The organism is Streptomyces sp. URMC 127, assembly GCF_051386535.1.
In the GTDB taxonomy this organism is placed as follows: Bacteria; Actinomycetota; Actinomycetes; order Streptomycetales; family Streptomycetaceae; genus Streptomyces.
Window position 1 is genome coordinate 1 of sequence record NZ_JBPQTW010000038.1, and the last position, 44,236, is coordinate 44,236.

The window sequence follows — 44,236 nt, forward strand, 5'->3', positions numbered from 1 at the left end:
GTCCCCGCCGTCCGCCCCGGCGGCACGATGCAGCTCCGTACGCCCGGCAAGCCCGTCCCGTCGCCCGCCGCCGTGCCCGAGCCCCTCCCGCAGGAGCAGCCCCGTACGGCGGAGCAGGCCCGCCCCGCGGCCGGCGGCTGGGCCCAGCAGGTGCAGCAGCTGGCCCAGCAGCAGCCCGCTGCCTCCTCGTCCGCCGCTCCCTCCTCCGAGGTGGCCGCGCCGTGGAAGCCCCCCAAGAGCGACCCCTTCCTGCAGGCCGCGCAGGAGCAGGGCCGCCCCGCGCCGCTGGGCCGCCGGCTCGCCGCCCGCCTGGTCGACTCCCTCGTGCTGGGTGCCGTCGTCGGCGCCGTGGCCGTGCCCCTGTGGGGCAAGGCCGTCGCCCACATCGACGACAAGGTCGCGCAGGCCAAGCAGTCCGGCGAGACGGTCACGGTCTGGCTGCTCGACGGCACGACCGGCACCTACCTCGCCGTCGTCGTGGGCGTCCTGCTCGTCGCGGGCGTGGTCCTGGAGGCGCTGCCCACCGCCAAATGGGGCCGCACGCTGGGCAAGCGCCTGTGCGGCACGCGCGTCCTGGACATCGAGTCGCACGACACCCCGGGCTTCGGGGCGGCGCTGCGCCGCTGGCTGGTGTACGGGGGGCTCGGCGCGCTGGGGATCGGCGTGATCGGTGCCCTGTGGTGCGTCTTCGACCGGCCGTGGCGGCAGTGCTGGCACGACAAGGCGGGGCGCACGTTCGTGGCGGCGGCCAAGCGCTGACCCGAACGGCACAGTGCCGGGTGCGGCTCGCAGCGGCCCGGGTTCTACTCGGGCCATGAGCACCGAGCCGCCGCCCGAGGACGACCCGTTCAAGAAACGGCCGACGGAGCCGCCCCTGCCGCCGTACGGGTCACCCCCGCCGGGCGGCCCGCCGCCCGGCCCGGGCGGCGGCCCCGGCAGCCCTTACGGGGATCAGTTCGGCGCCGCCGACCCGCTCGCGGGCATGCCCCCGCTCGCGAACCGCTTCAAGCGGCTCGTCGCCCGCATCATCGACGGGCTGCTCGTGTCGATCCCGGTCACCGTCCTCTTCAAGGCCGCGATGTGGGACTGGGATCCGGGGAACTGGGACGACAACCGGGCCACGGGGCTCGGCATCATCATCGCCGTCGTCTACTTCCTCTACGAGGGCCTGATGCTCACGAACCGTGGGCAGACCGTCGGCAAGATGGCGATGAGCATCCGGGTGGCGATGCTGGAGAACGGCGCGATTCCCCAGGGGGCCCCGGGCTGGACGCGCGCCGCCGTCTACAACCTGCCGCAGGTGGTGCCCTGCTGCGGCTTCCTCTTCTGGCTGGTCAACGTGCTGTGGTGTACGTGGGACGCGCCCTATCACCAGTGCATCCACGACAAGGCGGCCAAAACGGTGGTGGTGTCCACCGCGCAGTGAGTCCTGGCCGGATCCCGGCCCGGGCCTCAGCCGTGCAGTGAATGTTCGCTCAGTCTCGGCTCGGTGGGCAGGGGCGTGCGCTGCCGGGGGGCCCGGGGCCTGCGGGAGGCCCGCGGCACGGGGAAGGTGACGGCGACGAAGAGGCCGAGCGCGAGCGCGGCGACGGCGATGACCGCGATCCCGAGCCCCGAGGCCGTCTGCGAGAGCAGCAGCATGGCGAGGGTCGAGAAGACGACGGTGGCCGATCCGTAGGTTATCTGTGCGGGGGTCGGACGCGGCATGGCGGGATCCGTCCTCGGAGCAAAGGTGTGGGTGCGGAGCCGGCTGGTGCGTGCAGTGCGGTGCGACGGTGCTGCGTGCGTACAGCAATGGTGTACACCAAAACGACTCTACGGTCCTGTCTGCCCGAGCGGAACTGCCGGTAAGCGTGACCTAACACACGGTGCCGGAGCACGGGGGGCGCACGGAGTCATCCGCCGGTCCAAGAGGTGAGACGAGCGCGCCCGTTGGTGTCCGAAATCCGCAACATAAAGGCCGGATAACGTACTTGCTCTTTCGCTCGTAGTCAAGATCTGTCTTTTCCGCCGTCACTCCGGTCAAATACCTCCACAGTTCTTACTGGGGAGGACATTCACAAGTGAAGAGCAGCCAACGGAGGCACGCCAGATCTGCCGCCGTGGCCACGGCCGTCACGCTCGGCGTGACGGCCCTGACCGCGGGGACCACGGCCGGGATCGCACAGGCGGCCACCACTGCCGGCACGCCGTCGAGCATCGAGCGCCACGACCCGGAGCAGGCCGGGAAGGGCGTCGAGCACGACCTCAAGGGCCCGTTCAGCAAGAAGCGGGAAGCGCAGCGCAAGGCCGCGCTCGACAAGGTCATATCCGGGGACGCCCGTGCGGAGCAGCGCGGCGCGTCCAAGGTCGTCCAGCTCGGCAAGGGGAAGTACGTCGAGCTGGCCCGGGAGAAGACCGACAAGATCTTCACGATCCTCGTGGACTTCGGCGACAAGGTCGACGACACCACGATGTACGACCCGGACGGTCCGGACGGCCCCAAGCCGCCCGTGAAGAAGTTCGGCGGACAGCCCGGCCCGGCGCACAACCAGATCAAGCAGCCGGACCGCAAGCAGGACAACAGCACGGCCTGGGAGAAGGACTACAACCGCCAGTACTTCCAGGACCTGTACTTCTCGCACGACAAGGGCAAGGAATCCCTCGCCAAGTACTACGAGAAGCAGTCCTCGGGCCGCTACTCGGTCGAGGGCACCGTCACCGACTGGGTCAAGGTCCAGTGGAACGAGGCCCGTTACGGCTCCAACTACTGCGGCTCCACCAACTGCCCCAGCGCCTGGGACCTGGTGCGCGACGGCGTCAACCAGTGGGTCGCGGACCAGAAGGCGGCCGGCCGCAGCGACGCCGACATCAAGGCGGAGCTGGCCAAGTACGACCAGTGGGACCGCAACGACTACGACGGCGACGGCAACTTCAACGAGCCCGACGGCTACATCGACCACTTCCAGATCGTGCACGCCGGCGAGGACGAGTCCGCCGGCGGCGGTGCGCAGAAGACCGACGCCATCTGGGCCCACCGCTGGTACGCCTACGGCTCGGACGCCGGCAAGACCGGCCCGGCGGACAACAAGGCCGGCGGCACGCAGATCGGTGACACCGGCATCTGGGTCGGCGACTACACGATGCAGCCCGAGAACGGCGGCCTCGGCGTCTTCGCCCACGAGTACGGCCACGACCTGGGCCTGCCCGACGAGTACGACACCACCGGCACCGGTGAGTCCTCCGTCGCCTACTGGTCGCTGATGTCCTCCGGTTCCTGGCTCGGCCGCGGCAAGGACACCATCGGTGACCTGCCCGGCGACATGAGCGCCTGGGACAAGCTGCAGCTCGGCTGGCTCAACTACGACAAGGCGAAGGCGGCGACCAGGTCGACGCACAAGCTGGGCGTGGCCGAGTACAACACCAAGGACAAGCAGGCGGTCGTCGTCGAGCTGCCCAACAAGGCGGTCAAGACCGACGTCGTCAAGCCTGCCGAGGGCAGCAAGCAGTGGTGGGGCGGTCAGGCGGACGACCTGAAGAACACCCTCTCCCGCACCGTCGACCTCACCGGCAAGTCCAAGGCGAGCCTGGACTTCTCCGGCTGGTGGGACATCGAGGCGAACTACGACTACGCCTACGTCGAGGTCTCCACGGACGGCGGCAAGAACTGGACCCCGGTCGACGGCACGGCCGACGGCAAGTCCATCCCGCGCGACGGTGGCGACAAGCCCGCGCTGACCGGCCAGTCCGGCGCGTACAAGAAGCTGGCGTTCCCGCTCGACGCGTACGCCGGCAAGAAGATCGACCTGCGGTTCCGCTACTCCACGGACGGCGGCACCACCGGCAAGGGCTTCACCGCCGACGCCATCACCCTCACCGCCGACGGCGCGGCCCTCTTCACCGACGGTGCCGAGGGCGACGACAACGGCTGGACGGCGAAGGGCTTCTCGCGCATCGGCGAGTCCTTCACCAAGGAGTACGCGCAGTACTACCTCGCCGAGAACCGCCAGTACGTCTCGTACGACACGACCCTGAAGACCGGCCCGTACAACTTCGGCTGGAAGAAGGACCGTCCGAGCTGGGTCGAGCACTACCCGTACCAGACCGGCCTGCTGATCTGGAAGTGGGACACCTCGCAGGCCGACAACAACGTCGGCGTGCACCCCGGCACCGGCCGCATCCTGCCGATCGACGCGCACCCGCAGGTTGAGAAGTGGGCCGACGGCTCCGTCATGCGCAACCGCTTCCAGGCGTACGACTCGCCGTTCAGCTGGTTCCCGAGCGAGGGCTACACCGTCCACCAGGACGGCGTCGCGGCCCGCGTGAAGGGCAAGCTCGGCGTGCCGGTCTTCGACGACCGCAAGGGCACGTACTGGAGCAAGGACAACCCGACCGGCGGTGTGCAGGTTACTGACACCAACACCCGGATCAAGATCCTCTGGCAGGCCCCGAGCGGCTCCACGATGACCATCCAGGTGGGCCCGTCGGGCAAGTAACACCCCCGCGATCTGCATCTTCGCAGGTCAGCGCCGTATCGGCCGTCGCCCTCTAGCGGGCGGCGGCCGATCGCGTTTAGATGACTGGCGTGACGCCGTTATTGACACCCCGCCCCGGGGAGAGGTGACGCGGGCATGGCAGGTGGTGGTTTCTGCAAGCTGCCGGGCGGCAGCGTGGTGGTGGCCCTGTACCTTCCGGGCCCGCCCGGCGGCGCCGCGGCGCCCGGCTCGCGCGTGCGGGTGCTCGTGCACGCGGCGAACCGCGCGCGGGCGCTGACCCGCCTGCGGAACCTCGGCCTGCGCGCGGTCTACCTGCGCGGCAACACGGAGCCGCCGACGCCGGACGAGATAACGGCGGTGCTCCACCATCCCGACGGCCTGGTCTGGCGCGCGGCGCCGGACGACGACACGGAGTCTTGGCACGGCATACGGATGCTGCTGCGCGGCGGGGCGCCTGCGGCGTAGGGGTTACGCGGGGTCCGGCACCGCCGGTCACGTGCGCGCGGGCTGATCGCCGTTGCGGCGGGAGGAGTGCCCCGGTCCCGCCCTTTCGCCGTTTCCTCCTCCGGAGGGGCCGGGGCGAAGCCCCGGAAGATCTCCGCCGCAGCGGCGATCAGCCACCGTCTACGTGACCGGCGGTGCCGAGCCGCCCCGGCCCGTACGTCAGCCGGTCGCAACCACCGGCTTGCCGGACAGCTCGACGCCCGCCGCCCGCATCTCCTCCAGCGCCCGCTCCGTCGTCCCCGGGGCGACCCCCGCCGTGAGGTCGAGCAGGACCTGGGTCGAAAAACCGGCCCGCGCCGCGTCCAGCGCGGTGGCGCGCACGCAGTGGTCCGTGGCGATGCCGACCACGTCGACCTCCGTCACGCCCCGCTCCCGCAGCCAGTCGGCGAGCGGCACCCCGTTCTCGTCGGTGCCCTCGAAGCCGCTGTAGGCGGCCGCGTACGCCCCCTTGTCGAAGACGGCGTCTATCGCCCCGGAGGCGACGACCGGCGCGAAGTTCGGGTGGAAGCCGGAGCCCTCCGTGCCGGCGACGCAGTGCGGCGGCCAGGTGGTCTCGTAGTCCGGCTCGGCGGAGAAGTGCGCGCCGGGGTCTATGTGGTGGTCCCGCGTGGCGACGATGTGCCGGTACCCGGCGGTGGCCTCGCCGACGAGGTCGGTGATGGCCGCGGCCACGTCCGCCCCGCCGGCCACCGCGAGGCTGCCGCCCTCGCAGAAGTCGTTCTGCACGTCGACGATGATCAGTGCACGCTGCATAGTGCGGATCCTTAGTGGAAGGGCCCTCGGCCGACAGTGCGGATCACGACTGTACGGTTCGCCTCTCTGTGACCGAGGGTAGTGACTTCCGTTGCGCAATGGGAGAGGGACCCGGAGCGGGGGCGGCCCGCCGGGCGCGCGGGGAGCGTCAGAGGTACTCGGTGGGGAGCACGGGCTCGCCGCGCGAGAGCTGGGTCGCCGACAGCGGGAGCCCGGCCCGCGCGGCGGCGTGCCGGTCCCGCACGGTGTCCAGGGGCTCGCGGGCGACGACCTCGCCGCCCCGCACGAGCTCCACGATCAGCTGGTGATCCGCGAGCTCCGGCGGCACCGGCCCGGTGCCGACGACCTCGGCCTCGGCGACGCCGTCCGCGTCGGGCCGGCGGGCCGCCCACTTGCGGCCGCCGAGGGAGGCCTTGCCGCCCATGGACTTCTTGGCGACGGGCCGCAGCGGGGCGTCCGGGCCGGCCTCGTCCGCGCGGGCCACGAGCTTGTAGACCATCGAGCAGGTGGGGTGGCCGCTGCCGGTGACCAGCTGGGTGCCGACGCCGTACGCGTCGACGGGGGCCGCGGCGAGCGAGGCGATGGCGTACTCGTCCAGGTCGCTGGTGACGACGATCTTCGTCTCGGTGGCGCCCAGGTCGTCCAGCTGCTGCCGCACGCGGTGGGCGAGCAGCAGCAGGTCGCCGGAGTCGATGCGGACGGCGCCGAGCTCCGGCCCGGCGATCTCCACGGCCGCGCGGACGGCCTCGGCGACGTCGTAGGTGTCCACGAGCAGGGTCGTGCCCCTGCCGAGCGAGTCGACCTGGGCGGTGAAGGCGTCGCGCTCGCTGTCGTGCAGCAGCGTGAAGGCGTGCGCACTGGTGCCGACGGTCGGGATGTTGTAACGGAAGCCGGCCGCGAGGTCGGAGGTGGAGGCGAAGCCGCCCACGTACGCGGCGCGGGAGGCGGCGACGGCCGCGAGCTCGTGGGTGCGCCGGGCGCCCATCTCGATCAGCGGCCGCCCGCCGGCGGCGACGGCCATGCGCGAGGCCGCGGCGGCGACGGCCGAGTCGTGGTTGAGGATCGAGAGGATCACCGTCTCCAGGAGCACGGCCTCGGCGAAGGTGCCCTCGACGCGCAGGACCGGCGAGCCGGGGAAGTAGACCTCGCCCTCGGGGTAGCCGTGGATGTCCCCGCGGAAGCGGTAGTCCGCGAGCCAGGCGAGCGTCGGCTCGTCGACGATCCCGCGGCTCGCGAGGAAGTCCAGGACGCCGCTGTCGAAGCGGAAGTTCTCCACGGCGTCCAGGACCCGGCCGGTGCCCGCCACGACGCCGTAGCGGCGCCCCTCGGGCAGCCGGCGGGTGAAGACCTCGAAGACCGAGCGCCGGTCGGCGGTGCCGGAGCGCAGCGCGGCCTGCAGCATCGTGAGTTCGTACCGGTCGGTGAAGAGGGCCGTCGACGGCACGTCCACCGGCAGCCTCAAGTCCGCAGCGTTCATGGAACCAGATGCTACCCCCAATACTCGTCAGACTGACGATTTCTACGTCGTGACGCCGCGCACGGCCGCGCGCCCGGCCGGCGTGCGGCGCCCGGCCGATGCGCGGCACCCGGCCGACGCGCGGCCGGGGCACCCCCCTTTGTGCATCGCGGGCCGCCGAGTGGCAGCATGGGAAACGTGAGTGTTGCACCGGTCGAGATCGAACGCCCCGAGTCGAGCGAGGCCCCGTACGCGGTGGCGGAGCCCGACGTTCCGTGGGTCACGCTGGTCCACAACGACCCCATCAACCTCATGAGTTATGTGACGTATGTCTTTCAGGCGTACTTCGGCTACTCCAAGGACAAGGCCCACAAGCTGATGCTCGACGTCCACCACAAGGGGCGCGCCACCGTCTCCAGCGGCAGCCGCGAGGAGATGGAGCGCGACGTGCAGGCGATGCACGGCTACGGGCTGTGGGCGACGCTGTCGCAGGACCGTTGATGGCCGGCCACTTCGAGCCGCTGTCCGGCGGCGGGGCCGCCGTGGCCCTGGACGAGGTCGAGATCTCCATCCTGCGCAGCCTGGCCGTTCAGCTGCTGGAGCTGATCGGGCCCGGCGAGGCCGAGGGCCCCGAGGGCGCCGACCCGCTCGCGCGGCTCTTCGCCGAGGGCCCCAGCGAGCCGCCGTCCGATCCCGCGCTCGCCCGGCTCTTCCCCGACGCCTACGGCGACCCCGGTGCCGAGCAGGACCCGCAGCAGCGCGCGTACGCCGCCGAGTTCCGCCGCTACACGGAGAACGACCTGCGCGACCGCAAGCGCGATGACGCCCTCGCGGTCGTCCGCTCGCTCGACGGGCTCACGGTCGCCGGCGACCGGGCCGCCGTGCTGCGTCTCGAGCCCGAGGAGTGCCGCCGCTGGCTGGGCACGCTCAACGACCTCCGGCTGACCATCGGCGCGCGGCTGGAAATCGCCCATGAGGACGACAGCGAGGCGCTGCTCCGGCTGCCGGACGACGACCCGCGCAAGCCGATGGCAATGGCGCACCTCTGGCTCGGCGGTCTGCAGGAAACGCTGGTAGATGCACTGATGGGGCCCTGACGGGCTGATCGATCAAAAGGATCCGGGCGTCCGCTCAGGGAACAATCAAGTCCGGATAACGATCGGATCACCGCAGTAGCCGCTATTGCCGCTCCTTTTCCTTATTGTCCGCATTTCCTTGTGGTGTGCGTCACGAACGCATGATCGTTCTTCAGACGATCTACCGGCCACTCGTGATACATCTTGCCGACCTGCCTCCGTGACGCCACCCATGTTCACGGCGGGAGCGCTGAGCCGGCCGACCGTCGGCACTCGCAGGACTCCATCCGGGGGGATCGGAACCCGATCCGGAGCAACCGGATCGGTATGGAGAAAGGCGCACCACCATGACCTCTGAGCAGGTCGCGGCCCGTACCGCGGACGCAGTCGCGGAACCGGGCCACAAGGGAAGCGGCAAAGCGGCTTCCGAGGGTTACGAGCGGGGACTCGGTAACCGCCAGATTCAGATGATCGCCATTGGTGGCGCCATCGGCACCGGCCTCTTCCTCGGCGCGGGGAAGGCCATTTCCAAGGCCGGACCCAGCCTGATCCTGGCTTATGCCATAGCCGGTCTGGTCATCTTCTTCATCATGCGAGCGCTCGGCGAGCTGCTCATGTACCGCCCGGTGTCGGGCTCCTTCTCGGACTACGCCCGGGAGTTCCTCGGCCCCTTCTGGGGCTATGTGACCGGATGGACGTACTGGCTCTTCTGGGTCGTCACCGGAATCGTCGAGGTGACCGCCGCGGCCTCCTATGTGCAGTACTGGAACCATTCCATTCCGCAATGGGTCTCCGCGCTGGGCTTCACCGTCCTGCTGTACTTCGCCAACCTGATCTCCGTGAAGCTCTTCGGCGAGCTGGAGTTCTGGTTCTCCATGGTCAAGGTCACCGCCATCATCGGCATGATCCTGATCGGTGTCGGCGTGCTGACCATCGGCTTCTCCGACGCCGGTGACACCGCCACCGTCACCAACCTCTGGAACGACGGCGGCTTCTTCCCGCACGGCATCGGCAACACCCTGATGACCCTGCAGATCGTGATGTTCGCCTTCCTCGCCGTCGAGCTGGTCGGCGTCACCGCGGGCGAGGCCAAGGACCCGGAGAAGACGCTCCCCAAGGCGATCAACACCGTGCCGTGGCGCATCGCCGTCTTCTACATCGGCGCGCTGATCATCATCCTGGCCGTGGTCCCGTGGGGCGAGTTCATGCCGGGCGTGAGCCCGTTCGTCGCCGCCTTCCAGAAGATCGGCCTGCCGGCCGGTGCGGGCATCGTCAACTTCGTCGTCCTCACGGCGGCGCTGTCGTCCTGCAACTCGGGCATGTACTCCACCGGCCGCATGCTGCGCGACCTGTCGCTCAACGGCCAGGGCCCGAAGTTCTTCGGCGAGCTGACCAAGCGCGGCCTGCCGCTGCGCGGCACCACCTTCTCCGCCGCGCTGATGCTCGTCGGCGTCTGGATCAACTACCAGTGGCCGGGCAAGGCGTTCGACTACGTCGTCTCCTTCGCGACCATCTCCGGCATGTGGGCGTGGATCGTGATCCTCGTCGCCCAGCTGCGCTACCGCCGCAAGGCGAACCGCGGCGAGCTCCCGCAGTCCGCGTTCCGCGCCCCCGGCGCGCCGTGGACCAGCCTCTTCGCGCTCGCCTTCATCTTCATGGTGATCGTGATGATGGGCATCGACGCGGACGCGCGGGTCTCGCTGTACTGCGCGCCGGTCTGGGCCGCGATCATGTGGGTGTCCTACCTGGTGCTCAAGCGCCGCAACCCGCAGGCCTTCGAGCGCAAGGACTACACCAAGGCCATCGAGGTCGACCAGGCCGCGTAAGGCACACACCGGACCTGTCCGGAATCCGGGCCCTCCCGTACCACCCTGTGGTACGGGAGGGCCCTTCCCTTTACCCGGGTGAACACCGCATGCCTATCCTGGGCCGCATGCTGACCATCACGCAGGACCTGTACGACCGGATCGTCGCGCACGCCCGCGCGGACCACCCCGACGAGGCCTGCGGCGTGGTCGCCGGACCGGCCGGCAGCGACCGCCCCGAGCGGTTCGTCCCCATGCTCAACGCCGCCCGGTCGCCCACGTTCTACGAGTTCGACTCCGCGGACCTGCTCAAGCTCTACCGCGAGATGGACGACCGCGACGAGGACCCGGTCGTCATCTACCACTCGCACACGGCCACCGAGGCCTACCCGTCCCGTACGGACATCTCGTACGCGGGCGAGCCCGGCGCCCACTACGTGCTCGTCTCCACCGCCGACACCGACGGCGCGGGGCCCTTCCAGTTCCGTTCGTTCCGCATAGTGGACGGCGAGGTGACCGAAGAGGAGGTCACCGTGGTGCCTGCTTACTGACCTGCGGCCGCCGGCCGCCCACGGCTGTCCGCATGCCGGAACGAACGCCCGGCGGCCGCACACGGAATCGATACGATCTGCCCCAGGTGCCCCACCCGCACGCCGACAGGAGCCGCATCATGGCCATCGAGGTCCGCATTCCGACCATCCTCCGCACCTACACCGACGGGCAGAAGGCCGTCGAAGGCAGCGGCGCCACGCTCGACGAGCTGTTCAAGGACCTCGACAGCCGCCACGCGGGCATCCGCGAGCGCCTCGTCGACGAGTCAGGCGAGCTGCGCCGCTTCGTGAACGTCTACCTCAACGACGAGGACGTCCGCTTCCTCGGCGGCATCGGCACCGGGCTCGCCGACGGCGACAGCGTGACGATCCTCCCGGCGGTCGCCGGCGGAATGGCCTGAGCGGCCCGCACATGCGCTACGACAGCCACCTGGCCTCGGTCGGCAACACCCCGCTGGTGCGGCTGCCCAGGCTGTCCCCGTCCGAGTCGGTCCGGCTCTGGGCCAAGCTGGAGGACCGCAACCCCACCGGCTCGGTGAAGGACCGCCCCGCCCTGCACATGATCGAGCAGGCGGAGCGGGCCGGGCGGCTGACCCCCGGCTGCACCATCCTGGAGCCCACCTCCGGCAACACCGGCATCTCGCTCGCCATGGCCGCCCGGCTCAAGGGCTACCGCATCGTGTGCGTCATGCCCGAGAACACCAGCGAGGAGCGGCGGCAGCTGCTCGCCATGTGGGGCGCGGAGATCATCTCCTCGCCCGCGGCGGGCGGCTCCAACACCGCCGTCCGCGTCGCCAAGGAGCTCGCCGCCGAGCACGCCGACTGGGTGATGCTCTACCAGTACGGCAACCCCGACAACGCGGGCGCCCACTACGCGACCACCGGCCCCGAGATCCTCGCCGACCTGCCCGGGATCACCCACTTCGTCGCCGGTCTGGGCACCACCGGCACGCTCATGGGCGTCGGCCGCTACCTGCGCGAGCACAAGCCCGGGGTGAGCATCGTCGCCGCCGAACCGCGCTACGACGACCTCGTCTACGGCCTGCGCAACCTCGACGAGGGCTTCGTCCCCGAGCTGTACGACGCCTCCGTCCTCACCACGCGCTTCTCGGTCGGTTCGCAGGACGCGGTCCGCCGCACCCGGGAGCTCCTCTCCGAGGAGGGCATCTTCGCGGGCGTCTCCACCGGCGCCGTCCTGCACGCCGCGCTCGGCGTGGCCCGCAAGGCCGAACGGGCGGGGGAGAGCGCCGATATCGCCTTCGTCGTGGCCGACGGCGGCTGGAAGTACCTCTCCACGGGCATCTACACGGCCCCCACGACGGAAGCGGCCGTCGAGGCCCTGCACGGCCAGCTCTGGGCGTAGCACCCGGCTCCGGCGGCTCACGGCGGAAGCGTCGGGCGGCCGGGCGGCCCGGCCCGCCGGGGCCGCACCGTCGGCGTGCGCCTCACCCGGCCGCCGGCGGGCCGCCGGCCGGTTCCCCCGCCGTGGCCGCCGGCAGGGGGCGGCGGCGCGAGCCGGTCCTGGAGGCGGGCGTGGCGGAACTGGTAGACCGCGCCGGCCTGCCGCAGGACGCCGCGGCGGTGAGCGTCGTCCAGGAACGCCATCAGCCGCCAGGGGAGCTTGCCGCGCAGCGCGAACCACGTCCGGGTGAGCAGGAACCAGCCCCACGCGTTGGCGGCGAGGCCGGTCTGCGCGTGCACCGAGCGCCTGCCCGTGAGCGCGAGCGCGAGCCCGGCGCCGAACCCGAAGGCCAGCGCGGGGGCGATGCCGATCCTCAGCCCGGAGTACGGCCGGGACATCAGCAGTCCGGCCAGGAGCCCCGACCCGAAGGACTCCACCAGGACGCGCACGCCGATCACGGTCCGGTCGTCGCGCAGGACGGACATCGGGTTCCGTGAGCGGATCGTGTCCGCGGGCACGTTCAGCCACAGCATGGCGCCGAAGGCGGTCCCGACCCCCAGACCGCCCACGAACACCGCCTTGGCCACCGCCCAGGGCCCGCCCTCCACCCCGACGCCGAGGACCGCCGCGGCGCTGATGCCCACCCCGCAGCCCAGCATCAGAACGAGCCCGAGGGCCAGGCCCTGCGCGAGCCTCCGGACGAACAGCCGCCTGCGGCCGCGGACCCGGATGTTGACGAAGCCCGGCCGGGCCGGCGGGACGACCACCAGCCCCGCTCCGAAACCCCCGGAGAGCCCCGCCGCGAAGGCGACACCGAGCGGCGCGGCCACCGCCATGCCCAGCGCGACGATCAGGCCCGTCAGCAGTTGCAGGGCGAGCGCGCCCGTGAGCCGGACGGTGCGCGGGAGGGCCTGGTGCAGCCGCCACCAGGCCAGTTCGCGCGTCCGCTGCCGTTGCAGATGCCCGGCGAGGAACGTCAGCCACGTGCGGGCCGCCGCGGCCGGGAAGAGGGGCGGCGCGCCGCCCGGTGCGTCCCCGGCCGTGGGCGGCGGCGGCCGGTGCGCGTACACCGCGGGTATGAAGGCGTCCAGCAGGTGGTCCTCGATGGCCGCCGGGTCCGCGAACCGCACCGGGTCCAGGAGCTCCGCCGGATCCCTGGCCGGATCCGTGTAGACGACCCGCGCCAGCGCCGACATCAGCGGCGACGAGAGGACCTTCGCCGGCGCCCCGCCGGGGTCTGCCCGTAATCGGGCCGCGACGGCCGCCCACCGGTCGCCGCCCGCCACCCCGTGCGCCGTCAGGAAGGCGATCACCTCCCGCACCCCCACCGGCTCCAGCTCCACCACCGCGGCCGTGGCCAGCACCGTTCCCCCGGCGACGACCGCCGCCTCGTACTCCTCGCTGCGGCAGGTGAGCACGAAGGGCGCGCCGGGGGAGATGCCGTCCAGGGCCTCGATCGCCTTGGCGTGCAGCGGGACGGGCATCTCGTCCAGGCCGTCGAGGACCGGCAGCACCAGCCCCTCCGTCACCAGCCGCCGGGCCGCGTCCGGCCCGAACACCGCGGCGTTCGCCAGCGCCGGGTACTCCTCCAGCAGCCGGCGGGCCGCCCACGTGTGCAGGTGCTCGGTGCGCGGGTCCCAGGACGAGAGCGTGAGCAGGACCGGCACCGGGCCGCTGCCGTGGGCCTGCCGCTCTTCCAGCAGGTCGAGGGTGAGCAGGATGGCCATGACGGTCTTGCCCGCGCCGGGCTCCCCGATGACCACCAGCCGCCGCCGGGGAAGCCGGGTGAAGACCGCGGCCACGCTGTCGCTCCCGCCGGCCCCGGCGCTCGCGCTGCTCCCGCTGATTCCTCCCGTCCCGCCGATCCCGCCCCGCAGGCGCAGCCGCAGCGGCCGTCCGCCGACCGTGTTCCGGTCGAGCACTCCCGCAGGGTCGCCGGCCACCGGCCGCCTGGTCGTCGCCCACCGCACGTGCAGGGGCCGCGGCCGGTGCAGCATCCGCAGCTCCGCCTCGGCCGTCCACTGGCCGTGCAGCGTACGGGCGAGCTGGTCCGCGGCCCGATGCAGCAGCACCGCTTCGCCGGGGCCGTCCGTGCCGCCGCCCGCGGGCGCGCGCCGGCGCCGGGCCTCCAACACGGCCGCCGCGGTGGCCGATACGGCGGCCGCCGGCCACGCCAGCCACAGATACGGCCGCACGGGGCCGGGGACCGAACCGCTCGCCAGGTTGGTGGCGAGCGGCAGCACCAGCGCGGTCAGGAAGGAGACCAGGGCCGTCGCGAACTGCGTGGGGCGCCGCATACGCCACCTCTGCTTCCTGCCGTGCCCGCCGCACCGCAAGCCCGCTGACCGATGCGCCGGATTACATGACTATGCGGCCACTCATCGTCCCGCAGCCGGGATCCGCCCGGAACCCCCCTTGCGCCGCCCGCCCAGACGTGTCCGTACCGTCCGTACCGGTGACTTCAGCCACAACCCCACCTCACGGAGGAGCGGCCGTCCCCTTCGCGCCTTACGCTCGACGGACCGCATGGCCCCCCGTCACGAGTCAACGGAGGTTCAGGCCCGCATGAAGCTCACCGTCGTCGGATGCTCGGGGTCGTTCCCGTCCACGGAATCGGCCTGTTCGAGCTACCTCGTCGAGGCCGACGGCTTCCGGCTGCTCCTCGACATGGGCAACGGAGCCCTCGGCGAGCTGCAGCGCCACATCGGTCTCTACGACCTCGACGCCATCCTGCTCTCGCACCTGCACCCCGACCACTGCATCGACATGTGCGGCTACTTCGTGGCCCGCTACTACCGGCACGAGGGCGGCCGGGCCGAGGCCATCCCCGTCTACGGGCCGGCCGACACCGAGCACCGGCTGGCCACCGCCTACGGGGACGTGCCCGACGACACCTGCATGCGCGAGGTGTTCGACTTCCGCACCCTCTCCCCGGGCACCTTCTCCGTGGGTCCCCTCACCGTCCGCACGGACCGGGTGCGCCACCCCGTGGAGGCCTTCGCCTTCCGCGTCGAGCACAACGGCAGCGCGCTGGTCTACTCCGGCGACACCGGTCCCTGCGAGGAGCTGCACGCGCTGGCCGACGGCGCCGACCTGCTGCTCTGCGAGGCCTCGTTCACCCACGGCAAGGAGGACATCCCCGACCTCCACCTCAACGGCCGCGAGGCCGGCGAGCACGCCGCGCGGGCCGGTGCGGGCCGGCTGGTGCTCACCCACATCCCGCCGTGGACGGACCCGCTGACCAATCTGCGTGACGCGCGCGCCGTCTACGACGGGCCGGTCGAACTCGCCCGCGCGGGCGCGGTGTACGAGGTCTGACTCCCGCTTCCTTTGCGCTTCCCGGCGAGGCCGCGGCCGGCGTTTGCTCACCGGTTGTTTTCCGGTTGCTTTCGGTTGTTTTCCGGGAACGCATACGCAAATGCCCCCGAAATCCCAGGGATTTCGGGGGCATTTGCCTGCGGTGTTCAGGCGAGGCGTCAGGCGTTCAATTCGGCCGACTCCTCCGCGGATTCCCGGCCGGGGGTCTTGAGGTCGAACTTCACGATGGCGAAGCGGAAGACCACGTAGTAGACCGCGGCGAAGGCGAGGCCCACGAGAACCAGCAGCCAGGGCTTGGAGGCGATGCCCAGGTTCAGCAGGAAGTCGATGACGCCGGCCGAGAAGCCGAAGCCGTCCTTCATGCCGAGCGCCCAGGTCAGGGCCATCGAGACACCGGTCAGCAGCGCGTGGATCGCGTAGAGCACCGGCGCGACGAACATGAACGTGAACTCGATCGGCTCGGTGACGCCGGTGACGAAGGCGGTGAGCGCGAGGGAGAACATCATGCCGCCGACGACCTTGCGGTTCTCGGGGCGGGCGCAGTGGACGATCGCCAGGCAGGCGGCCGGCAGCGCGAACATCATGATCGGGAAGAAGCCGGTCATGAACTGGCCGGCGTTCGGGTCGCCGGCGAGGAAGCGGGCGATGTCGCCGTTGACGGTGCCCTTGGGACCGTCGTACGAGCCGGCCTGGAACCACGGGAAGGAGTTGAGCAGGTGGTGCATGCCGACCGGGATCAGACCGCGGTTGGCGACGCCGAAGATGCCCGCGCCGACCGCGCCGGAGCCGACCAGCCACTCGCCGAAGTTGTGCAGACCCGTGCCGAGGAACGGCCAGATGTAGCCGAAGACGACACCGATGAGGAGACCCGCGAAGGAGGAGAGGATCGGCACCAGGCGGCGGCCGCCGAAGAAGCCCGCCCAGTCGGGCAGCTTGGTGCGGTAGAAGCGCTGGTATATCAGCGCGACCACGAGGCCCATCACGACGCCGCCGAGGACCTTGGCGTCGACGGCCTGCTCCACCATGGCGACCTTGTGGTCGACCACGGCCTCCTTCTTCGGGAGGCTGCCGTCGGTGAAGGTGCCGAGCACCTTGGAGAAGACGAGGTAGCCGGCCACGGCGGCCAGGGCCGTCGAGCCGTCCGACTTCTTGGCGAAGCCGATCGCGACGCCCACGGCGAAGAGCAGCGCCATGTTGTCGAGGATCGCGCCGCCGCCGGCGGACATAAACTCGGCGATCTTGTTGAGGAACGCGGGGAACGACGCCCGGCCCAGCATGTCGTCCTGGCCGAGGCGGACCATCAGCGCGGCGGCGGGGAGCACCGCGACGGGCAGCATCAGGCTGCGGCCGATGCGCTGGGCGATCGCCATGGCGCCGGCGCCGAACTTCTTCTTCTCGGCGGGAGCGGCGTCCTTCTTCTTCGCGGGCTTCTTGTCGGCGGTCTTGGCCGCCGTCTTGTCCGCGGCCTTGTCCGCCGTCTTGTCCGCGGTCTTGTCCGCGGGCTTCTCCGCGTCCTTCTTCTCCGGCGAAGCGGCGTCGTCAGGCGCCGCCTTTGCCGCCTTGGCGCTCTTACTCATCGGATTCCTCCAGGTGAGGCGGGCGCTCGGGGGAAGGGGGTGGGCCCGCTTTTGGTCTACACCACTGAGTGGTTTAGACCATGTTGTAGCACGTGAGTCCGGGATAAAGGAATCCGTGCTTCCTGGTTGGTTCCGAGTGGCTTCCGACACAGCCGAAAGCCCCCGCGGGCGCCCGGCGGGGGCTCGTGACGGGGAGCGATTATCCCTTCACAGTGCAGATGGTCCCTTGTCGCGTGCCGCTAGTCCTTGACGTTGCCGCGCTCGATCTCCTCCGCGACCTCTTCCGGTTCACGCCCCGGAGTCGGCAGGTCGAACTTCGTAATCGCGAACCGGAAAATCACGTAGTAGACGACCGCGAAGCACAGCCCGATCGGAATGATCAGCCACGGTCTCGTCGCCAGCCCCCAGTTGATCACATAGTCGATCAGGCCCGCCGAGAAGCTGAAGCCGTCGTGCACCCCCAGCCCCCAGCTCACCGCCATGGACACGCCCGTCAGCAGCGCGTGCACCACGTACAGCGCGGGCGCGATGAAGAGGAACGAGTACTCGATGGGCTCGGTGATCCCCGTGACGAACGAGGTCAGGCCGACCGAGAGCATCATGCCCGCGACCGCCTTGCGCCGGTCCGGCCGCGCGCAGTGCGCGATGGCCAGCGCCGCCGCCGGCAGCGCGAACATCATGATCGGGAAGAAACCCGTGGTGAACTGGCCCGCGTGCGGGTCGCCCGCCAGGAAGCGGTTGATGTCGCCGTGCACCACCGTGCCGTCCGGCTTGGTGTAGTCGCCGAACTGGAACCACATGAAGGTGTTGAGGAACTGGTGGAGCCCCACCACCAGCAGCGCCCGGTTCGCCACGCCGAAGACGCCCGACCCCGCCGAGCCCAGGTCCGACAGCCACTTGCTGAAGCTCGTCAGCGCGTCGCCGACCGGCGGCCAGACGAACAGGCAGACCACCGCGAAGGCCAGTGCGACGAACGACATCAGGATCGGCACGAGCCGGCGCCCGTTGAAGAAGCCCAGCCAGTCCACCAGCCGCACCCGGTGGAAGCGCATCCAGAACCACGCGCTCAGCAGCCCGATCACGATGCCGCCGAAGACCCCCGGGTTCTGGAAGCTCGCCGGGGACGCCTGCCCGCCCATGGAGACGCACACCCCGCTCCACAGCCCCGCCCCGCCGAACTTCGACTCGCGCGGGCAGTCCTCCGGGAACTGGTGCAGCACCGAGAAGTAGACGAGGAAGGCCACCACGGCGGCCAGCGCCGTCGAGCCGTCCGCCTTCTTCGCCATCCCGATGGCCACGCCCACGCAGAACAGCAGCGGCAGGCCGAGCGCCGAGTCCAGCAGCGCGCCGCCCGCGCCCGCGAAGACCTTCGCCACGTCCGTCCAGCCCAGCCCGTCCTTGCCGAAGACGTCGGGCTGGCCGAGCCGGTTGAGGATGCCCGCGGCCGGGAGCACCGCGATGGGCAGCTGAAGGCTGCGGCCCATCTTCTGCAGGTTCGAGAAGAGGGTCTGCCAGCGCTCCCGCCACCGGTTCCGGCCGGGCGCGGCCGCGGCGTCCGTACTCATGTGCGTCCTCCCGGCCGCCGCCCCGGCGACGGTCCACTCGGTGCTTGCCGCATACTGGTGTAGACCACTCATGCGCGCTTGTGGGTGTCGCCATCATTTGCCGGGTGGCGGACATTTCGCCCGCATAGTTGGGCTGAACGTGGTTTACCGTGGGGAAGCCGGTCGGTGGTACCGCCGAAGGGCCGAAGACAACCAGGAGTGCACATGGCCAGCAAGGCTGAGAAGATCGTCGCCGGCCTCGGCGGCATCGACAACATCGAGGAGATCGAGGGCTGCATCACCCGGCTCCGCACCGAGGTGAACGACCCCGAGCTCGTCGACGAGGCGGCCCTCAAGGCCGCCGGCGCCCACGGCGTCGTCAAGATGGGCACCGCCATCCAGGTCGTCATCGGCACCGACGCCGACCCGATCGCCGCGGAGATCGAAGACATGATGTGAGCCGCTGAGCTCACCCCGAAGGGCCCCGCCCCGGATTCCCAGCGAACCGGAACGGGGCCCTTCGCGTACGCGGCGAGCCAGTAGGCTCATCACCATGTCTCGCATCGACGGCCGCACGCCCGACCAGCTCCGCCCCGTGACCATCCAGCGCGGCTGGAGCAAGCACGCCGAGGGCTCCGTCCTCATCTCCTTCGGAGACACCAAGGTCTTCTGCACCGCCAGCGTCACCGAGGGCGTTCCCCGCTGGCGCAAGGGCAGCGGCGAGGGCTGGGTCACCGCCGAGTACTCGATGCTGCCGCGCTCCACCAACACCCGCGGCGACCGCGAGTCCGTCCGCGGCAAGATCGGCGGCCGCACCCACGAGATCTCCCGCCTCATCGGCCGCTCCCTGCGCGCCGTGATCGACTTCAAGGCCCTCGGCGAGAACACCATCGTCCTCGACTGCGACGTCCTCCAGGCCGACGGCGGCACCCGCACCGCCGCCATCACCGGCGCCTACGTCGCCCTCGCCGACGCCATCACCTGGGCCCAGGGCAAGAAGCTCGTCAAGCACGGCCGCAAGCCGCTCACCGGCACCGTCTCCGCCGTCAGCGTCGGCATCGTCGACGGCGTCCCGCTCCTCGACCTCTGCTACGAGGAGGACGTCCGCGCCGAGACCGACATGAACGTCGTCTGCACCGGCGACGGCCGCTTCGTCGAGGTCCAGGGCACCGCCGAGGCCGAGCCCTTCGCCCGCGAAGAGCTCAACGCCCTCCTCGACCTCGCCGTCAGCGGCTGCACCGCCCTCGACGCGGCACAGCGCGAGGCCCTCGCCGCAACGCTGTAAGCGGCCGCAAGCAACCGCGGAGCGGATCACAAGCGTTCCTACGGGCGTACGGACAGGACGACAGCTCCGCCGTACGCCCGTAGCCGTCCCAAGGGGAGGGGACCCCGTGCCCGCACACAAGAAGACCCTGCTGCTGGCCGCCGCCGCACTCGCCCTACCGCTCGCCGCCGGCTGCGCAACCGCCCAGAAGGCCGTGGACTGCGCCCGCCTCGGCATCGAGATATCGAACGACGTCGACGACCTCCAGCGCAGCGTCACCGACACGGCGACCGACACCGGCAACGCCGGCAAGATCCTCGACAACCTTGAGAAGGACACGAAGAAGCTCAAGGACAAGAGCAGCAACGTCGACGTCGGCAAGGCCCTCGACCACCTCCAGAAGGCCATCGGCAACGTCCGCGACGCCCTGCGCGACGACAGGACGCCCGACCTGACGCCGCTGACGGACGCGGCGGGCGAGCTGTCCAAGGTGTGCACGTCGAAGTAGGCACGTTGAGGCGGGCACGGCGAAGCGGGCCCGGGACTTCCCGGGATAATCACCCCATGAAGCGCCTGATCCTCGCCACCCGCAACGCCAACAAGGTCACCGAGCTCCGCGCCATCCTGGAAGGCGCCGGCCTCGACGTCGAACTCGTCGGCGCCGACGCCTACCCCGAGATCCCCGACGTCAAGGAGACCGGCGTCACCTTCGCCGAGAACGCCCTCCTCAAGGCCCACGCCCTCGCCCGGGCCACCGGCTTCCCGGCCGTCGCCGACGACTCGGGCCTGTGCGTCGACGTCCTCGGCGGCGCCCCCGGCATCTTCTCCGCCCGCTGGGCCGGCCGCCACGGCAACGACAAGGCCAACCTGGACCTCCTCCTGGCCCAGCTCGGCGACATCGCCGACGAGCACCGCGGCGCGCACTTCGCCTGCGCGGCGGCCCTGGCCCTCCCGGACGGCACGGAACGCGTCGTCGAGGGCCGCCTGGAGGGCACCCTCCGCCACGAGCCCGCGGGCGGCGGCGGCTTCGGCTACGACCCGATCCTCCAGCCCCTCGGCGAGACCCGCACCTGCGCCGAACTGACGGCGGACGAAAAGAACGCGATCAGCCACCGCGGCAAGGCGTTCCGCGCCCTGGTCCCGGTGGTCCGCGAACTGCTGGGCTGAGCGCATGCGAAAAGGGCCGTCCCGCCGGAGCGGAACGGCCCTTTTCGCGTCTGTGCGGCCGGAGGGACTCGAACCCTCACGGGTGTTACCCCACTGGGACCTAAACCCAGCGTGACTGCCAATTCCACCACGGCCGCGAGATGCTGACCCATGGTATCGGGCGGACCGCCGCCCCTGTAGGCGGAGCGGGACTGGGCAGGAGTACGCCGGACCGGGGACCGATCGGCCGGGGCGTCAGAACTTCGGGTCGGGGGAGCGGGAAGTGACGATCTCTTCCGCTTCCTCCTTCGTGGCCACCGACGGCGGTGACCCCTCCAGCGGCCGCCGCGCCGTCTCGCGCATGAAGGCGACGGCGGCCATGCCGACGACGGCCGCGCCCGCCGTGTAGAACGCGGGCGCCATGTCGCTGCCCGTGGCGTGGATCAGGGCCGTGATCACCAGCGGGGTCGTGCCGCCGAAGAGGGACGTGGAGAGGTTGTAGCCGATGGCGAGGGAGCCGTAGCGGACGGGGGTGGGGAAGAGGGCCGGGAGGGCGGCGGACATGGTGCCCAGGAGGCACACCAAGGGCACGCCGAGCATCAGCATGCCGCCGAGGACCGCGGGCAGGCCGCCCTGTTTCAGCAGCAGGAACGCCGGGGCCGACAGGACGACGAAGCCGCCCATGCCCGCCGTCAGCAGCGGCTTGCGGCCGACGCGGTCGCTCAGCCGTCCCACGCCCGTGATGACCGCCATGAGCAGCACCATCGTCGCGATGAGGATCAGCAGGCCGTGCGCGTCGTCGTAGCCGAGCTGGTCGGTCAGGTAGGTCGGCATGTACGACAGCAGCATGTAGTCCGTGATGCCGTACGCCCCGGCCAGGACCACGCAGAGCAGGAGCCTCGCCCACTGGGTGGTGAAGATCTGCTTGAGCTCCGTGCCCGTGTGCTCTTCCTCCTCCAGCTTCTGGAAGGCCGGGGTGTCCTCCAGCCGCAGCCGCAGGTACAGGCCCACGAGCCCGAGCGGCCCGGCGACGAGGAAGGGCACCCGCCAGCCCCAGTCCGTCATCGCCGTGCTGCCGAGCGCCGACGTCATGGCCGTGACGAGGCCGGCCGCGCCGACGTAGCCGGCGAGGGTGCCGAACTCCAGGAAGCTGCCGAAGTAGCCGCGGCGCTTGTCCGGCGCGTACTCGGCGATGAAGGTGGCCGCGCCCCCGTACTCCCCGCCCGTGGAGAAGCCCTGCAGCATCCGGAAGCAGATCAGCAGCACCGGCGACCAGAAGCCGATCGCCGCGTACGAAGGGATCAGGCCGATGGCGAAGGTGCCGGAGGCCATCAGCACCATCGTCAGGGCCAGCACCCGCTTGCGGCCCACCCGGTCGCCGAGCGGGCCGAAGAACATCCCGCCCAGGGGCCGGACGAGGAAGGCGACGGCGAAGGTCGCGAGGGACGACAGCAGGCGCACCGTGTCGTTGCCGGAGGGGAAGAAGACGTCCCCGAGGGTGACCGCGAGATAGCTGTAGATGCCGAAGTCGAACCACTCCATGGCGTTGCCGAGCGCCGCCGCCTTGACGGCCCGTCTCACGGTCCGCTCGTCCGTGACGGTGATGTCGGTGCGCCGCAGGCGGGGGTTGCGGCGGCGGGCGACGGCCCGGAAGAGGGCCGGGTGGCGTCTGACCGCGGCCGGGTCGTGGCCGTTGCCGTGCCCGTTCGCACGACCGTTCCCGTTCCCGTTCCCGCTTCCGTTCCCGTTCCCCGTGCCGTTCCCGTTTCCGGTCTCGGCTTCCGTGGTGCTGCCGTTGGGCACGGCTCGGCCCCCTCACGCTTCGGCGGTGTGACGTGTGTACGCGCCTGCGTCTGCACGCTGCGCCGCGGCTCAAACCGGTGCGCCCCCCGATAGGGAGATTGGTCACGCCCGGCGGGCGGCCCGCGAGGCGGCGGGCGGCGGAAGCTGATATAGGCATGAAGGGAACGCGCGGCCCGATTTCACCGTCCCTCACAGCGGGGCCGCACAGCCGGACCCCGGAAGTTCTGCAAGACACCAGAGAGAGAGGCCGATGGCCGACCGTGTGGCGCTCCGCCGGCCCGGCGTGCGCACCGCCCTGGCGATCTTCGCGGTGGTGACGGTGCTCGCCGTCGGCGGCGTCTGGTACTGCGCGGCCGGGGACCGCTCGGGCGTGGTGGCCGACGCCCCCAAGACGGCGGCGGCGCAGAAGTCGCTCCCGCCGCGGGAGCCGGAGGCGACGGCCGAGGACACGGCGGGGCCGCGGGAGATGCCGGGCGTGCGCGAGTGCGGCGTCGGCAAGCCGGTCGTCGAGCCGAAGATCATCACGCTGAACTGCTCCAACGCGGGCGTGGTGGCCAGTGACATCAAGTGGGACTCGTTCGGCGCCGACGGCGCGGACGGCTCGGGCGTGGTGCTGGTCTCGGGCGCGGCCGGGGGCGGTTCGCCGGCCTCCTTCCCGGCGCGGCTGCGGCTCTACGACGTCACGAAGGTCGACGGCATGATGGCTTTCACGGGCATCGAGGTCAGTTACACGGGCGCCACCCCCCATGCGAAGGCGAAAGAGGTGTACACGATCGCGTGATGGGTATCCGTGGCCGGATCGCCCTCGCGATCTCCTTCGTCACCGCGCTCGCCGTCGTGGTGCTGGGGCTGGCCGTGCACCACATCTCCGCGGCGGAGCGCGACCGGCAGGCCCAGGCCTATCAGGACGACCTGCTGAGCTCGGCCCTGCAGATCTACCAGCGCGACAGCACGCTGGCCCTGGGCGCCCAACTGGACGACGCCGCGCTGCCGTTCCCGCTGGCGCGGGCGGTGGCCCGGGGCCGCTCGGGGACGTACATCAGCGGCGGCGAGGATCCGCGGGTGTGGGCGGCCACGTCCGTCGGCGGCGACAAGGTGCTGTCGGTGTCGGCGCCTTACCCGGACCGCGATCCCCTGATGACGGCGCTGGACAAGGCGCTGGTCGTGGCGGGTGCGGCGACGGTGGCGCTGATGGCGGTGGTCGCGTGGTTCGTGGCGCAGAGCCTGTCGCGGCGGCTGCGGACGAGTGCGGCGGCGGCGCGGCGGATCGCGGCGGGCGAGCCGCCGGACGCGGAGGCGCTGGCGGCGGGCGGCCGGGACGAGGTCGCGGAGCTGGGCCGCTCGGTGCACCACATGGCGACGTCGCTGGCGGCGCGGGTGGAGGCGGAGCGCGAGTTCACGGCGGACGTGGCGCACGAGCTGCGCACGCCGGTGGCCGGGCTGGTGGCGTCGGCGGAGCTGCTGCCGCACCCGCGGGCGGTGGAGATGGTGCGCGAGCGGGCGCAGACGATGCGGGTGCTCGTGGAGGACCTGCTGGAGGTGTCCCGGCTGGACGCGGGCCGGGAGCGCGCCCAGCTGGACGCGGTGGAGCTGCCGTCGCTGGTGAGGGGGATCGTCAAGCGGGCGCAGGGCCAGCGCGGCGTGGACGACGTGGCGATCGAGGTGGTCGGCGAGGGCCGGATCGTGGCGACGGACGCCCGCCGGGTGGAGCGGATCCTGGTGAACCTCCTGGCCAACGCGGCGAAGCACGGGAAGCCGCCGATCGAGGTCACGGTGGAGGGCACGCGGATCGTGGTGCGCGATCACGGTGACGGCTATCCGCCGGACCTGGTGGACCAGGGCCCGCGCCGTTTCCGCACGGCGGCCCCGGAGCGGGGCACCGGGCACGGGCTGGGGCTGACGATCGCGGTGGGGCAGGCGGTGGTGCTGGGGGCCCGGCTGGAGTTCGGCACGGCGGAGGGCGGCGGCGCGCGGGCGGTGCTGGACCTTCCGGAGTCGGAACCGGAGTCTCCGGAGGAGGACGGTGGCGCCGGACGGGCGTGATCCCGCCCGGCGACCCACCGGTTTTCGGGGTGCTTACAGCCCCAGGTCCTTGATGATCTTCGCTACGTGCCCGGTGGCCTTCACGTTGTACAGCGCCCGCTCCACACGGCCTTCCTCGTCGACGATCACCGTCGACCGGATGACGCCGGTCACCGTCTTCCCGTACAGCTTCTTCTCCCCGAACGCGCCGTACGCCTCCAGCACCTTCTTCTCCGGGTCGCCGACGAGCGTGACCTTGAGGCTCTCCTTGTCGCGGAACTTCGCGAGCTTCTCCGGCTTGTCGGGGGAGACGCCGATCACGTCGTAGCCGTGGCCGGCGAGGAAGTCGAGGTTGTCGGTGAAGTCGCAGGCCTGCTTGGTGCAGCCGGGGGTGAGGGCGGCCGGGTAGAAGTAGACGATCACCTTGCGGCCCTTGCGGTCCGCGAGCGAGACCGGGTTGCCGTCGGCGTCGGGCAGGGTGAAGGCGGGGGCGGTGTCGCCGGGCTGCAGTCGCTCGCTCATGGCTCTCCTCGGGGCGGTGGCCGGGTCGGTGGCCGGTCGGTGGCCGCCGGTCGGCTTCCGGTCGGCTTCTCGTGCCGAGCGTAGTCACCGGCACGGGGAAGCGGCCCGATCGGGGGTGCCGCGGGGCACGGGGTCCGGTGAGCTGACAGACTGTCGTCATCACTCATCATCACTCTTATCGAGACGACGGAGGCAGCGCGGTGTCGGATGCCAGGACCCCTGCGCAGATCGAGGCGGACATCGCCCGCAGGCGGAACGAGCTCGCCGTGACGCTCGACGAGATCGGCGTGCGCATGCACCCGGCCACGATCATGGGCGACGCGAAGGCGAAGGTCGCCGCGAAGGTGGACCACACCGCGGGCCGCGCCTGCGCCACGGCGCACCGGCTGCTGGAGGACGCCAAGGCGCGCTTCACGACGGAGGACGGCGCCCCGCGGCTGGACCGGATCGTGCCGGTGGCCATGGTCGCGGTGGGCGTGATCGGCTTGATCACGGTCTCGCGCAAGCGCGGGAAGTAGCGGGAAGCAGCGGGAAGCAGGCGGCAGGCCGGGCGCCGGGCGGGCGTGCGGCGGGCGCGTGCGGCGGGCGTACGGCGGGGGCAGGCGGGCGCAGGTCACATCGGCGGATCCGCGATCTGTGGCGGCGGTGCCGCGTGCGGACAGGTACGGTCGTCTGCGTGAGTACGAACACCACCCACGACAAGCTGCCCATCCGGATGCTGCACGACCGCGTGCTGGTCCGGACCGACATCCCGGAGGGCGAGCGCCGGTCCTCCGGTGGCATCGTCATTCCCGCGACGGCGGCGGTGGGCCGCCGGCTGGCCTGGGCCGAGGTGGTGGCGGTCGGGCAGAGCGTGCGGACGGTGGAGCCGGGCGACCGGGTGCTGTACGACCCGGAGGACCGCGCGGAGGTCGAGGTCCGGGGCGTGGCGTACGTGCTGATGCGCGAGCGCGACCTGCACGCGGTGGCGGCGGAGCGGCTGGAGGGGTCCGAGGACTCCACGGGTCTGTACCTCTGAGTTTGCCGCCTTCGGGTCTGCTGCCTCCGGGTTTGCTACGGTCGTAGGTACCCGACGAGACGCGCCGTACCGGGTCAGGACAAGACGACGCACCACCTGGAAGTTCTCTCCACGGAGGTGCCGTCATGGCATGGGTCCTGCTCGCCGTCGCCGGTCTGCTGGAAGTCGGCTGGTCGATCGGCATGAAGTTCACCGACGGGTTCACCCGGCTGTGGCCGAGCGTGTTCACCGTCGCGGGTATCGCGGCGAGCATGCTGCTGCTGTCGCAGGCGGCGAAGTCCCTGCCCATCGGTACGGCCTACGGGGTGTGGGTGGGCATCGGCGCGGCGGGCGCGGCGGTCCTGGGCATCCTGGTCCTGGGCGAGCCGGCGACGGCGGCGCGGATCTTCTTCATAGTGTTGCTGCTGGTGGCGGTGGTGGGCCTGAAGGCGACGTCGGGCCACTGACGTACGCCTTCGGCGCTCTTCCGCTCAGTAGTCCCCGAGCAGCCCCCCGTCCAGCCCCACACCCCCGCCCTTCGGCTCGTTCGGGATGAACGTGGGCAGCCCCGGGATCGAGGGCGGCCCCGTAGGCGGCCGGGTCGGGAAGCCGGGGGGCGGCCCGGTCGGCGGCAGCGGCGGGATGGAGGTCGTGGGCGGCGTCGGCGGCGCCGGGATCGACGGCGGCGCGGAGGAGGTCGGCGGCGCCGGGATCGTCGGCTCCATGGTGGGCAGCCGGGCCCCGCTCTCCAGCTCCAGGTCGAAGTCCTTGACCGAGGTCCCGGCGAGCGCGGCGCGCGTGTACGCGGCCCAGATGTCGGCCGGGAACCCGCCGCCGTTGATCCGGGCCTGCCCGGCGGCGCCGTAGAGCGACTTGTGCTCGCCGGTGTCGGAGTCCTGGCCCATCACGGCGACGACGGTCGCGAGGTCGGGGGTGTAGCCCGCGAACCACGCGGCCTTGTCGTCCTCCGCGGTGCCCGTCTTGCCGGCCGCGGGCCGCCCCGCGGCCTGCGCGCCCCGCCCGGTGCCGTTGTCGACGACGCTCTCCAGGACCGAGGTCGTGGTGTCGGCGGCGGTGCGCGTGACGGCCTGCTTGACGTCCTGGTTCGGCAGCGGGACGACTTCGGCGCCCTTGGTGACCTTGTCGACCAGGGTGTACGCGCCGTGCCGCCCGTGGTTGGCGAGCGTCGCGTACGCCTGGGTCATGTCCAGGACGCTGGCGTTGGCGACGCCGAGCGCGATGGAGGGGTTGGCGTTGAGGTCGGGGGTGTTCTCGGGGATGCCGAGGGCGACGGCGGTGTCCTTGACCTTGCCGGGGCCGACGTCCTGGGCCATCTGCGCGTAGACGGCGTTGACGGACAGGTCGGTGGCCTTGGTGACGGAGATCTGCCCGTACGAGATGTCGTCCTCGTTGGCGGGCGCGTAGCCGACGGGCCCGTTCGGGCCCTGCACGGGGCGCTTGTTCGTGCCGTCGTAGCGGGTGTTGGGGGTGATGGTGCGCCCGTCCTGGGTGGACGCGTCGTTCGCGACGGCCGAGGTGAAGACGAACGGCTTGAAGGTGGAGCCGACCTGGAAGTCGCGGCGGGTGGCGTTGTTGACGAACTGCTTGGTGTAGTCGATGCCGCCGTAGAGGGCGACGACCCGGCCCGTCCGCGGGTCGATGGAGGCTCCGCCGGCCCGTACGTACCGGTCGACGGCGCGGTCGTCGCTGAGCTCGTCCATGAGCTGTTTCTGTACGGCGTTGACGAACGCGTCCTGCTTCTTCTTCTCGACGGTGGTGGTGATGCGGTAGCCGCCGCGGGCGAGCGTCTGCTCGTCGACGATCTTGTTGGTGGTGAGGTAGTCCTTGACCGCCTCGACCAGGTAGCCGCGCTGGCCGGACATGCCGAGCCGGGCCCGTGCCTTGCCGGGAGCGGGGAACTTCATGGCGTCGCGGTCGGCCTTGCCGAGCCACTTCTTCTTGACCATGCCGTCGAGGACGTAGTTCCAGCGGGCGGTGGCGCGCGCCTGGTTCTCGGGGTGGGCGCCGACGTCGTAGAGGCTGGGGGCGTTGAGGAGCGTGGCCAGATAGGCGCCTTCGGCGGTGTTGAGCTTGTCGGAGTCCTTGCCGTAGTACGCCTGCGCGGCGGCCTGGATTCCGTAGGCGTTGCGGCCGAAGTAGCTGGTGTTCAAATAGCCTTCGAGGATGTCGTCCTTGCTCTCCTCGCGGTCCAGCTTGATGGCGATGAAGAATTCCTTCACCTTGCGGCTGATCGTCTGCTCCTGGCCCAGGTAGTAGTTCTTGACGTACTGCTGGGTGATGGTGGAGCCGGACTGCTTGCCCTTGCCGGTGACGGTGTTCCAGGCGGCGCGCAGCATCGCCTCGGGGTTCACGGCGGACTCGGAGTAGAAGTCGCGGTCCTCGGCGGCGAGCACGGCGTGCTGCACGTCCCGGGGCACCTTGCTGAGCGGCACGCTCTCGCGGTTGACCTCGCCGTCGCGGGCCAGCTGGCTGCCGTCGGCGTAGAGGAAGACGTTGCTCTCGGCGACCGCGGCCTGGTTGGCGGCGGGGATCTGCACGAGCATGTAGCCGGCGATGAGGCCGGCGGCGATGAGCAGGACGACGAGCAGGATGCCGCCGAGGACCATGCGCCAGGTGGGCAGGAGGCGGCGCCAGCCGGTGCGGCGGGGGCGGCGGCCGTTGCCGTTCCCGCCGGGGCGGTCCGGTCGGCCCGGTGTGCCGGTGCGGCCGCCGTGCCCGCCGCGTCCGGGGCCGTTGGTCTCCCTGGGCGCCCAGCCCGCCGGTGCGCCACGGCCGCCCCCGGCGGCCCGCTGTGCGTGCTCGTCGCTCATGTCTGTAGGGACTCCTCGGCCGCCGCCGTTGGTTCGGTCACGGCGGCGCGGTCTCGTGTCGGGCGGTCCGCTGTGCTTCGTACACGTCGTGCACCCCGTCGAACACTGTCGCATCATGCGTTCCGCGCCAATGGCGCGTACCGCGTCCGGCCCTGCCGGCTCGGCCGTCCGGGGGTGGGCCGTCCGCTCCGGCGGGTGAAAAACCCGTGATCGCCGCGGCCGCCGCTTTTCCGGTTCAACGACGGGATGCGGTACGAGATGCGCCCGTGCGGGGCCGTTGCGGTGAATGTCCCCTATCGGTCTCCCTCCGGCTCCTTGCCGTGTCCTGCCGAGCGCAGGGCAGAATCGATAATTCCGCTGGCTACGCTGTTCGTATGATGAGCGAACTTCCAGAGATGCGCGCTTCGGACGCCGAGCGGGAGCGCGTTGCGGAGGCCCTGCGCGAGGCCGTGGCCGAGGGCAGGCTCACGATGGAGGAGTTCGAGGAGCGCCTGGAAGCGGCGTACAAGGCGAAGACGCACGGCGAGCTGGAGCCACTCGTACGGGACCTGCCGGCGCCGGGCGGCGGCACGGCCGTCTCTCTGACCAAGCCCGCGGGCGCGGCGGCGTCGGCCCCGGCGCCGGCCGGGCCGGACTGGGCCGGGCGCATCGGCGGCGGCCCCGTGAGCGGGCCGGTCGCCATCGGCGTCATGGGCGGCTTCCAGCGCAAGGGCACGTGGACGGTGCCGCGCCGGTTCACCGCGTTCGCCTTCTGGGGCGGTGGCGAGATCGACCTGCGCGAGGCGCGCTTCGAGGACGGCGAGATCGTCATCCGCTGCATCGCGATCATGGGCGGCATGCAGGTCACCGTGCCGCCGGAGCTCGACGTGCACGTCGGCGGCGTCGGCATCATGGGCGGCTTCGACGACAAGGCCTCCGGCGCGGGCACGCCCGGCTCCCCCCGCGTCCGCATCACCGGCTTCGCCTTCTGGGGCGGCGTGGGCGTGGACCGCAAGGTCACCAAGGCGGAACGCCGCCGCCTCCGCGAGGAGCGCCGAGAGGAACGGCGCCTGTCCCGCGGGGAGCGGCGCCGACCCCTGGAGTAGCCCGTACCCCAGACCGTTGCGGTCCGGCACCGCCGGACAGGCGGCCGGTGGTTGCTCGCCGCCGCGGCGGAAGAGAACGCCGGCAGCCCGGCGGGCCCGGCAGCGGGGGAAGCCCGCTGAAATACCTCCCGCCGTCACGGCGGGAAAACGTGCAGGCAGCCCGGCGGGCCCCGCCGCGGCGAAGCCGCTGAGAAAGTGCCCGCCGCGACGGCGGACAACCCCCACGGCGTGGGTCCGGCGGAATGGGGCGCCACCGGCACGGTGAGCCCGGCGGCGGCGAAGCCGCTGAAAAGGTGCCCGCCGCGACGGCGGACAACCCCCACGGCGTGGGTCCGGCGGAATGGGGCGCCACCGGCACGGTGAGTCCTGCCGCGGCGAAGCCGCTGAAAAGTGCCCGCCGCCACGGCGAGCACCCCCACCGCCTGGGTTCGGCGGAATCCCCCCGCGCCGTAGCCCGCACCTACCCCGGAATCACAGGGCGGCCGCCGCCTCGCCCTTCAGCGTTTCCACGTCCAGCGCCCGCGCCATCGCCTCGTAGCCCGCGTCGCTCGGGTGCAGGTGGTCCCCCGAGTCGTACGCGGGGAGCAGCCGGTCCGGGGCGGCCGGGTCGCGCAGCGTGCGGTCGAAGTCCACGACGGAGTCGAAGACGCCGCCCGAGCGGATGATCTGGTTGACGCCCTGCCGGGTGACCTCCTGCCGCTCCACCACGCCCTTGTGCCCCTTGAACGGCATCAGCGTGGAGCCGACCACCCGCAGTCCGCGCTCGTGCGCGCGCCGCACCATCGTGCGCAGGCCCTCGACGATGTGCTGCGGGTTGTCGACCTGCGGCTTGCGCAGGATGTCGTTGACGCCGAGCGCGATGACGACGACGCGGGCGCCCGTGCGGCCGAGCACGTCGCGGTCGAAGCGGGACAGGCCGCTGAGATTGTTCGCGGTCGGGCTGGGCGAGTTGCTCAGCAGGATGCGGTTGCCGCTGATGCCCTCGTTGAGGACGCCGTAGCGCGGCGCCCCCGGCTCCGTGCGCAGCCGGGCGGCCAGGAAGTCCGTCCAGCGGTGGTTCGCGCCGGCGGTGGCGGTCACGCCGTCGGTGATGGAGTCGCCGAGCGCGACGACGGCGCCGTGCGCCTCCTGCGTCCACACGTCGACAGCCGACACGTAGCGCCAGTACGGCGTCTTCGTCGTGTACGCCGTGCCGAGCGGCTCCTCGGTGTGGTCGCCCTGGGCGATGAAGGAGGTCTGCCGGGCGTGCGGGTGGTAGGTGACCGGGCCGGAGGGGGTCGGCGAGTACGTGGTGACGAGCAGGTCGGCCGCGGCCGGGACGGCCAGCCGCACCGGGTCGCTGAGCAGCGACCCGCCGGCCGGGACGGTCACCGAGGGCTGCCCGGCGAAGGTCAGGCGCTGCATGCTGCCGGGCGCGGCGGCGGGGGAGCCGGGGGCCGCGGCGACGGCGAGCGAGGCGTGCGTGACGGCGAGCGGCACGGTGCCGTACAGGTTGGAGAGCTGGATGCGCGCACCCGTGCCGCCGATGCTGGTGTGGACCACGTTCCGGATGGACATGCCCGCGTAGCCCTTGGCGGTGTTCGGCTCGGCCGCCGCCGGCGCGGTGGCCCAGGAGCCCACCCACTGCCCCGTGGCGGCGGGCTCGGCGGAGCCGCGGTTCTCGTGCGTGCCGGTCACGGCCCGCCCCTCGCGGCCGCCGGTCCCGAGGAATATCGCGGTCGAGATGATGATCACCACGGCCGCCAGCGCGGCGAGTACGGCGTAGGCCGTACCGCGGGGCAGGGGTGGCCTGTTCATGACGGGTGTCTCCTGGAAGAGAGCGGAGCGGCAGCTCCGGGTGCGGAACCGGGGACGGAAACAGCGACTGATCAGCAACAGCGCCCTCGCGGTCCGATCGCCGTTCCATGATCCCACGGTGGTCTCGGGGTGCGCCCGTGGGGAGCGCCCTTCGGTCCGGTGGGTCACGCAACGTGTCACATGCGACTTGTCAGACGCGGGGAACTCCCGGTCCGTTCCAGTAGTAGGCCGGGTAAGGACATTGCACGGAAACGGACGCCGACCGGGACGGCCGGAGCGGCCGGGACGGCTGGAACGGATGGTGTGAACGGGTGGTGCGGATGAAACGGTCGCCTGAAGGCGAGCGCGGCGTGAGCGCGGAGGGCGGTGCCGAGGGTGCCGAAGGCGGGTCCGAGGGCGGGTCCGACGGCGGTGCGGATACCGCCGAACGGGTGATGCCCGCTCCGCTGGGCAGTCTCACCTACAGCCCGGCCGACGAGGAGAAGCGCCGCGGCGTCCGCCGCATGAAGGCCCTGGCCACGGGCCTCCTGCTCACGGTCGCACTGGTGTACGGATTGGCGAAGTGGGGCCAGTCGGCGGGCGCGGGGGCCTGGGCCGGCTACGTGGCGGCCGCCGCCGAGGCCGGCATGGTCGGCGCCCTCGCCGACTGGTTCGCCGTCACCGCCCTCTTCCGGCGCCCGATGGGCCTGCCCATCCCGCACACCGCCATCATCCCCACCAAGAAGGACCAGCTCGGTCAGAGCCTCGGCGACTTCGTCGGAGAGAACTTCCTCTCCGCCGACGTCGTCCGGCTCCGGCTGCGCGCCGTCGGCATCGCCTCCCGCCTCGGCGCCTGGCTCTCCCGCCCCGAACACGCCGACCGCGTCACCGCCGAACTGGCCACGGCCGTGCGCGGCGCGCTCACCGTCCTGCGCGACTCCGACGTGCAGGCCGTCGTCGGCGAGGCCATCACCCGGCGCGCCGACGCCGCGGAGGTCGCGCCCGGCATCGGCGCGATGCTGGAGAAGGTCGTCGCGGACGGCGGGCACCGGCGCGTCGTGGACCTCGTGTGCGTCCGCGCCCACGACTGGCTCGTCGCGCACGGCGACTCCGTGATGGAGGCCGTCACCGGCGGCGCGCCCGGCTGGACGCCGCGCTTCGTCGACCGGAAGGTCGGGGAGCGGGTCTACAAGGAACTCCTGCGCTTCGCCGCCGAGATGCGGGACATGCCGGAGCATCCGGCGCGCGGCGCCGTCGACCGCTTCCTCGCGGACTTCGCCCGCGACCTGCAGTCCGACACGGACACCCGGGCCCGGACGGAGCGCCTGAAGTCCGAGCTGCTCGGCCGGGGCGAGGTCCAGGACGTCATCGCGTCGGTGTGGGCGTCCGTCCGCGCCATGATCGTCGCGGCGGCGGAGGACGAGCGGAGCGAGCTGCGGCTGCGGGTGCGGGCGGGGATCCTGTCGCTGGGCTCGCGGATGGCCGGTGACGACCGGCTGCGGCAGAAGATGGACGGCTGGCTGGAGGACGCGGCGGTGTACGTCGTCACGACGTACAAGGACGAGATCACGCTGCTCATCACGGACACGGTCGCGAGCTGGGACGCGGAGCACACGTCGCGGAAGATCGAGGCCCATATCGGCCGGGACCTGCAGTTCATCCGCATCAACGGCACGGTGGTGGGGGCGCTGGCGGGGCTGTGCATCTACGGCCTGACGCGGGGGCTGGGAGGGTAACCCAGCGGGTAAGCCGGCCTCTCCGGTTCGCCGCGGGGCGAGGACCGGCCCCGGGCCCTTGAATCCGCCGCAGCGGCGAGCAACCCCCACCGGGGGTACCGGCGGTGCCGAACGGGCCCGGCCCGTACGGCACCGCACACCTGACCCGGTTAGGGTCACCCCGTGTTGAAACGTCCCACCTTGCTGTGGCTGCTCGCCCCGTACGTCCTCTTCCTCGGGGCGCTTCCGCTCGCCGACCGCGTGCGGCCCGTCATCTTCGGCCTGCCCTTCCTCTTCTTCTGGGTGCTCGCCGCCACCCTCCTCACCCCCGCCGCCGTCTTCCTCGCCTGGCGGGGCGACCGGAAGCGAGGGCGCGTGTGAGCGGCAACGCGGCGGTCGCGACGACCGTCTTCGGCGTCTTCATGGTGTTCACCGTGGCCCTCGGCCTCCTCGCCGTCCGCGGCCGCGGACGCACCACCGGCATCGCCGAGTGGTCCGTGGGCGGCCGCAGCCTCGGCACCGTCTTCATCTGGGTGCTCATGGCCGGTGAGGGCTACACGAGCTTCAGCTATCTGGGTGCCGCCGGGTGGGGCTACAACCACGGCGCCCCCGTTCTGTACGTGATCGCCTACATGTCCTGCGGCTACGCGATCGGTTACGTCGTCGGCCCGACGCTGTGGTCGTACGCCCGCCGCCACGGCCTCGTCACCATCACCGACATGGTCGCCCACCGGTACGGGCGGCCCTGGCTCGGCACGGTGGTCGCGATCCTGGCGACCGTGTGTCTGCTGCCGTACATCCAGCTCCAGATCACGGGCATGGGTGTCGTGGTCTCCACGATCTCGTACGGCGCCATCAGCCTGAACTGGGCCTACTTCATCGCCTTCGCCGTGACGACCGGCTTCGTGGTGGTGAGCGGGCTGCGCGGCAGCGCCTGGGTGTCGGTGCTGAAGGACGTGCTGGTCATCGCCACGCTCGGCTTCCTCGCGATCTACGTCCCGAACCACTACTTCGACGGCTACGGGCCCTTCCTGGACCGGCTGGTGGCCGAGAAGCCCGACTGGCTGACGCTGACCGGCCACGGCGGCAGCGGTCTCGACGCGACCTGGTTCGCGACCACAAGCTTTCTCAACTCGCTGACGGTCGTCATCTTCCCGACCACCGTCGCGGGCTACCTCGGCGCCCGCAGCGCCGACGCGCTGCGCCGCAACGCGATGCTCCTGCCGTTCTACAACGTGCTGCTGTTCGTGCCGATGCTGCTGGGGCTGGCGGCCCTGTTCGTGGTGCCGGGCCTGACGGGCGCGGGGTCCAACCTCGCCCTCTTCAAGCTCGTCGTGGACTCGCTGCCGGCGTGGACGGTGGGCCTGACGGGCGTCGCCGCGGCGCTCTCGTCGATCGTGCCCATGGCCGTCTTCATGCTGGTCATCGGCACGATGTGGGGGAGGAGCGTCCTCGGCACGGTGCCCGCGCTCAAGGACCGGCCGCGGCGGCAGCGGGTCGCGGCGCAGGTCGTGGTGGTCGTGGCGGGCGGGCTCGCGCTCGTCCTGACGTATCTCACGCCGAACACGCTGGTACGGCTCTCCCTCATCTCGTACGAGGGGATGGCCCAGCTCGTGCCGATGGTCCTGCTGGGGCTGATGTGGCGTCGGCTGACGCTGTGGGGCGCGGTGAGCGGACTCGTGGCGGGCGGGGCGCTGGTGTGCGCCCTGGTCTTCACGGAGCACGACCCGCTGTGGGGCGTGAACGCCGGGGCGCTCGCGCTGGGCGTGAACCTCGTGGTCGCCCTCGCCGTCTCGCGGCTCGGGCCGCAGCCGGTTGACGGCCGTCCGGACGAGGAGGTGCTCGCGGCCGATCCACGACCGGCGGCGTCGCGACCGGAGGCATCGGTTCCGGCATAAAGGGCGAATAGGTGCGCATCGTTGGCCGGTTACGGCACTTGCCATGAGCAAAAGCGAATGGAAATCTTCGCGCTGTTCTCCGGATCGCATGTTTCGACCGAATGGAGCGATGCAATGCGTATCACCGGCAAGGCGGTCTTCGCGGCCGCGGCAACGACCCTGCTGACGGGCACCCTCGTTGCGGCAGGGAACCCGGCCGGGGCCGCGGCCGCGCCCCCCGACTCCTTCACCAAGTCCGTCCAGTCGTACCTCGACAACACCAACCTCGACGCCCACGAGGGATCCGAGGTCTGGACGCGGGACGGCAGCTTCGCGGACCAGGTCTGGACGTTCTCCAGAGTGGCCACCCAGCCCGACGGGCTGGGTGTCTACACGATCGCGAACACCCGGTTCGGCACGTGCGTCACCGCCACGGCCGCCTCCGGCACGGTGCAGTTGGCGAAGTGCGACACGAACAACCTGGCGCAGCGCTGGGTCGTGGACACGGCCGAGGACCAGACGGAGATCATCAACAAGAAGTTCGCGGACGCCGCCCTCCAGGCGAACGGCGCCGACAAGGCCGTCACGACGGAGGAGCAGGGGGACGGCCCCAACAACCAGCTCTGGACCTTCTACGACAAGTAGCCGCCCGCGGCACAGGGGTGACGAATAGCGACCAGGCCGACGAGACCGACTCGTCGGCCTGGACCAATTTTGACCGTACGTGTTCGGGAGATGGCAGAGATCCATGCAATGATCACCCGTACCACCGGTAATCCAAGGTTTGTGCGAAGATTCCGTCCCCGGTCCGCTCGGACCGGGCGACAAGGGGAAACATCGTGCACATAACGAGATTCAGAGCCGCTGTTGGGGCGGCTGTGACGGTGGCCGCCACGGCCGCTCTCCTGCCCACGTCGGCCGCGTTCGCCGCCGGCAAGCCGGACGCCCGTACGGCTGACAGCGCGACGGTCGAGGCCTTCGGCCGAATAGCCGACGCGATCCTCAAGGACCGCACCTCCGTCCTCCTGGACACCCGCTCGACGGCCGACCGCAAGGCGGTCAAGCTCGACGGGAAGGTCCGGCTCTCCTCCGGGCTCGCGCGGGCCGAGGACACCGGACTGTCCTCGCTGAAGACGCGCAAGGCGTGGCTCGCGGCCCTCGGCGAGGCGTACACGGCCGCCGAGACCAAGACCTCGGTCGACAAGACCACCGTCAAGGGCAACCGCGCCACGGTCCGGGTCACCGAGACCACGGAGCTCACGTACAAGAAGATCCGCGGTGACGAGCCGACGACCACCGGCTTCACCGCCCACCACGAGCTCAGCTTCTCCCTCGGCAAGAACGGGAACTGGGAGCTCACGGGCATCCGCCCGCAGGACGACGGCCCCGGCGCCATCAACGAGCCCCGCACCGCGGTGGCCGCGACCGGCAGCATCGACCTCAACGGCAGCCCGGCCTCGACCCGCTACCCCGGCAGCCGGAACGCCAAGCCGAAGAACCTGACCCCCGCCAAGGGCGGTCTGGACTACAAGGCGATGGCGGCCTACGCCGAGAAGTACTGGCGCAACTACAACCCGGCCTACCGCAGTTTCAACGCCGCGGGCGGCGACTGCACCAACTTCATCAGCCAGGCCCTGAAGGCCGGCGGCTGGAAGGACGTGCCGGGTTCGGACACCTCCGACTACCACAAGTGGTGGTACAACAAGTCGAACCAGTCCGACTCCTGGGTCGGCGCCAACGAGTGGGCGTGGCACACGCTGTCCGCCAAGCGGGCGACCAACCTGCCGAACGTCTACCAGATGGACGTCGGCGACATCCTGCAGATGGACTTCGACGGTGACGGGTCCAAGGACCACTCCATGATCACCACGTACCGGAGCCGGATGGGCGTCCCGTACCTGACGTACCACTCGACCAACACCTACCGGAAGTCGGTCGCGAGCATCATCGCGTCCTACCCGGGAGCGGTCTACTACGCCTACCGCACGTGACGCGGCGTGGGCCACGGCCCGGATAACCTCTGGGGCGTGGCCCACAATTCGCTGTTCGCAGTCCGAAACGTCCCTTGCGGAGAGCACCTCCGCTCTTGGACGATCTAGCGATGAAACTGCTGCGTGTGGGGCCCGCGGGGGCGGAACGCCCGGCGCTGCTGGACGAGGACGGCACGCTTCGGGACCTGTCGGCGCTGGTGCCGGACATCGACGGCGCGCTGCTGGCCGACGCGGCCGCGCTGGAGCGGATCCGCGCCGCGGTCGGCGCGCGCATCCTCCCCGCGCTCGACCCTTCCGGGCTGCGGTTCGGGCCGCCGGTCAGCCGGATCGGCAAGATCGTCGGCGTGGGCCTGAACTATCGCGGCCTGGCCGCCGAGACGCGGTCGGTCATCCCGTCCGAGCCTGTCCTGTTTTTGAAGGCCGCCGATACGGTCGCCGGTCCGGACGACACGGTCCTCATCCCGTGGGGGAGCGAGAAGACGGACTGGGAGGTCGAGCTGGCGGTGGTCATCGGCCGCACGGCCCGTCGCCTGGAGTCGGAGAAGGCGGCGATGGGTGTTGTGGCGGGCTACGTGGCCGCCCACGACGTCTCCGAGCGCGAGTACCAGTTCGACCGCGGCGGCGCGTGGGTCAAGGGCAAGAACTACGAGACGTTCACCCCGCTGGGGCCGTGGCTGGCGACGGCGGAGGAGATCCCTGATCCGCAGGGGCTGCGGCTGCGGCTGTGGGTGAACGGAGTCCTGCAGCAGGACGAGACGACGGCCGACCAGATCTTCCCGGTGGGGGAGGTCGTGCGGTACGTGAGCACGTTCATGACCCTGTATCCGGGTGACGTGATCCTCACCGGCACCCCGGCGGGCGTGGCCCTGAGCCGCCCGGAGCCCAAGCCGTACCTGCGGGCGGGGGACGTGGTGGAGCTGGAGATCGAGGGCCTGGGGCGGCAGCGGCAGGTCTTCAAGGACGCGTAGGCGTTCTGCGTCGGCCCGCCTCGGCGTGTACGGCGAGGTTTTCGCCCCGGTTGCGGGCATATTTTTTGATATGCGCAGGAGAAAGGCGGCGGTGCTCGCCGCGGTCGTGGTGACGGTGGCTGTGGTGCTGGGGTGCGCGTTCGCCCCGCCGGGGTCCGGGCCGGGGCCCGCGCCCCGGGCGCGGCACGTCGCGCCCGACGGGCGCGCCCTGGCGCACGGCGGCGCGCCCGCGGGCGGCGAGCCGCTGCTGGCGGGGGCGGCGATGGTCGCCCTGGGGGCGTGGCTGGGTTTGCTGGTCCTGATCTGCAACCGCCCCCGTCAGCGGGCGGGTTGAAGAGTGTCCTCCCGTATGGAGTGCACGAACGCGGCCCACGCGCGCGGCGCGAAGACGAATGCGCCCCGGGGGCGGGCCTTGCTGTCGCCTATGGCGACGAACTTGTCTGCGGTGGCCTGCATCTCGATGCAGCCCGCATTCTGCCCCTCGCTGTAGGAGGACTTGCGCCATCCGTGGGCGGGCAGGTCGTGGCGTATCACGTGTGCCTCGCTTCCTGTTCGCGGTCGTTTGCGATCGAGGTAATCAGCTCGATGGAGTGTTGTGCCGACAGAGCCGAGGCTTGGATGTTCCGGAATGCCTTGCGGTATTTCGCCACCTGGTCATCATCCTCCAAGTACAACTCGCCGTCGAGAAGGGCGATATGGACGACCTCCAGGTCCATGGGGTCCGGGTACGAGTAGATGTTGAACGCGCCTCCGGTGCATGCGTACCGGTTCCGGGCGAACGGGATGATCTGGATCGTGATGTGCGGGGACCGGCTCGCTGCCACTAGGCGTCGAAGCTGGGCAGCCATGACAGCGGGGCTCTCCCACTGCTCGTGGAGTACGCCTTCCTGAAGGAGGCATACGTACTGGGGAGGGTCCTCCCGGGTGAAGATGCGTTGCCGCTCCATGCGGAACCTGACGTAGAAGTCGAGTTGCTCTTCGGTCGGCGGATCGGGGGCTCCGGCCATGACTGTCCTGGCGTAGTCCGGGATCTGCAGCAGACCTGGGACGACCTCTGGCTGGTACACCTCGATCTTGGCGGCGTCATTCTCAAGGAGCAGGGTTTCCTTGAACCCCCCTGGCAGCATCTCGTGGTACTGGGACCACCAGTTCTTCTTTCGCTCTTCGGAGGCCAGAGCGGTCAGCCAGTCGCGGGTTTTCTTCCGCCGCACTCCGTAGAGGTCCATCAGTGCATTCAGCTGCAGCCGAGTGATGCGCTGGCAGCCGGTCTCAACTCGGCTGACCTTGGAATTGTCGCCATCGATTGCTTTCGCTGCCTGTGCGACCGTCACGCCCGCCGATACCCGTGCGTCCCTCAGTGCTGCGCCCAGCTTTCGCCGCCTGGCGGTGCGCTGTGCTTGCTGTCCCACCGTGACCTCCTGACCTGCAACTTGTAGAGCTGCAATTTGTAGCTCAGCAATTTGGGGTTTGAAATCGCACTGGAAATGGGTGCATTGTGGCCGGACCATCTGGAACTCGCGGAGGAGCGTTGGGGGATGGCATGACATACAGGAACGGTGCGTTCGTGGTGGATACCCGGGATGGCCGGATCGTACAGGTCATCGGGGGAACGGGCGGGCGGGTTCACGTACGTCCACCCGGTGGAGGTACGGAATGGGAAGTACCGTTCGTCGCGCTGCGGTTGGCGACCGGCGAGGAGCGGGCCGAGGCCCGCAGGAACCCGGAACGGGGCCGCCGGCCCGGAATCGCCGACTGTCCGGAATGCCCGGCGCTGAAGGCGACCTGGTGGGAGGCGGAGCGCGGCGGGGACAAGGCGAAGGCCGCGGACGCGCTGGTCGCCGTGCGGCGGCACTGGAGGGGACACATGGCGGAAGGGACACCCGCGTGAGGATCCGCTGCAACCACAGCGAGGGCTGGAACCACCCCGCACCGGGGGAGGCGCGGTGCAGGGCGTGCGGGGTGACGCGGTTCACGGACTACGGCGCCCTACGCCCGCCGGGCATGCCGCACGCGCTCACCCCGAAGCCGAGGGAGGCCCGAAGGGCGGACCGCGCCGCGGCGACGTGGATCGCGAACTTGCCCCGGAAGAGGGCCTGGTGGGGGCTGGCGCCCGTGGCGTAGGTGCGGGCCGGGAACAGTGTCAGGCGCCGTCCGCCGCAGCGGCGAGGCGGCGTCGGACCGCGCGGCGCTGCTTGCGGTTACGGGCCCGGGCCTCCAGCCGGCGTTCCTTCCGGCAGCCGCGTACGCCGCAGCCGGAGCAGCAGGTGTGGCGGAAGAGCAGCGCGCCGGGGTGCTCCCACTGGCAGCGGGTGCCGGAGGCATCCCGCGTCGGGCGCGGCGGCAGATCACAGGCGCCGAAGCGGTGGTCGTGAACGGGCCGGGGCCGGTGCTCCTTGTGGCGGACCCAGAGAGGCTTGGTCTTGTCCGTACGGGACATGGTCGTGTTCCTATCGGAACCGCCGCCCGGTTCTCCCGGACCTTCCGGGCGGGCGGCTAGGTTCGCCTCTTCATGGCGACACCTCCTTCGTCTCCACCAGGGAGGGAGTCCACCGCGTCCCTGGCCCGGAATGCAACCGGTTTAGGGAGCGTGTGCGGCGTAGAAGCGGGCTCGGAATGCCATCCGCGCGGACGCGGTGAGCAGAACCGCATGATCCTCACTGCGTCAAAAATCAGCAGCGCGGAACTCGCCGCCCTCATATGCTCGGCGCACCCATTCCGGTGATCTTCCGGAGATGTACGGCATATGAGGTGAAACCATGACTCTCCACGCATTAGCGCGCCCCACGGCCCGGGCCCTGGCGGCCGTCTCGTTCGCGGGCACCGTGCTGGCAGGCACCGTCGCCGCCGGGGGCACCGCGGCGGCGGCCACGGGCGGGGGCTGTACCGGCCCCGTGACCAAGCAGGCCTGCGTCACGCTCATAGACGACGGTGGCCGCGGTGGCGACATCCTCTTCGAGGCCCGCAGCGACTGGCCCGGCGCCGGCGGCGACTGCCGCATGCGGCTGGTGGCCTTCGACGACACCACCGAGTGGCAGTGGGAACGTGAGCTGCGCCGGTGCGACCGGCCGCTGGACTACCACTACACCCTGCCCAACCCGACCCCCGGGCACCGCTACCGCGCCGAACTGCAGATCCTTCCCAACGGGAAGAACTTCGAGTTCGCCGAGTTCGTGAAGAGCCCGGTGCTCACGTACTAGCCGCGCGGGCGACGCCGGCGACGGGGTGTTGTCAGTGCCCCTTGGCACACTGGCGGGAATAGCACTACGTACCGCTATGCCCGAGAGGTCCCATGCTCACCACCGTCGCCGTCGAGAACTACCGCTCCCTGCGCCGCCTGATCGTCCCCCTGGGGCGGCTGAACGTGGTGACGGGAGCGAACGCCACCGGGAAGTCCAGTCTCTACCGGGCCCTGCGGCTGCTGGCCGACTCCGCGCGGGGCGGGGCCGTCGCGGCGCTGGCGCGGGAGGGCGGGCTGGCGTCGACGCTGTGGGCGGGGGAGCGGAAGGGCTCGGGCCGTTCCCCGGCGGCGAGTCTCCGGCTCGGCTTCGCGGGGGACGAGTTCGGCTACGCGGTGGACTTCGGGCACCCGATACCGACCTCGGGCAGCACGGGCGCGCCGTCCATGTTCAACCAGGACCCCGAGATCAAGCGGGAGTGCACCTGGGCCGGGCCCGTGCTGCGCCCGGCCGCCCTGCTGTCGGACCGCTCCGGCCCCGCCGTCCGCACCCGCACCGCGCAGGGCACGTGGCACAGCTCGGTGAACGCCGTCCGTCCCTACGACAGCATGCTCAGCGAGCTCGCCGACCCGCAGCTCGCCCCCGACCTGCTGCGGCTGCGCGAGCACATGCGGTCCTGGCGGTTCTACGACCACGTACGGACCGACGCTCACGCGCCCGCCCGCAGCGCGCAGGTCGGCACCCGCACCCCGGTGCTCGGGCACGACGGCGCGGACGTCGCGGCCGCCCTGCAGACGATCCGCGAGACCGGCGACCGCGAGGCGCTGGACGCCGCCGTGGACGCGGCGTTCCCCGGCAGCCGGGTGGAGATCGTCAGCGAGGGCGGCCGCTTCGAGCTGAAGCTGCACCAGCGCGGGCTGCTGCGCCCGCTCGGCGCGGCCGAGCTCTCCGACGGCACCCTGCGCTATCTGCTGTGGACGGCGGCGCTGCTCACCCCGCGCCCGCCCGCGCTGCTCGTCCTCAACGAGCCGGAGTCCAGCCTGCACCCGGAGCTGCTGCCGCCGCTGGCCGACCTGATCCTGACGGCGGCGCGGGACACCCAGGTCGTGGTGGTGACGCACGCCCCCGGCCTGGCGGAGGCCCTCGGCCGCGGCGCCGGCCGCCACCGCATCGACGTCAACTCCGTTCACCTGGTCAAGGACGCCGCCGGGCAGACGGACGTCGCGGGCCGCGAGAGCATGCTGGACGAGCCGCTGTGGCACTGGCCCAAGCGCTGACCTGACGCCGGGCCGCCTCAGTCCCCGGGGGCCGGGGCCGTCGCCCCGGAGCTCACCGGGGCTCCCCGATCCGCACCGTGCGACCCTCCTCCGCCGACACCTTCGCCGCCTCCAGCACCTGCAGCGCGGCCACCGCTTCCCGTGCCGTGACCGGCGGTTCGGCGCCGGTGCGCAAGGACGTCTCGACGGCCGCGTAGTAGGCGGGATAGTCGCCCGGCAGCGTCGGTACGGGGTCGCCGCCGCCCGTCTGGGGGGACTCGCCGGCGCCGAGGCGGCCCCAGAGGGACTCGGGCTCGACGCCCCAGCCGGACCGGTCGGGGCCGGGGCGCAGGCCCTCGCGCAGGGCGGCCTCCTGCGGGTCCAGGCCGTACTTCACGTAGCCCGCCTCGCTGCCCAGCACCCGGAAGCGGGGTCCGAGCTGGGCCGTGGTGGCGCTGACCCACAGGTGGGAGCGGACGCCGTTCGCGTGCGTCACGGCGATGAACGTGTCGTCGTCGGCCTCCGCGCCGGGGCGGCGCACGTCGGCCTCGGCGTAGACGGCCGTGGCGGGGCCGAAGAGGGCGAGGGCCTGGTCGACGACGTGGCTGCCCAGGTCGTAGAGGAGGCCGCCGATGTCGGCCGGGTCACCGGACTCGCGCCAGCCGCCCTTGGGCCGGGGCCGCCAGCGCTCGAAGCGGGACTCGAAGCGCAGGACGCTGCCGAGCGCGCCGTCGGCAAGGAGCTGCCGTACGGTGCGGAAGTCGTTGTCCCAGCGGCGGTTCTGGAAGGGGCTCAGCAGCAGGCCGCGCTCCTGCGCGAGGGCGGCGAGCGCCTCGGCCTCGGCGGCCGTCGCGGCGAGTGGCTTGTCGACGACGACGGGGAGGCCGGCTTCGAGGGCGGCGTAGGCGAGCGGCACGTGGGTGCGGTTGGGGGAGGCGATGACGATCAGGTCGAGCTCCCCGGCGCGCGCGAAGAGCTCGTCACTGCTCTCGACCGCTCGCACCCCGGGGTGCTCGGCCGCGGCCTGCCGCTGCCGCTCCGGGTCGCTGGTGACGACGGTGTCGAGGACCAGGCCGTCCGTGGCGGCGATGAGCGGCGCGTGGAAGACGGAGCCCGCCAGCCCGTAGCCGATCAGGCCGACCCGGAAGCCGTCCGGCCGCGTTCTGCTGTCACTGTTCATGCCGCCGTGCCCTTCGCCTTCCAGCCCGTCACGTTCCAGCCCGTCACGTTCCAGCCCTCCGTGTTCCGGCCGTCCGTGCGCCGACCGTCCTGGGCCACTTTGGCAACGCTGTTGCTAAAGCGCAAGCGGCAGCGACAATGGAGCCGTGAACCGCACGCCGCCAGCC

At 71.3% G+C, this 44,236-nt stretch carries 45 protein-coding genes, 1 tRNA gene and 1 riboswitch; of the genes, 31 read left to right on the forward strand and 15 right to left on the reverse strand.

Annotation, left to right across the window (positions count from 1 at the left end; all coding sequences use genetic code 11):
* A partial coding sequence (locus ACSNOH_RS11745) for an RDD family protein (protein ID WP_436721197.1) occupies positions 1 to 759 on the forward strand: 759 nt, incomplete at its 5' end.
* A gap of 55 nt (positions 760 to 814) precedes the next feature.
* Positions 815 to 1,426, forward strand: coding sequence for an RDD family protein (locus ACSNOH_RS11750; RefSeq protein ID WP_436721198.1), 612 nt, complete (start codon positions 815 to 817; stop codon positions 1,424 to 1,426).
* Between the two features lie 26 nt (positions 1,427 to 1,452).
* Here the strand turns inward: ACSNOH_RS11750 and ACSNOH_RS11755 are convergent, their stop codons facing one another.
* The gene (locus tag ACSNOH_RS11755) at positions 1,453 to 1,707 is read right to left on the reverse strand and encodes a hypothetical protein (RefSeq protein ID WP_436721199.1); all 255 of its coding nucleotides are present in this window, start codon (positions 1,705 to 1,707) and stop codon (positions 1,453 to 1,455) included.
* A gap of 395 nt (positions 1,708 to 2,102) precedes the next feature.
* On the opposite strand from ACSNOH_RS11755, the gene ACSNOH_RS11760 reads away from it, so the two are divergent.
* On the forward strand, positions 2,103 to 4,475 hold the full coding sequence (locus ACSNOH_RS11760) for an immune inhibitor A domain-containing protein (RefSeq protein WP_436721200.1): 2,373 nt from the start codon (positions 2,103 to 2,105) through the stop codon (positions 4,473 to 4,475).
* 135 nt (positions 4,476 to 4,610) lie between these two features.
* Positions 4,611 to 4,940 (forward strand): hypothetical protein, encoded by a 330-nt coding sequence (locus ACSNOH_RS11765; RefSeq protein ID WP_436721201.1) that lies wholly within the window; start codon positions 4,611 to 4,613, stop codon positions 4,938 to 4,940.
* 198 nt (positions 4,941 to 5,138) lie between these two features.
* Here the strand turns inward: ACSNOH_RS11765 and ACSNOH_RS11770 are convergent, their stop codons facing one another.
* Complete coding sequence (locus tag ACSNOH_RS11770; protein WP_436721202.1) at positions 5,139 to 5,732, reverse strand: nicotinamidase; 594 nt, start codon at positions 5,730 to 5,732, stop codon at positions 5,139 to 5,141.
* A gap of 148 nt (positions 5,733 to 5,880) precedes the next feature.
* On the reverse strand, positions 5,881 to 7,209 hold the full coding sequence (locus ACSNOH_RS11775) for a nicotinate phosphoribosyltransferase (RefSeq protein WP_436721203.1): 1,329 nt from the start codon (positions 7,207 to 7,209) through the stop codon (positions 5,881 to 5,883).
* Between the two features lie 168 nt (positions 7,210 to 7,377).
* On the opposite strand from ACSNOH_RS11775, the gene clpS reads away from it, so the two are divergent.
* The 6 genes from clpS to ACSNOH_RS11805 all read left to right on the forward strand — a co-directional run bounded on the left by clpS (position 7,378) and on the right by ACSNOH_RS11805 (position 11,983).
* Complete coding sequence (clpS, locus tag ACSNOH_RS11780) at positions 7,378 to 7,689, forward strand: ATP-dependent Clp protease adapter ClpS (RefSeq protein WP_436721204.1); 312 nt, start codon at positions 7,378 to 7,380, stop codon at positions 7,687 to 7,689.
* Positions 7,689 to 8,285, forward strand: a complete 597-nt coding sequence (locus tag ACSNOH_RS11785; protein WP_436721205.1) for a DUF2017 domain-containing protein — start codon at positions 7,689 to 7,691, stop codon at positions 8,283 to 8,285. The genes clpS and ACSNOH_RS11785 overlap by 1 nt, the downstream gene beginning before the upstream one ends.
* 326 nt (positions 8,286 to 8,611) lie before the next feature.
* Entirely contained in the window at positions 8,612 to 10,090 is a 1,479-nt protein-coding gene (locus ACSNOH_RS11790; RefSeq protein WP_436721206.1) for an amino acid permease, read from the forward strand.
* 107 nt (positions 10,091 to 10,197) lie between these two features.
* The gene (locus ACSNOH_RS11795; protein WP_436721207.1) at positions 10,198 to 10,620 is read left to right on the forward strand and encodes a Mov34/MPN/PAD-1 family protein; all 423 of its coding nucleotides are present in this window, start codon (positions 10,198 to 10,200) and stop codon (positions 10,618 to 10,620) included.
* A 119-nt stretch (positions 10,621 to 10,739) separates the two neighbouring features.
* A complete protein-coding gene (locus ACSNOH_RS11800; RefSeq protein WP_436721208.1) occupies positions 10,740 to 11,021 on the forward strand; it encodes a MoaD/ThiS family protein in 282 nt (93 codons plus the stop codon).
* An 11-nt stretch (positions 11,022 to 11,032) separates the two neighbouring features.
* A complete protein-coding gene (locus ACSNOH_RS11805; protein ID WP_436721209.1) occupies positions 11,033 to 11,983 on the forward strand; it encodes a PLP-dependent cysteine synthase family protein in 951 nt (316 codons plus the stop codon).
* A 17-nt stretch (positions 11,984 to 12,000) separates the two neighbouring features.
* Here the strand turns inward: ACSNOH_RS11805 and ACSNOH_RS11810 are convergent, their stop codons facing one another.
* Positions 12,001 to 14,319, reverse strand: coding sequence for a hypothetical protein (locus tag ACSNOH_RS11810; RefSeq protein ID WP_436721210.1), 2,319 nt, complete (start codon positions 14,317 to 14,319; stop codon positions 12,001 to 12,003).
* Between the two features lie 268 nt (positions 14,320 to 14,587).
* Between ACSNOH_RS11810 and ACSNOH_RS11815 the strand changes: the two genes are divergently transcribed.
* Complete coding sequence (locus ACSNOH_RS11815; protein ID WP_436721211.1) at positions 14,588 to 15,340, forward strand: MBL fold metallo-hydrolase; 753 nt, start codon at positions 14,588 to 14,590, stop codon at positions 15,338 to 15,340.
* A gap of 158 nt (positions 15,341 to 15,498) precedes the next feature.
* On the opposite strand, the gene ACSNOH_RS11820 is transcribed toward ACSNOH_RS11815, so the two are convergent.
* Entirely contained in the window at positions 15,499 to 16,710 is a 1,212-nt protein-coding gene (locus ACSNOH_RS11820; RefSeq protein ID WP_436721238.1) for a PTS transporter subunit EIIC, read from the reverse strand.
* Between the two features lie 446 nt (positions 16,711 to 17,156).
* Complete coding sequence (locus ACSNOH_RS11825; RefSeq protein ID WP_436721212.1) at positions 17,157 to 18,482, reverse strand: PTS transporter subunit EIIC; 1,326 nt, start codon at positions 18,480 to 18,482, stop codon at positions 17,157 to 17,159.
* Positions 18,483 to 18,680: 198 nt separating this feature from the next.
* Here ACSNOH_RS11825 and ACSNOH_RS11830 point away from each other — a divergent pair, with 198 nt between their 5' ends.
* The 4 genes from ACSNOH_RS11830 (at position 18,681) to rdgB (ending at position 20,892) form a co-directional block, all read left to right on the forward strand.
* Positions 18,681 to 18,920, forward strand: a complete 240-nt coding sequence (locus ACSNOH_RS11830) for a PTS glucose/sucrose transporter subunit IIB (RefSeq protein ID WP_286157508.1) — start codon at positions 18,681 to 18,683, stop codon at positions 18,918 to 18,920.
* A gap of 94 nt (positions 18,921 to 19,014) precedes the next feature.
* Positions 19,015 to 19,746 carry a ribonuclease PH gene (gene rph / locus ACSNOH_RS11835; RefSeq protein WP_436721213.1) on the forward strand — a complete coding sequence of 244 codons (732 nt, stop codon included), beginning with the start codon at positions 19,015 to 19,017 and terminating at the stop codon, positions 19,744 to 19,746.
* 106 nt (positions 19,747 to 19,852) lie between these two features.
* Entirely contained in the window at positions 19,853 to 20,233 is a 381-nt protein-coding gene (locus ACSNOH_RS11840; protein ID WP_436721214.1) for a hypothetical protein, read from the forward strand.
* A 56-nt stretch (positions 20,234 to 20,289) separates the two neighbouring features.
* Positions 20,290 to 20,892, forward strand: a complete 603-nt coding sequence (gene rdgB, locus ACSNOH_RS11845) for an RdgB/HAM1 family non-canonical purine NTP pyrophosphatase (RefSeq protein WP_436721215.1) — start codon at positions 20,290 to 20,292, stop codon at positions 20,890 to 20,892.
* Between the two features lie 53 nt (positions 20,893 to 20,945).
* Here the strand turns inward: rdgB and ACSNOH_RS11850 are convergent.
* Together ACSNOH_RS11850 and ACSNOH_RS11855 are read right to left on the reverse strand one after the other, a co-directional pair.
* Positions 20,946 to 21,029 (reverse strand) — tRNA-Leu (locus ACSNOH_RS11850).
* A 97-nt stretch (positions 21,030 to 21,126) separates the two neighbouring features.
* Positions 21,127 to 22,674 (reverse strand): MFS transporter, encoded by a 1,548-nt coding sequence (locus ACSNOH_RS11855; protein ID WP_436721216.1) that lies wholly within the window; start codon positions 22,672 to 22,674, stop codon positions 21,127 to 21,129.
* Between the two features lie 250 nt (positions 22,675 to 22,924).
* On the opposite strand from ACSNOH_RS11855, the gene ACSNOH_RS11860 reads away from it, so the two are divergent.
* On the forward strand, positions 22,925 to 23,455 hold the full coding sequence (locus ACSNOH_RS11860) for a hypothetical protein (protein WP_436721217.1): 531 nt from the start codon (positions 22,925 to 22,927) through the stop codon (positions 23,453 to 23,455).
* Entirely contained in the window at positions 23,455 to 24,717 is a 1,263-nt protein-coding gene (locus ACSNOH_RS11865) for a sensor histidine kinase (RefSeq protein WP_436721218.1), read from the forward strand. Before ACSNOH_RS11860 ends, ACSNOH_RS11865 begins: the two co-directional genes overlap by 1 nt.
* A gap of 33 nt (positions 24,718 to 24,750) precedes the next feature.
* On the opposite strand, the gene bcp is transcribed toward ACSNOH_RS11865, so the two are convergent.
* Complete coding sequence (gene bcp, locus ACSNOH_RS11870; protein WP_436721219.1) at positions 24,751 to 25,218, reverse strand: thioredoxin-dependent thiol peroxidase; 468 nt, start codon at positions 25,216 to 25,218, stop codon at positions 24,751 to 24,753.
* Between the two features lie 200 nt (positions 25,219 to 25,418).
* Between bcp and ACSNOH_RS11875 the strand changes: the two genes are divergently transcribed.
* The 3 genes from ACSNOH_RS11875 (at position 25,419) to ACSNOH_RS11885 (ending at position 26,682) form a co-directional block, all read left to right on the forward strand.
* Positions 25,419 to 25,736, forward strand: coding sequence for a DUF3618 domain-containing protein (locus ACSNOH_RS11875; protein WP_436721220.1), 318 nt, complete (start codon positions 25,419 to 25,421; stop codon positions 25,734 to 25,736).
* Positions 25,737 to 25,933: 197 nt separating this feature from the next.
* Positions 25,934 to 26,236 (forward strand): GroES family chaperonin, encoded by a 303-nt coding sequence (locus ACSNOH_RS11880; protein WP_058046871.1) that lies wholly within the window; start codon positions 25,934 to 25,936, stop codon positions 26,234 to 26,236.
* A gap of 29 nt (positions 26,237 to 26,265) precedes the next feature.
* A riboswitch (guanidine-III (ykkC-III) riboswitch) is annotated at positions 26,266 to 26,330 on the forward strand.
* A gap of 31 nt (positions 26,331 to 26,361) precedes the next feature.
* A complete protein-coding gene (locus ACSNOH_RS11885) occupies positions 26,362 to 26,682 on the forward strand; it encodes a DMT family transporter (protein WP_436721221.1) in 321 nt (106 codons plus the stop codon).
* A 24-nt stretch (positions 26,683 to 26,706) separates the two neighbouring features.
* Here the strand turns inward: ACSNOH_RS11885 and ACSNOH_RS11890 are convergent, their stop codons facing one another.
* Positions 26,707 to 29,046: a transglycosylase domain-containing protein gene (locus ACSNOH_RS11890; RefSeq protein ID WP_436721222.1), complete on the reverse strand. Its 2,340-nt coding sequence runs from the start codon at positions 29,044 to 29,046 to the stop codon at positions 26,707 to 26,709.
* Between the two features lie 374 nt (positions 29,047 to 29,420).
* On the opposite strand from ACSNOH_RS11890, the gene ACSNOH_RS11895 reads away from it, so the two are divergent.
* Positions 29,421 to 30,131, forward strand: a complete 711-nt coding sequence (locus ACSNOH_RS11895) for a DUF1707 SHOCT-like domain-containing protein (protein WP_436721223.1) — start codon at positions 29,421 to 29,423, stop codon at positions 30,129 to 30,131.
* A 471-nt stretch (positions 30,132 to 30,602) separates the two neighbouring features.
* Here the strand turns inward: ACSNOH_RS11895 and ACSNOH_RS11900 are convergent, their stop codons facing one another.
* The gene (locus ACSNOH_RS11900; RefSeq protein ID WP_436721224.1) at positions 30,603 to 31,928 is read right to left on the reverse strand and encodes an SGNH/GDSL hydrolase family protein; all 1,326 of its coding nucleotides are present in this window, start codon (positions 31,926 to 31,928) and stop codon (positions 30,603 to 30,605) included.
* A 434-nt stretch (positions 31,929 to 32,362) separates the two neighbouring features.
* Between ACSNOH_RS11900 and ACSNOH_RS11905 the strand changes: the two genes are divergently transcribed.
* The 7 genes from ACSNOH_RS11905 (at position 32,363) to ACSNOH_RS11935 (ending at position 38,792) form a co-directional block, all read left to right on the forward strand.
* Positions 32,363 to 33,643 carry a DUF445 domain-containing protein gene (locus ACSNOH_RS11905; RefSeq protein WP_436721239.1) on the forward strand — a complete coding sequence of 427 codons (1,281 nt, stop codon included), beginning with the start codon at positions 32,363 to 32,365 and terminating at the stop codon, positions 33,641 to 33,643.
* 162 nt (positions 33,644 to 33,805) lie between these two features.
* Positions 33,806 to 34,003 (forward strand): DUF3311 domain-containing protein, encoded by a 198-nt coding sequence (locus tag ACSNOH_RS11910; protein ID WP_436721225.1) that lies wholly within the window; start codon positions 33,806 to 33,808, stop codon positions 34,001 to 34,003.
* Positions 34,004 to 34,044: 41 nt separating this feature from the next.
* Positions 34,045 to 35,520, forward strand: a complete 1,476-nt coding sequence (locus tag ACSNOH_RS11915) for a sodium:solute symporter family protein (RefSeq protein WP_436721240.1) — start codon at positions 34,045 to 34,047, stop codon at positions 35,518 to 35,520.
* A 114-nt stretch (positions 35,521 to 35,634) separates the two neighbouring features.
* On the forward strand, positions 35,635 to 36,144 hold the full coding sequence (locus ACSNOH_RS11920; protein ID WP_436721226.1) for a ricin-type beta-trefoil lectin domain protein: 510 nt from the start codon (positions 35,635 to 35,637) through the stop codon (positions 36,142 to 36,144).
* Positions 36,145 to 36,377: 233 nt separating this feature from the next.
* Positions 36,378 to 37,490, forward strand: a complete 1,113-nt coding sequence (locus ACSNOH_RS11925; RefSeq protein WP_436721228.1) for an amidase domain-containing protein — start codon at positions 36,378 to 36,380, stop codon at positions 37,488 to 37,490.
* 110 nt (positions 37,491 to 37,600) lie between these two features.
* Positions 37,601 to 38,458, forward strand: a complete 858-nt coding sequence (locus tag ACSNOH_RS11930) for a fumarylacetoacetate hydrolase family protein (RefSeq protein WP_436721229.1) — start codon at positions 37,601 to 37,603, stop codon at positions 38,456 to 38,458.
* A 70-nt stretch (positions 38,459 to 38,528) separates the two neighbouring features.
* Entirely contained in the window at positions 38,529 to 38,792 is a 264-nt protein-coding gene (locus ACSNOH_RS11935; protein ID WP_436721230.1) for a hypothetical protein, read from the forward strand.
* On the opposite strand, the gene ACSNOH_RS11940 is transcribed toward ACSNOH_RS11935, so the two are convergent.
* Positions 38,777 to 38,992 carry a DUF397 domain-containing protein gene (locus ACSNOH_RS11940; RefSeq protein ID WP_436721231.1) on the reverse strand — a complete coding sequence of 72 codons (216 nt, stop codon included), beginning with the start codon at positions 38,990 to 38,992 and terminating at the stop codon, positions 38,777 to 38,779. The two genes, ACSNOH_RS11935 and ACSNOH_RS11940, sit on opposite strands and share 16 nt — an antisense overlap.
* Positions 38,989 to 39,867: a helix-turn-helix domain-containing protein gene (locus ACSNOH_RS11945; RefSeq protein ID WP_436721232.1), complete on the reverse strand. Its 879-nt coding sequence runs from the start codon at positions 39,865 to 39,867 to the stop codon at positions 38,989 to 38,991. The genes ACSNOH_RS11940 and ACSNOH_RS11945 overlap by 4 nt, the downstream gene beginning before the upstream one ends.
* Positions 39,868 to 40,219: 352 nt before the next feature.
* Here ACSNOH_RS11945 and ACSNOH_RS11950 point away from each other — a divergent pair, with 352 nt between their 5' ends.
* On the forward strand, positions 40,220 to 40,579 hold the full coding sequence (locus ACSNOH_RS11950; protein ID WP_436721233.1) for a DUF6255 family natural product biosynthesis protein: 360 nt from the start codon (positions 40,220 to 40,222) through the stop codon (positions 40,577 to 40,579).
* Between the two features lie 19 nt (positions 40,580 to 40,598).
* Here ACSNOH_RS11950 and ACSNOH_RS11955 read toward each other — a convergent pair whose 3' ends face one another.
* Entirely contained in the window at positions 40,599 to 40,895 is a 297-nt protein-coding gene (locus ACSNOH_RS11955) for a hypothetical protein (protein WP_436721234.1), read from the reverse strand.
* A 319-nt stretch (positions 40,896 to 41,214) separates the two neighbouring features.
* Between ACSNOH_RS11955 and ACSNOH_RS11960 the strand changes: the two genes are divergently transcribed.
* Both ACSNOH_RS11960 and ACSNOH_RS11965 read left to right on the forward strand, forming a co-directional pair.
* Positions 41,215 to 41,655, forward strand: coding sequence for a hypothetical protein (locus ACSNOH_RS11960; RefSeq protein ID WP_436721235.1), 441 nt, complete (start codon positions 41,215 to 41,217; stop codon positions 41,653 to 41,655).
* 92 nt (positions 41,656 to 41,747) lie between these two features.
* The gene (locus ACSNOH_RS11965) at positions 41,748 to 42,911 is read left to right on the forward strand and encodes an AAA family ATPase (protein WP_436721236.1); all 1,164 of its coding nucleotides are present in this window, start codon (positions 41,748 to 41,750) and stop codon (positions 42,909 to 42,911) included.
* Between the two features lie 52 nt (positions 42,912 to 42,963).
* Here ACSNOH_RS11965 and ACSNOH_RS11970 read toward each other — a convergent pair whose 3' ends face one another.
* Positions 42,964 to 44,070, reverse strand: coding sequence for a Gfo/Idh/MocA family protein (locus tag ACSNOH_RS11970; RefSeq protein WP_436721237.1), 1,107 nt, complete (start codon positions 44,068 to 44,070; stop codon positions 42,964 to 42,966).
* Between the last annotated feature and the right edge of the window lie 166 nt (positions 44,071 to 44,236).

Excerpts from the sequence above, each read along its gene's own strand:
- ACSNOH_RS11750 (WP_436721198.1), top strand. The coding sequence starts at position 815 with ATGAGCACCGAGCCGCCGCCCGAGGACGACCCGTTCAAGAAACGGCCG.
- ACSNOH_RS11755 (WP_436721199.1), bottom strand. The coding sequence starts at position 1,707 with ATGCCGCGTCCGACCCCCGCACAGATAACCTACGGATCGGCCACCGTC.
- ACSNOH_RS11765 (WP_436721201.1), top strand. The coding sequence starts at position 4,611 with ATGGCAGGTGGTGGTTTCTGCAAGCTGCCGGGCGGCAGCGTGGTGGTG.
- ACSNOH_RS11770 (WP_436721202.1), bottom strand. The coding sequence starts at position 5,732 with ATGCAGCGTGCACTGATCATCGTCGACGTGCAGAACGACTTCTGCGAG.
- ACSNOH_RS11775 (WP_436721203.1), bottom strand. The coding sequence starts at position 7,209 with ATGAACGCTGCGGACTTGAGGCTGCCGGTGGACGTGCCGTCGACGGCC.
- clpS (WP_436721204.1), top strand. The coding sequence starts at position 7,378 with ATGGGAAACGTGAGTGTTGCACCGGTCGAGATCGAACGCCCCGAGTCG.
- ACSNOH_RS11785 (WP_436721205.1), top strand. The coding sequence starts at position 7,689 with ATGGCCGGCCACTTCGAGCCGCTGTCCGGCGGCGGGGCCGCCGTGGCC.
- ACSNOH_RS11790 (WP_436721206.1), top strand. The coding sequence starts at position 8,612 with ATGACCTCTGAGCAGGTCGCGGCCCGTACCGCGGACGCAGTCGCGGAA.
- ACSNOH_RS11795 (WP_436721207.1), top strand. The coding sequence starts at position 10,198 with ATGCTGACCATCACGCAGGACCTGTACGACCGGATCGTCGCGCACGCC.
- ACSNOH_RS11800 (WP_436721208.1), top strand. The coding sequence starts at position 10,740 with ATGGCCATCGAGGTCCGCATTCCGACCATCCTCCGCACCTACACCGAC.
- ACSNOH_RS11805 (WP_436721209.1), top strand. The coding sequence starts at position 11,033 with ATGCGCTACGACAGCCACCTGGCCTCGGTCGGCAACACCCCGCTGGTG.
- ACSNOH_RS11810 (WP_436721210.1), bottom strand. The coding sequence starts at position 14,319 with ATGCGGCGCCCCACGCAGTTCGCGACGGCCCTGGTCTCCTTCCTGACC.
- ACSNOH_RS11815 (WP_436721211.1), top strand. The coding sequence starts at position 14,588 with ATGAAGCTCACCGTCGTCGGATGCTCGGGGTCGTTCCCGTCCACGGAA.
- ACSNOH_RS11820 (WP_436721238.1), bottom strand. The coding sequence starts at position 16,710 with ATGGCGATCGCCCAGCGCATCGGCCGCAGCCTGATGCTGCCCGTCGCG.
- ACSNOH_RS11825 (WP_436721212.1), bottom strand. The coding sequence starts at position 18,482 with ATGAGTACGGACGCCGCGGCCGCGCCCGGCCGGAACCGGTGGCGGGAG.
- rph (WP_436721213.1), top strand. The coding sequence starts at position 19,015 with ATGTCTCGCATCGACGGCCGCACGCCCGACCAGCTCCGCCCCGTGACC.
- rdgB (WP_436721215.1), top strand. The coding sequence starts at position 20,290 with ATGAAGCGCCTGATCCTCGCCACCCGCAACGCCAACAAGGTCACCGAG.
- ACSNOH_RS11860 (WP_436721217.1), top strand. The coding sequence starts at position 22,925 with ATGGCCGACCGTGTGGCGCTCCGCCGGCCCGGCGTGCGCACCGCCCTG.
- ACSNOH_RS11865 (WP_436721218.1), top strand. The coding sequence starts at position 23,455 with ATGGGTATCCGTGGCCGGATCGCCCTCGCGATCTCCTTCGTCACCGCG.
- bcp (WP_436721219.1), bottom strand. The coding sequence starts at position 25,218 with ATGAGCGAGCGACTGCAGCCCGGCGACACCGCCCCCGCCTTCACCCTG.
- ACSNOH_RS11880 (WP_058046871.1), top strand. The coding sequence starts at position 25,934 with ATGCTGCACGACCGCGTGCTGGTCCGGACCGACATCCCGGAGGGCGAG.
- ACSNOH_RS11885 (WP_436721221.1), top strand. The coding sequence starts at position 26,362 with ATGGCATGGGTCCTGCTCGCCGTCGCCGGTCTGCTGGAAGTCGGCTGG.
- ACSNOH_RS11890 (WP_436721222.1), bottom strand. The coding sequence starts at position 29,046 with ATGAGCGACGAGCACGCACAGCGGGCCGCCGGGGGCGGCCGTGGCGCA.
- ACSNOH_RS11895 (WP_436721223.1), top strand. The coding sequence starts at position 29,421 with ATGATGAGCGAACTTCCAGAGATGCGCGCTTCGGACGCCGAGCGGGAG.
- ACSNOH_RS11900 (WP_436721224.1), bottom strand. The coding sequence starts at position 31,928 with ATGAACAGGCCACCCCTGCCCCGCGGTACGGCCTACGCCGTACTCGCC.
- ACSNOH_RS11905 (WP_436721239.1), top strand. The coding sequence starts at position 32,363 with ATGCCCGCTCCGCTGGGCAGTCTCACCTACAGCCCGGCCGACGAGGAG.
- ACSNOH_RS11915 (WP_436721240.1), top strand. The coding sequence starts at position 34,045 with ATGGTGTTCACCGTGGCCCTCGGCCTCCTCGCCGTCCGCGGCCGCGGA.
- ACSNOH_RS11920 (WP_436721226.1), top strand. The coding sequence starts at position 35,635 with ATGCGTATCACCGGCAAGGCGGTCTTCGCGGCCGCGGCAACGACCCTG.
- ACSNOH_RS11930 (WP_436721229.1), top strand. The coding sequence starts at position 37,601 with ATGAAACTGCTGCGTGTGGGGCCCGCGGGGGCGGAACGCCCGGCGCTG.
- ACSNOH_RS11935 (WP_436721230.1), top strand. The coding sequence starts at position 38,529 with ATGCGCAGGAGAAAGGCGGCGGTGCTCGCCGCGGTCGTGGTGACGGTG.
- ACSNOH_RS11950 (WP_436721233.1), top strand. The coding sequence starts at position 40,220 with ATGCCCGGCGCTGAAGGCGACCTGGTGGGAGGCGGAGCGCGGCGGGGA.
- ACSNOH_RS11955 (WP_436721234.1), bottom strand. The coding sequence starts at position 40,895 with ATGTCCCGTACGGACAAGACCAAGCCTCTCTGGGTCCGCCACAAGGAG.
- ACSNOH_RS11960 (WP_436721235.1), top strand. The coding sequence starts at position 41,215 with ATGACTCTCCACGCATTAGCGCGCCCCACGGCCCGGGCCCTGGCGGCC.
- ACSNOH_RS11965 (WP_436721236.1), top strand. The coding sequence starts at position 41,748 with ATGCTCACCACCGTCGCCGTCGAGAACTACCGCTCCCTGCGCCGCCTG.
- ACSNOH_RS11970 (WP_436721237.1), bottom strand. The coding sequence starts at position 44,070 with ATGAACAGTGACAGCAGAACGCGGCCGGACGGCTTCCGGGTCGGCCTG.